The organism is Microcoleus sp. K1-B1 (assembly GCF_036704705.1).
GTDB lineage: Bacteria > Cyanobacteriota > Cyanobacteriia > Cyanobacteriales > Microcoleaceae > Microcoleus.
In genome coordinates this window covers 62,290-119,960 of sequence record NZ_JAUBSH010000010.1, presented here as the reverse complement: position 1 = coordinate 119,960, position 57,671 = coordinate 62,290, and the positions used below count along the sequence as shown (strand labels likewise).

Annotated in this window: 34 protein-coding genes and 2 pseudogenes (1 of these 36 running past the window's edge); 18 read left to right on the top strand and 18 right to left on the bottom strand. The window is 46.2% G+C overall.

What is annotated here, in order from left to right; translation table 11 throughout:
- The 5 genes and pseudogenes from QUA83_RS05745 to QUA83_RS05725 form a co-directional block, all read right to left on the bottom strand.
- Window positions 1-461, bottom strand: the start of a protein-coding gene (locus tag QUA83_RS05745; RefSeq protein WP_333292055.1) for an AAA-like domain-containing protein. It extends 3,103 nt beyond the left edge of the window; 461 of the gene's 3,564 nt are visible here — the first part of the coding sequence; its start codon is at window positions 459-461; its stop codon lies beyond the left edge, outside the window.
- Between the two features lie 51 nt (window positions 462-512).
- Entirely contained in the window at window positions 513-4,094 is a 3,582-nt protein-coding gene (locus tag QUA83_RS05740; RefSeq protein ID WP_333292054.1) for an AAA-like domain-containing protein, read from the bottom strand.
- 27 nt (window positions 4,095-4,121) lie between these two features.
- Window positions 4,122-7,700: a WD40 domain-containing protein gene (locus tag QUA83_RS05735; protein ID WP_333292053.1), complete on the bottom strand. Its 3,579-nt coding sequence runs from the start codon at window positions 7,698-7,700 to the stop codon at window positions 4,122-4,124.
- Between the two features lie 27 nt (window positions 7,701-7,727).
- On the bottom strand, window positions 7,728-11,261 hold the full coding sequence (locus QUA83_RS05730) for an AAA-like domain-containing protein (RefSeq protein ID WP_333292052.1): 3,534 nt from the start codon (window positions 11,259-11,261) through the stop codon (window positions 7,728-7,730).
- A 230-nt stretch (window positions 11,262-11,491) separates the two neighbouring features.
- A pseudogene (locus QUA83_RS05725) lies at window positions 11,492-12,781 on the bottom strand (AAA-like domain-containing protein).
- A gap of 685 nt (window positions 12,782-13,466) precedes the next feature.
- On the opposite strand from QUA83_RS05725, the gene QUA83_RS05720 reads away from it, so the two are divergent.
- The 3 genes from QUA83_RS05720 to QUA83_RS05710 all read left to right on the top strand — a co-directional run bounded on the left by QUA83_RS05720 (window position 13,467) and on the right by QUA83_RS05710 (window position 20,212).
- Window positions 13,467-15,020, top strand: a complete 1,554-nt coding sequence (locus QUA83_RS05720; protein WP_333292051.1) for an ATP-binding protein — start codon at window positions 13,467-13,469, stop codon at window positions 15,018-15,020.
- A gap of 101 nt (window positions 15,021-15,121) precedes the next feature.
- Complete coding sequence (locus tag QUA83_RS05715) at window positions 15,122-18,802, top strand: GAF domain-containing protein (protein ID WP_333292050.1); 3,681 nt, start codon at window positions 15,122-15,124, stop codon at window positions 18,800-18,802.
- A 192-nt stretch (window positions 18,803-18,994) separates the two neighbouring features.
- Window positions 18,995-20,212, top strand: a complete 1,218-nt coding sequence (locus QUA83_RS05710; RefSeq protein ID WP_333292058.1) for an adenylate/guanylate cyclase domain-containing protein — start codon at window positions 18,995-18,997, stop codon at window positions 20,210-20,212.
- Between the two features lie 147 nt (window positions 20,213-20,359).
- Here QUA83_RS05710 and QUA83_RS05705 read toward each other — a convergent pair whose 3' ends face one another.
- Together QUA83_RS05705 and QUA83_RS05700 are read right to left on the bottom strand one after the other, a co-directional pair.
- Window positions 20,360-21,640: a recombinase family protein gene (locus tag QUA83_RS05705; protein WP_333292049.1), complete on the bottom strand. Its 1,281-nt coding sequence runs from the start codon at window positions 21,638-21,640 to the stop codon at window positions 20,360-20,362.
- Window positions 21,641-21,643: 3 nt separating this feature from the next.
- Complete coding sequence (locus tag QUA83_RS05700) at window positions 21,644-22,003, bottom strand: VOC family protein (protein ID WP_333141263.1); 360 nt, start codon at window positions 22,001-22,003, stop codon at window positions 21,644-21,646.
- A 175-nt stretch (window positions 22,004-22,178) separates the two neighbouring features.
- Between QUA83_RS05700 and QUA83_RS05695 the strand changes: the two genes are divergently transcribed.
- The 4 genes from QUA83_RS05695 (at window position 22,179) to QUA83_RS05680 (ending at window position 26,775) form a co-directional block, all read left to right on the top strand.
- Window positions 22,179-24,323 (top strand): SpoIIE family protein phosphatase, encoded by a 2,145-nt coding sequence (locus QUA83_RS05695; RefSeq protein WP_333292048.1) that lies wholly within the window; start codon window positions 22,179-22,181, stop codon window positions 24,321-24,323.
- A 156-nt stretch (window positions 24,324-24,479) separates the two neighbouring features.
- The gene (locus tag QUA83_RS05690; protein ID WP_333292047.1) at window positions 24,480-25,715 is read left to right on the top strand and encodes an adenylate/guanylate cyclase domain-containing protein; all 1,236 of its coding nucleotides are present in this window, start codon (window positions 24,480-24,482) and stop codon (window positions 25,713-25,715) included.
- Window positions 25,716-25,746: 31 nt separating this feature from the next.
- Window positions 25,747-26,355: a DUF6272 family protein gene (locus tag QUA83_RS05685; RefSeq protein ID WP_333292046.1), complete on the top strand. Its 609-nt coding sequence runs from the start codon at window positions 25,747-25,749 to the stop codon at window positions 26,353-26,355.
- Window positions 26,356-26,421: 66 nt separating this feature from the next.
- Window positions 26,422-26,775: a slr1659 superfamily regulator gene (locus QUA83_RS05680; protein WP_333081064.1), complete on the top strand. Its 354-nt coding sequence runs from the start codon at window positions 26,422-26,424 to the stop codon at window positions 26,773-26,775.
- Between the two features lie 158 nt (window positions 26,776-26,933).
- Here QUA83_RS05680 and QUA83_RS05675 read toward each other — a convergent pair whose 3' ends face one another.
- Both QUA83_RS05675 and QUA83_RS05670 read right to left on the bottom strand, forming a co-directional pair.
- Window positions 26,934-28,415: an ATP-binding protein gene (locus QUA83_RS05675; protein ID WP_333292045.1), complete on the bottom strand. Its 1,482-nt coding sequence runs from the start codon at window positions 28,413-28,415 to the stop codon at window positions 26,934-26,936.
- A gap of 129 nt (window positions 28,416-28,544) precedes the next feature.
- Window positions 28,545-29,267: an alpha/beta hydrolase gene (locus QUA83_RS05670; RefSeq protein WP_333292044.1), complete on the bottom strand. Its 723-nt coding sequence runs from the start codon at window positions 29,265-29,267 to the stop codon at window positions 28,545-28,547.
- 389 nt (window positions 29,268-29,656) lie between these two features.
- Here QUA83_RS05670 and QUA83_RS05665 point away from each other — a divergent pair, with 389 nt between their 5' ends.
- Together QUA83_RS05665 and QUA83_RS05660 are read left to right on the top strand one after the other, a co-directional pair.
- On the top strand, window positions 29,657-29,857 hold the full coding sequence (locus QUA83_RS05665; RefSeq protein ID WP_006634481.1) for a hypothetical protein: 201 nt from the start codon (window positions 29,657-29,659) through the stop codon (window positions 29,855-29,857).
- Between the two features lie 166 nt (window positions 29,858-30,023).
- A complete protein-coding gene (locus tag QUA83_RS05660) occupies window positions 30,024-31,886 on the top strand; it encodes a BamA/TamA family outer membrane protein (protein WP_333292043.1) in 1,863 nt (620 codons plus the stop codon).
- A 179-nt stretch (window positions 31,887-32,065) separates the two neighbouring features.
- On the opposite strand, the gene QUA83_RS05655 is transcribed toward QUA83_RS05660, so the two are convergent.
- Window positions 32,066-33,367, bottom strand: coding sequence for a HEAT repeat domain-containing protein (locus QUA83_RS05655; RefSeq protein ID WP_333292042.1), 1,302 nt, complete (start codon window positions 33,365-33,367; stop codon window positions 32,066-32,068).
- 45 nt (window positions 33,368-33,412) lie between these two features.
- Window positions 33,413-33,964 (bottom strand): CPBP family glutamic-type intramembrane protease, encoded by a 552-nt coding sequence (locus tag QUA83_RS05650; RefSeq protein ID WP_333292041.1) that lies wholly within the window; start codon window positions 33,962-33,964, stop codon window positions 33,413-33,415.
- A 59-nt stretch (window positions 33,965-34,023) separates the two neighbouring features.
- On the opposite strand from QUA83_RS05650, the gene QUA83_RS05645 reads away from it, so the two are divergent.
- On the top strand, window positions 34,024-34,338 hold the full coding sequence (locus QUA83_RS05645; RefSeq protein ID WP_333292040.1) for an acylphosphatase: 315 nt from the start codon (window positions 34,024-34,026) through the stop codon (window positions 34,336-34,338).
- Window positions 34,339-34,471: 133 nt separating this feature from the next.
- On the opposite strand, the gene QUA83_RS05640 is transcribed toward QUA83_RS05645, so the two are convergent.
- Window positions 34,472-35,119 carry a phosphoribosylanthranilate isomerase gene (locus QUA83_RS05640; protein WP_333292039.1) on the bottom strand — a complete coding sequence of 216 codons (648 nt, stop codon included), beginning with the start codon at window positions 35,117-35,119 and terminating at the stop codon, window positions 34,472-34,474.
- Between the two features lie 133 nt (window positions 35,120-35,252).
- Between QUA83_RS05640 and psaK the strand changes: the two genes are divergently transcribed.
- The 4 genes from psaK (at window position 35,253) to QUA83_RS05620 (ending at window position 39,667) form a co-directional block, all read left to right on the top strand.
- The gene (gene psaK, locus QUA83_RS05635; protein ID WP_333233976.1) at window positions 35,253-35,537 is read left to right on the top strand and encodes a photosystem I reaction center subunit PsaK; all 285 of its coding nucleotides are present in this window, start codon (window positions 35,253-35,255) and stop codon (window positions 35,535-35,537) included.
- An 81-nt stretch (window positions 35,538-35,618) separates the two neighbouring features.
- Window positions 35,619-36,815: a site-2 protease family protein gene (locus tag QUA83_RS05630; RefSeq protein ID WP_333292038.1), complete on the top strand. Its 1,197-nt coding sequence runs from the start codon at window positions 35,619-35,621 to the stop codon at window positions 36,813-36,815.
- A gap of 81 nt (window positions 36,816-36,896) precedes the next feature.
- On the top strand, window positions 36,897-38,846 hold the full coding sequence (locus QUA83_RS05625; protein WP_333292037.1) for an adenylate/guanylate cyclase domain-containing protein: 1,950 nt from the start codon (window positions 36,897-36,899) through the stop codon (window positions 38,844-38,846).
- 38 nt (window positions 38,847-38,884) lie between these two features.
- Window positions 38,885-39,667, top strand: a complete 783-nt coding sequence (locus QUA83_RS05620; protein ID WP_333292036.1) for a DUF928 domain-containing protein — start codon at window positions 38,885-38,887, stop codon at window positions 39,665-39,667.
- A gap of 265 nt (window positions 39,668-39,932) precedes the next feature.
- On the opposite strand, the gene QUA83_RS05615 is transcribed toward QUA83_RS05620, so the two are convergent.
- The gene (locus QUA83_RS05615) at window positions 39,933-40,688 is read right to left on the bottom strand and encodes a biotin/lipoate A/B protein ligase family protein (protein WP_333292057.1); all 756 of its coding nucleotides are present in this window, start codon (window positions 40,686-40,688) and stop codon (window positions 39,933-39,935) included.
- A 144-nt stretch (window positions 40,689-40,832) separates the two neighbouring features.
- Here QUA83_RS05615 and QUA83_RS05610 point away from each other — a divergent pair, with 144 nt between their 5' ends.
- A complete protein-coding gene (locus QUA83_RS05610; RefSeq protein ID WP_015177073.1) occupies window positions 40,833-41,159 on the top strand; it encodes a thioredoxin family protein in 327 nt (108 codons plus the stop codon).
- Window positions 41,160-41,353: 194 nt separating this feature from the next.
- Window positions 41,354-42,571 (top strand): LL-diaminopimelate aminotransferase, encoded by a 1,218-nt coding sequence (locus QUA83_RS05605; protein WP_333292035.1) that lies wholly within the window; start codon window positions 41,354-41,356, stop codon window positions 42,569-42,571.
- A 438-nt stretch (window positions 42,572-43,009) separates the two neighbouring features.
- On the opposite strand, the gene QUA83_RS05600 is transcribed toward QUA83_RS05605, so the two are convergent.
- Window positions 43,010-43,408 carry a hypothetical protein gene (locus QUA83_RS05600; protein WP_333292034.1) on the bottom strand — a complete coding sequence of 133 codons (399 nt, stop codon included), beginning with the start codon at window positions 43,406-43,408 and terminating at the stop codon, window positions 43,010-43,012.
- A 127-nt stretch (window positions 43,409-43,535) separates the two neighbouring features.
- Window positions 43,536-44,342 (bottom strand): 5'/3'-nucleotidase SurE, encoded by an 807-nt coding sequence (gene surE / locus QUA83_RS05595; protein WP_333156123.1) that lies wholly within the window; start codon window positions 44,340-44,342, stop codon window positions 43,536-43,538.
- A gap of 302 nt (window positions 44,343-44,644) precedes the next feature.
- Here surE and pheS point away from each other — a divergent pair, with 302 nt between their 5' ends.
- Window positions 44,645-45,649, top strand: a complete 1,005-nt coding sequence (pheS, locus tag QUA83_RS05590; protein ID WP_015177077.1) for a phenylalanine--tRNA ligase subunit alpha — start codon at window positions 44,645-44,647, stop codon at window positions 45,647-45,649.
- 239 nt (window positions 45,650-45,888) lie between these two features.
- Here the strand turns inward: pheS and QUA83_RS05585 are convergent, their stop codons facing one another.
- Together QUA83_RS05585 and QUA83_RS05580 are read right to left on the bottom strand one after the other, a co-directional pair.
- Entirely contained in the window at window positions 45,889-46,335 is a 447-nt protein-coding gene (locus QUA83_RS05585; protein ID WP_333292033.1) for a hypothetical protein, read from the bottom strand.
- A 683-nt stretch (window positions 46,336-47,018) separates the two neighbouring features.
- On the bottom strand, window positions 47,019-50,540 hold the full coding sequence (locus QUA83_RS05580; protein WP_333292032.1) for a response regulator: 3,522 nt from the start codon (window positions 50,538-50,540) through the stop codon (window positions 47,019-47,021).
- A gap of 1,718 nt (window positions 50,541-52,258) precedes the next feature.
- Here QUA83_RS05580 and QUA83_RS05575 point away from each other — a divergent pair.
- Window positions 52,259-52,882, top strand: coding sequence for a GNAT family N-acetyltransferase (locus QUA83_RS05575; protein ID WP_333292031.1), 624 nt, complete (start codon window positions 52,259-52,261; stop codon window positions 52,880-52,882).
- Window positions 52,883-53,580: 698 nt separating this feature from the next.
- Here the strand turns inward: QUA83_RS05575 and QUA83_RS05570 are convergent.
- Window positions 53,581-57,671: pseudogene (locus tag QUA83_RS05570) on the bottom strand (DUF4347 domain-containing protein); the annotation flags it as partial.

Sequence of the window (57,671 nt, the reverse complement as noted above, 5' to 3'; positions counted from 1 at the left end):
GGAAAATCTAAACTTAAAATGCTATCAATTTCATCAACAAATATAATAATTCTGTATTCTGGAAATTGGGCCAACAAGATGTCTTCGATGAAATGGCTCAATCTTTGGAGGAGAGAAACTTCTTCTTCTTCTTCTTTCCACCAACTTTTCAAATTAACTTTTCCTAAAAGATTGAACCCGCGCCACAGTTCTGCAATCATACCTTTATACCACTGTAAAGGAGTGATATTTTCACTGCCGATGCGAGTCATGTCGATCGTGCTGCATTGAAATCCTTCGGCTTGCAATCGATGGAAGGTGCGAACGAGAAGGGAAGATTTGCCCATTTGTCGCGAGTTGAGGACGTAACAAAACTCGCCGTTTTTTAATGCTTGGTAGATTTGGTCATCAGCTTTTCGCTTGACATAAGTGAGTGCATCTGTATTGAGACTGCCGCCAATTTGATAGGTGATTTCCGTCATAGGTAATAGTAAGTTTGGAGCGGGCGAATATTTAATTTTTTAGTAAAAAAATCACTGTTTTTGAGTATTGTTGGTAATTCGATCGCACAAATGTCTATCCTCCTCCTTCACATCAGCATTTGTTCGCAGATAATCCCCCACACGATCGCACGCATAACCGAGTTCATCGAGTTTGAGAATACGCTCTAGATCCCATAAAATCACCGTGCGATCGTCCCCGGCGGAGGCAATCTGTTTACCATCGGGGCTAAACGCAACTCCCCAAACGTTCCCTTCATGTCCCGTTAGCGTCGTGATTTCTGTCCCGTCGGTTTTCCAGAGTTTGAGTGCGCCAGTTGAGCCTCCCCCCACCAGCATTTGACCGTCTGGACTGAAATCAACCGCCATCATGCCTCTAGTATTTCCCTTAAGGGTTTTGAGCAAGGCGCCATCACTCGTCCAGAGTTTAATCGTGTCATCCCTGCTAGCAGTTGCCAAAGTGCGACCGTCTGGACTGATGGCAACTTCCCAAACAGGGCTGCGATGACCCTTTAGGGTCTTGGAAAACCTACCGTCAAGACTCCACAACCGAGCAGTGCTGTCGCTACTAGCTGAAAGCAGCCTCTGTCCGTCAGGGGTAAAATCCACATCGTAAACCCTGGCCCGATGCCCTGTAAAAGTTCGTAGGGGCGGTGCCCCCGGCCTGCCGTCCTTGTTCCACAGTTTCACGGTTTTATCGTTGCTAGCAGAAGCCAGTAGCCGACCATCTGGACTGACGGAGATATCCCAAACTCCAGCTTCATGACCTGTTATGGTTTTCAGTAACGTCCCGTCGAACTGCCAGAATTTAATTGTTTTATCTTCATTAGCGGTAGCAAGGAAAGGTGCGATCGCAGGATTGGTACCTGAGAGGAAAGCAACGGAGCGAACGGCAGTCTCGTTTCCGGCAAAAGACTTCAGCAACGTGCCGTCTCGCGCCCACAGTTTGAAGCTGCCATCCGAACCGGCGGAGGCTAGCATTTGACCGTCCGGGCTGAAATCCACATCCCAAATCGTGCCGCCATGTCCGTAAAGGACTTTCGAGAAGGGGTTTGTCGGGTTCCAGAGTCGAGCGGTATTGTCGTCGCTAGCAGAGACAACTATTTGACTGTTGGGAATAAAAGCAAGCCCGCGAATTCCAGATTGATGGCCTTTGAGGACTTTCAACAGCGTCCCGTCCGGCTTCCAGAGGTTGATAGTTTGATCGGCGCTGGTGGAAGCAATCACATCGCCTGCTGTACTGACAGCGACTTCAAACACTTCCGAACTGTGACCGCTAAGAGTTCGTAGCAGGGTTCCGTCTGGTTGCCAGAGTTTGACAGTGTTGTCAGCGCTGGCAGAGATAATGGCGGGACGTTTTGCACCGCTATTGTCTGCAACTAAAGCGAACTCAACGTCCCAAACGCTTGCGCTGTGACCTTCCAGAGTGTTCACCAATTCGCCCTCTAGAGTCCAGACTTTAACCGTATTATCTGTGCTGCTAGAGGCGAGGAGGTTTCCATCCGGGCTAAAGGCAACACCCCAAACTGCACCTTGATGTCCGCTCAGGGTTTTGAGCGGTTTGCCTTCCCGACTCCACAGGCGAATGGTGCTGTCTTCACTGGCGGAGGCAATGCGCTCACCGTCTGGACTCACGGCGATCGCCCATATCGCAGCGCTGTGTCCCTCAAAGGTTTTGAGCAGTTGGCCTTCCCGACTCCACAGATAAATGTTGCCGTCCACGCTGGATGTTACCAGGCGTTGGCTGTCGGGACTAAAACGAAGGGCGTAGACGCTGCTGATTGTGTGTTGGAGAGTATGCAGCAAAGTGCCATCCCGTTGCCAGATTTTGGCTGTTTGGTCGCCGCCGCCGGTGGCTATGAGTTGACCGTCTGGGCTGACATCAACTGCCAGAACAGGGCTGGAATGCCCCAACAGGCGATTGAATTCTGCCGTTCCATAGATGGCTTGTTGCAGCACTTGTCGAACTTGAGATGGCAACTGGGGGCTGGAATTAGCTAGGCTGTCGATCCTGCGTCTGGCTTTGATGGCGCTCACGAGGGCATCTAATCGCTGTTGGGATGCGAATTGCCCTGCCGATGAGGAGGTGAGGGCTTGAACTTCGCTGATGCGGGCTTGCTGCTCGCTGGTGATGGCGTAACGATATTGCCAGAGGGCAAGAATGCCAAAGGCGATCGCAACTATCAGTGCTGCACTCAGCGCCCCAAGAAATCTTCGCTGCCGTTTCGCTGTCTCTCGCTCTAAAACTAACCGCTTGCGTTCTTCTGTGAGTCTGGCTTCAACTTCTCTGAGCCTCGCTGCTTCCAGCGCTTGCTGCACTTCCAGCCTGTCTAATTCAACAGAAGCGGCTAAAAAGTGATAATCCAAATCGCTCAAACTTTTTCCCTGGGCCCAGTAGGATGCGTCTTTTAGGGATTGTCCGCGCAACAATCGCGATTCATCGGTTTGTTTTGAAGCGATCCAAGCGTTGAAAGCTTGGGAATAAGGACGCAGTTGCTCTAACTGTTTTTCTACCCATTGTAGGTGAAAAACTGCTTGATAAATCGGGTTGCTTACCTTTAAAAAACATTGTATTTTTACTACCAAACCTGATAGCAGCAGTTCGATCTGCTCTCGACTATCATCCGCTTCAACTTCACCACATTGTAAAAGGTTTTGATAGATGCCTAAGCTACGTGCAGTGAGTTGTTCGTTGCGAATGATGCGATCGCGAATTGTCTTTAAATGCTCAGGCTCATCTTGCGATTCCCATTTATTGATGATGTTTTCTCTCACCAATGATTCCACAAAAAAACCCTCGGTTCCCCGTGGAATTTTTAAATCCCCCGTGTGGGCTTCCCCCGCCATTTTTACTACTAATTCACATATTTTTTGCGTTAAGAATGGCTGTCCTCCCGTCCAATATAAGATTTCTTTGAGAACTGCCTGCGGATTGGCTATGACCTTTTCTAACCCTTGCGCTAATGGTTGCGCTTCTTCTACGCTAAATCCTGACAAATCGATCGAGTGTCCGATATTAAAAGGTGTCCGATTTTTATCTACTATTAAATCGCTGGGTGTAGCTACTCCGAAAATCGCGAAGGTAATCCGGTTGTATTCTGGATTAATGGCTCGTTGGTTGTAACAATAACGAATCAAGGCGAAAAAGTCATCTACTGGAAAATCTAAGCCTAAAATACTATCAATCTCATCGACAAATATAAAAATTCGCTCATTCGGAAATTTTACTAATAAAATCTCTTCAATAAATTGACTCAATCTTTGCAGGAGAGAAACTTCTTCTTGTTCTTTCCACCAGCTTTTTAAGTTGACTTTTCCTACAAGATGGAAACTGCGCCACAAATCCCCAACAATTCCTTTATACCACTGTAAGGGAGTGATATTTTCGCTACCGATGCGGGTCATGTCGATCGTGCTGCATTGAAATCCTTCGGCTTGCAGTCGATGGAAGGTACGAACGAGAAGGGAAGATTTGCCCATTTGTCGGGAATTGAGAATGTAGCAAAACTCGCCGAGTTTTAAGGCTTGATAAAGTTCGATATCTGCTTGTCGTTCGACATAGGTAGGTGCATCAGTTGTCAGACTGCCCCCAATTTGGTAAGAGAAATCTTGCATAATTAATAGTTAATTGTTTCGGATAATTTAGCGATCGCCCACGGCATCGCACAGATGTCTATCCTCCTCCTTCACATCGGCATTCGTTCGCAGATAATCCCGCACCCAGTCGCATCCATACTGGAGAAAATCGAGCTGGAAAATTCGCTCTAAATTCCACACAATTGCTGTGGTATCCTGACTGGCTGAGGCGACTAACTTCCCATCAGGGCTAAATGCCACTCCGAACACCCCATCGCTATGTCCCTTTAAAGTTTCAAGCTCTTGACCATCGTACCTCCAAAGTTTGACAGTGCCGTCAAAACTTGCTGAGGCGAGAGTCTTGCCATCGGGACTAAATGCCACTCCGAATACCCCATTTTTGTGTCCCTTTAAGGCTCTAATTTCTGTACCATCCAACCGCCAAAGTCTCACCATGCTATCCATACCTGCTGAAGCGAGAGTCTTGCCATCAGGGCTAAATGCCACTCCCGCTACCTGACGGCGATGGCTGGTTAAAGTGTGTAGAAGTTTGTAGCTGGGCTTTCCAGAGGCGATCGCATTATCCCACTGCCAAAGTTTGACAGTACCGTCCACACTACCAGAGGCAATGAGCTTTCCATCGGGACTAAAGGCAACTCCGTTAATGTGATCGCTATGCCCTTTGAGAGTTGCCAATTGGGTGCCGTCAATCCTCCAGACTTTGACCGTTTTGTCCTCACCGGCCGAGGCGAGTGACTGTCCATCTGGATGGAAATCAACCGCGAAAACTCTACCTTGATGTCCAGTAAAAGTCTTAATTAAGGTTCCATTTAGTCGCCACAATCGAACAGTGCTGTCATAACCGCCTGTAGCAATCGTGTCTCCGTTTGGGCTGAAATCTACTCCGAAAACTTTATCTGCTTGTGTGGGGAAAGTGCGAATTAAGCTACCATCAAGCCGCCAAAGTTTAACGGTATTGTCACGACTGGCGGTGGCAATTGTCTTACCATCAGGACTAAATTTTATGGTGTAAATTGATGCTTGATGTCCGTTAAGAGGCTTGAGCAAACTATCATCAAGCTTCCAGAGTGCGATCGGGCCATCCCAACTGGATGAGGCGAAGATTTGCCCGTCAGGGCTCCAAGCCAATCCAGAGACGACATCCTTCGCGACTAGCAGGGTTTTTACCAGAGTGCCGTCAAGCTGCCACAGTTTGACTGTTCTGTCTAGACTTGCCGAGGCAAGCAAACCACCTTGAGGGTTAAAAGCGATTTTGGTGACGGCATCGCTGTGTCCAGTTAGGGTTTTGACTAAAGTTCCGTCAAGCTTCCAAAGTTTGACTGTTTTATCCGCACTCGCCGAGGCAATGAGATATTCTGAAGGGCTGTTGGCGTAGCCTGCGGGCGCATAGGCAACATTCATAACTCTATCCGTATGTCCGGTGAGGGTTCTGATCAGTTTACCGTCTGCATTCCAGAGTTTGATGGTTTGATCTTTAGAAGCAGATGCAATAGTTTGACTGTCCGGGCTAAAGGCAACGCTGTTAACTTCATCTGTATGCCCGGTGAGAGTTCTCAGCAGTTTGCCGTCTGTACTCCAGAGTTTAATTGTTTTATCTTTAGAAGCCGAAGCAATAGTTTGACCGTCAGGAGCGATCGCGACTTGTGAAATATTATTGGTATGTCCTTTTAAGGTTTGCCATAAGGTATAATTCAGCTTAACCTTGGTTGATTTTGTACTGTTTTTACGCCAAATTTTGACTGTTTTATCCCCAGAACCAGAAGCAATTAGATCCCCTCTGGGGTTAAATACGACTCCCAAAACTGCATTGTTATGCCCTTGAAGCATTCCTAGTTTTGTACCGTCTTTTTTCCAAAGATCGATCGTTTTGTCGGCAGAAGCTGAGGCGATGAGTTCCCCATCAGGGCTGAATGTGACATCATTAACCACATTGTCATGCCCCGATAAATGATTATAGTCAACTGCTCCATAAACAGCTTGATGGAGAGCTTCTTTAACTGAGCGTTCGAGCTCTGGGTCTACACCACCTAACTTTTGCAGTTGTCGCTTTCCTCTGATTGCCTCTATGAATGCGTCTAATTTTTGATTTGAGGCGAATAGTGCTTCGGAAGATTTGGCGATCGCTTTGATTTCGCTGACAGCAGTTTGCCGATACTGAAAATACACCGCTAGCCCCAAGGCAGAGGCGATAATTAATGCTATTGTTACTACAAAAAGCAACAACCTTTGCCGCCTAGAACTTTTTTTCTCTACAGCTAATCTTTTTTGTTCTTCTGTTAGTCTGGCTTCAATTTCTTTCGCCCGTTCTGCTTCCAATCCTACCTGCATTTCTCTTCTGTCTAATTCTTCAGAAGCGCCTAAAAACTGATAATCTAAGTCACTCAAACTTTTACCCTGGGCCCAAGCTTGAGCATTTTTCAATGCCTGTCCGCGCAACAGTCGGGATTTATCGGTCTGCTTGGAAGTTATCCAAGCATCAAAGGCTTGAGAGTATGGACGCAAGGAAGCGAGATTTTTTTCTACCCATTTTGTGTTAAATACTTGTTGATAAATCTGGTTTCTTACCTGTAAAAACCCCTGAGATTTTACTACCAAACCAGACAGCAATAGTTCTACCTGTTCTCGCGAGTCATCGGTTGGTACTTCCACTCCTTGTAAGATTTTTTGATAGATGCCTAGTAGTCTGCCAGCACGTTGCTCATTTCTGAGGATGCGATCGCGAATCGTCTTTAAATGCTCTGGTTCGTCTTGAGATTCCCAATTTTGGATGATGTGCGATCGCACCACCGATTCCACAAAAAATCCTTCCGTTCCCGGTGGAATTATCAGCACGTCGCTATGAGATTCTCGCGTCGCTCTTACTATCAATTGACACAGCTTTTGGGTCAAAAATGGTTGCCCAGAAGTCCAAGCTAATATTGCTTTGATAATTGCCTCGGCATTACTAACTACACTCTCTAACCCTTGAGTTAAAGGAGAGGCTTCTTCCCAGGAAAAACCCTGCAAATCTACTGCTTGTCCGATATTAAAAGGTGTCCGATTTTTATCGACGATTAAATCGCTGGGTGCAGCTACTCCGAAAATCGCGAAGGTAATCCGGTTGTAGGCGGGATTAATGGCTCGTTGGTTGTAACAATAACGAATCAAGGCGAAAAAGTCATCGACGGGAAAATCTAAGCCTAAAATACTATCAATCTCATCGACAAATATAAAAATTCGCTCGTTAGGAAATCTCGCTAATAATACCTCTTCAATAAATTGACTTAATCTTTGCAGGAGAGAAACTTCTTCTTGTTCTTTCCACCAGCTTTTTAAGTTAAGTTGCTCTAAAAGATGGAAGCCACGCCACAAATCCCCAACGATTCCTTTGTACCACTGTAAGGGAGTAATGTTTTCGCTGCCGATGCGAGTCATGTCGATCGTGCTGCATTGAAATCCTTCGGCTTGCAGTCGATGGAAGGTGCGAACGAGAAGGGAAGATTTGCCCATTTGTCGGGAGTTGAGGACGTAGCAAAACTCGCCGAGTTTTAAGGCTTGATAAAGTTCGATATCTGCTTGTCGTTCGACATAGGTAGGCGCATCAGTTGTGAGACTGCCACCAATTTGGTAAGAGTAATCTTTCATAATTTATAGTTAATTGTTTCGGAGAATTTAGCGATCGCCCACGGCATCGCACAAATGTCTATCTTCCTCCTTCACATCGGCATTCGTTCGCAAATAATCTCGCACCCAATTGCAACCAAACACCAGTGGATCTGTATTGAGAATTTGCTTCACATTCCACAAAATCGCCGTTTGATCCATGCTGGCGGAGACAAGGAAAGTGCCGTCGGGACTAAAGGAAACTCCTGTCACCGCACCTCTATGCCCCGTGAGCGTCGTCAGCAAAATGCCGTTAGAGTTCCAGAGTTTCACCGTGTTATCAATACTTGCCGTAGCGACGATTTCACCATCCGGGCTAAAGGAAACTCCCAGCACTCCCTGTGTGTGACCTTTAAGCGTTCTCCGTAGCAGTGTTTTCTGAGGAACTGAGGTGTCTGAGGTATCTAATTTCCAGAGTTTGACGGTGCCATCTGTACTGGCTGTGGCGAGTGTCTTGCCATCGGGACTGAAACTGACCTCTAGAGTCAAAGCCTCATGGGCATCAATCGCCTGCAACAAAGTCCCATCGGGCTTCCAGATAGCGAGAGTACCGCTGCTACCTACGGCGGCTAAAGCTTTTCCATCAGGGCTAAAGGCCACACTCCAGAAGGCGCTGCCATCTAGCTTCAGAGTTCGCACTAACACGCCGTTTGGCTCCCAGAGTTTTACCGTGGCGTCTGTACTTGCGGAGGCAATAATTTTACCGTCAGGACTCCAAGCAATTCCGTAAACTATACCTTTGTGGGCGTTGATTTCTCCCAGGAATCTGCCACTCTTGTGCCAGAGTTTCACTGTTTTTTCTCCCCCCACGGCAATGATTTTACCGTCAGGACTGAATGCGACATTCCAAAACCCTCCTTTGCCCTCCTGAAGCGTCTTCAGCAATGTGCCATCTGGCTGCCAAAGTTTCACCGTGCCGTCTGTACTTGCAGTGGCGGCGATTTTTCCGTCATCCGCGAAAGCAGCAGCATAAACACCACCGTCGTGACCTTGCAGGGGCAACAGAAAAATGTTTTTCGGCTGCCAAAGTTTGACAGCATTTCCTACACCCAGCGAAGCAATGAAAGTGCCGTCAGGACTGAAATCGAGATCCCACACGCCATCGCGATGCCCTGTAAAAGTTCTGAGCTCTTTGCCGTCTTTACTCCAAAATTTGATGGTTCGATCGTCGCTGGCTGAGACGATAATCTGACCGTCGGGACTGAAATCTAGACCCTCAACGCCACCTGTGTGACCATTAAGGGTTCGTAGGGGCTGTAACTCTTCGGCTGACGGGGCATTGGAAGGCCAAAGTTTAACAGTTTTATCCATGCTGGCGGAGGCAAATATCTCGCCGTCAGGACTGAACTCGATCTCCCAAATGGCAGCGCTATGGCCTTGAAACGTTCGCAGTAACTTTACGGAGGCCCCCCAGAATGCGCCGTTTTTTTTCCACAATCGGATCGTGCCCTCCCCGCTTCCGCTAACGAGCATTTCCCCGTCGGGACTAAAGCTAAGACTCCGAACCGCATCGGTGCGATCGAGAATGGTTAATAAAACCCCATTTTTGTCCCAGAGTTTAACGGTGTTATTCTCACCGGATGCGGCTAAAATCTCGCCATCTGGGCTGAACGCCAGACCCTGAAACTCGGTACTGTGTCCCTCAAGGGTGTGTAGGAGTTTGGGGCCCGACCAAGAAGTTCCCTGTTGCTGCCAAAGTTTAACTGTGCCCTCTTCACTAGCGCAAGCGAGGAGTTTACTGTCGGGGCTAAAAGCCAACCTCCATACCGTACCGTTGTGGGGAAGAGTCGCAACAAGGGTGCCATCTCGCTGCCAGAGTTTGACCTCGTTGTCTACACTTGCTGAGGCAATGGTTTGAGCGTCGGGACTGATTGCTAATCTATACAGTATCGCCTGATGTCCTGAAAAGCGGTTGAACTCGGAAGCTCCATAAACTGCCTGCTCTAGTAATAATTGCACGCGCTTTTCTAGTTCGGGATTTGCTATACCGAGTTGTTGCAGTTTGCGCTTGGCTGTGATGGAGGCGATGAGGCTGTCTAATTTTTGCTCTAAGGTGAAGAGGGCTTCGGATGAGGTGGCGATCGCTTCGATTTCACTCAATGTAGCTCGACGATATTGCCAAAAAGCTGCTGTTCCGAGAAACAGGGCGATCGCTAATGCGAAAGAGAGTGCAGCAATAAACCACTTTTGCCGTCTGGCATTTTTTTCGACTTCTTTTAACCTTTCTGCTTCTAACGTCAGTTGCATTTCTTGCTTGTCGAGTTCGGCGCTAGCTGCTAAAAACTGATAGTCTAAATCGCTCAAACTTTTTCCCTGCATCCAGATTTGAGCATCTTTTAAGGCTTGTCCCCTCAAAAGGCGCGAATCATCTGTTTGTTTGGAAGCGATCCAAGCATCGAAAGATTGGGAGTAAGGACGCAGTTGCCTTAATTGTTTATCTACCCATTCGAGGTTAAATACTTCTTGATAAATTCGGTTTTTTACCTGCAAATAGCCTTGGCTTTTTACCAATAAACCCGATAGTAATAGTTCGATTTGTTCTCGGCTGTCATCGGTTGGTACTTCCACACTTTGCAAAATTTGCTGGTAAATGCTGAGCAATCTTCCGGCGCGTTGTTCGTTTCTCAGGATGCGATCGCCTATCGTTTTCAGATGCTCCGGTTCGTCTTGCGATTCCCATTTATCGATGATTTGCGATCGCACTAAACTATCCACCCAAAATGCCTCGGCTCCAGGGGGAATATTTACTAATCCTCCCGCCGTTTCTAGGCTGGATCTATACGCCAAATAGCAAATTTTATGGGTGAGAAATGGCTGTCCTGAAGTCCAAGCTAATATTTGTTTGAGAACGGCATGAGGATTACTGACGGCACTCTCTAATCCCTTAACTAATAGTTGGGCTTCGTGCAGATCAAAACCCTGCAAATCTATAGCATGACCGATATTAAAAGGAGTTCGCTTTTTGTCGGCAATTAAATCGCTTGGCGTGGCTACTCCAAAAATTGCAAAAGTAATGCGGTTATACTCTGGATTAATCGCTCGCTGATTGTAGCAAAACCGAATTAAGGCAAAAAAATCATCGACAGCGAAATCCAAACTGAGAATGCTATCGATTTCATCGATGAATATAAATATCCGCTCGTGAGGAAAATTGACCAGCACGATATCTTCAATAAAATGACTCAATCTTTGCGAAAATGAAACCTCTTCTTCGTCGCGCCACCAAGTTTTTAAATTAACTTTTCCTAACAAATTGAAGCTGCGCCACAAATCCCCAACAATTCCTTTATACCACTGTAAGGGAGTGATATTTTCGCTACCGATACGAGTCATGTCGATCGTGCTGCATTGAAATCCTTCGGCTTGCAGTCGGTGCAGGGTACGGACTAAGAGAGAAGATTTGCCCATTTGCCGGGAGTTAAGCACGTAACAAAATTCGCCAGCTTTTAAGGCTTCATAAAGTTCGGAATCTGCTTGTCGCACTACGTATGTAGGCGCATCACTGGCGAGACTGCCACCAATTTGGTATGTTACCTGGGTCATGCCGTTTATGGGTGGGTTTAAAGATGAGTATTTAGTAAATTTATTTAGAGGTGAGGATGTGGTGCTGGAGCTTCATTATAATATAAATTATGCCAAACTTAGGTTAATTACCCCCTTGTTTTTTTAGTCCGCGTAGGCGGACTTTGTTTGTATAGTCGCGATTTCTAAGCGCCAGAAAACGTCGAGTTTTTAAGGCTGATATTGGACGCAAAGAAACTGTAAAGTGGGGTCTAAATAAAGTTGTGCGAACCAAAATAGAGGCGGTACAACTCGCAGCTTAGCGTACAGCGGTTGTTATCGATATGAATCAGCCCCATACTCAATAATTTAGAAGCCACTATCGGATCTAATTCGACTCCGTGTTCCGATTTTACCACTTGTTTAAGTGCAACCGCAAGTTCGGGATAGTCTTGCAATGTTGCCCAAAAACTCCGCAGGTAATCTTTATAAATTCCCGCTATTGTCGGAGCTTGTTGTAGTACCTGATCTAGCGTTACACTGTTTTGACAGAGGTGGTAAAGAGCTAGCCGCACCAGATAAGGATGTCCCCCCACCATTGCCATCAGTCGATCGGCATCGGAACCCTCTGTCCAATCCAGTCCGTGACGCTGGGCTAAAGCAAGTATCTGCTCTTCTGTAAAATAGGGCAATTGCAGCGGTAAACCGACATTAAAAGGCGATTCAGTTATCTTTAAAGGAATATAAATTTATGTGGAGTGAAGAACTATTAACCGCAGTTTTCCCAAAGTTTCAATCCGCTTTGCTTCTTCATGCCAGCTTCGCAGCAGTGGCAAAAATTCTCTAGCAATTTTGGGATATTCAAAAATTATATTTACTTCATTTAAAGCTAACACAAGAGGAGTATTTATTTCTGCTAATACATATTGTTGCAAATAGATGGTGCAGCTTACTTTGCTACCCATGTCTTCATCCCAATAATCATCTAATAGAGGTGGTAATTCTAGGTTACGGCTGATGTTGGCACAAAACCAGCGTAAAAATTTATCGATATTGGCTAAGACAGCTTCCTCGGCTTGCTGAAAATCTAAACTTACAGTTCGATAGTCAAGAGAAGTCGCGCGATCTAAAATCCGTAGCAGAAGGGAACTTTTTCCCATCTTCCTGGGAGCTTTAATCCGCAGCACACTTCCTGGTTTGGTAATCTCTCGATAGGCGAGTTCTTCAATTAGCGGATGAGGGATATAAAATGGCGAATCGAGGGGGACGGGAGATCCGGGAAATTCTAAAGGTGTTGCTAGGCATTGGCTGCGGGTAAATGCTTCAATTAATTCTCGTTCTTCTGCGGTCAGGGAACGTGATTCTACACAAGAGCGAAAATTTGATTTGCTAATAGATGTCTGCAAGATTTGAGAGAGAGATTGCCACAAAGACGAGGCGATGTTTCTCAGGTAATGCTCTCCGTAATGAGAGGTAGATGCAATACTTGTATAAGTCTTTCCTTCCCAAACTTGGCGGAGTATGATTTCTTGTACGGGATATAAATCTTTTTGTAATCGCACACGAGTTAGCTGTAGTACCTCATCTATCGTCATAACGGGCAATAACCATATAAGTGTATCGTTGATATTATCACTTATGATTGAGTGTAAAGCTCAGAGCGATCGCCGATTGGATTGCGACACGCTCCTGTCGCGACATTTTTCAGGGGGTAATTGGTCAAATCGGTTAAATATCCCCGAAGAGTATCACTGTCAATAATCAAGAATTCCCTCGCGGGGTAGTGGCAGGTGTATGTAACCTGTCTGCACTTTTCAAGGGTACAAGACTGAACCCACCTCTACAGGTTTTTGAGAATGGTTCTCTTCGTTAAGTTGAATCCGTGACATCCGTTAAATCTGGTAATTTCCCCGTTGCCGGACTGATCGCTGAGTGCTATAACCTAATTTCAATGGGCGCTGGCGCTCTTACTGGAAAGGAATCTGCGCTCATTTTGTCTTGATCCTTGGCCAAAATGTCATGCCGGTGTCACAGTTGGTAGTAAAGGCAGAATTAAAAATGTGACAGTTGACTTTGCTAAAGCTTAGTCGATTGATGTTAATTTAATTAACAGTAGTTTCAGATCGCTGCCTTTACTCATCACAAGCGTTAAGTCCAAAAGCATAATTCTTCTTTTTGTGCTAGCAGGTTTTTTGATTTCCCTGTAATCCTATTTTAACAACTTTAGCAAATAACCTACTTGATTTAATGCAAATGGTTCATAAAATATTTCCTAATTATTTTATTCCTCACGGTCATTGCTACTTGTGGAAGCCTGGATTAGTGGGGCTACACGTTTTGTCCGATGGCTTGATATCCGTCGCTTATTTTTTGATACCGATCACGCTGATTTATATTGTAAAAAAGCGGCAAGACGTGCCTTTTGACTGGGTTTTCATGCTGTTTGGCTCTTTTATTATCTGCTGCGGGATTACCCATATTATGGAAATATGGACGCTGTGGCATCCTAATTATTGGTTTTCTGGTTTTCTTAAAGCGATTACGGCGTTGATTTCGCTATCTACAGCAGCAGTGCTGGTGGAACTAATCCCAAAAATCTTGGCTATTCCCAGTCCCGATCAATTGGCGGTGGCAAATGTAGCTTTACAAAATGAGATTGGCGAGCGCAAACAAGCTCAAGAAGCACTCTCGGAATTAATGCTAGAATTGGAAAAACGGGTGATAGAGAGGACGATCGCTTTAGAGGTGGCTAATGAACGTTTGCAACAGGAAAATCGCGATCGCTCTTTGGCCGAAAATTCATTGCGGCATTCGGAAGCTAAACTGCGAGAACAAACTCAGCAGTTAGAGAACGCTCTGCAACAACTCAAAGGCGCTCAAGCTCAACTCGTGCAAACAGAAAAAATGTCGTCTTTGGGGCAAATGGTAGCTGGGGTTGCTCACGAAATAAATAACCCTGTAAACTTCATTTATGGCAATCTGATTCCGGCTGAGGAATACATTAAAGAGCTTTTGGGATTGATTAAGGCTTATCAAGTTTATTACCCCACTCCTGCACCGGAAATTGTAGACAAGATTAACAGAATTGATCTAGGTTTTATTTTAGAAGACCTGCAAAAACTTTTTCGTTCGATCAAAATTGGAGCAGAGAGAATTAGGGAAATTGTTAAATCTTTACGCACTTTCTCCAGGTTAGACGAAGCTGACATGAAAAAAGTAAATATCCATGAAGGTCTCGATAGCACTTTAATGATTTTGCAGCACCGCTTGAAAGAACAACCAAACCGTCCTCCTATCCAAGTGATTAAAGAGTATGGAGATTTGCCAGCCTTGGAATGCTACGCTGGGCAGCTTAACCAAGTATTTATGAATATTTGTTCTAATGCTATTGATGCTTTAGAACAGATTGTAAAGCAGGGAGATTCGACCAACGGCTATTGGGAAAATAATTGCTCTAACAACTTACAAAACGCCTATTGCCCACTGCTAAAAATTCGCATCCGCACCGTTTTAGTTGATGGCAAGTGGGTGCAGATTCACATTGCTGATAATGGGACTGGCATAGATTATGATGCGATCGCTAAAATTTACGATCCATTTTATACAACGAAACCTATCGGTGCTGGTACCGGGCTGGGTTTGGCAATTTCTTATCAGATTATTCAAGCCCATGAAGGTTATTTGCGCTGCACTTCCGAGGTTGGGAGAGGTACGGAGTTTATCATTGAAATTCCTTTGCGATCGCAATTTGGCGATCGCCACCTAGTGCAGAAGCAAGCTGTTATGAACAAGCTGGCTTGAGGCGTAAATAATGCTGAATCCAGCTACAATTTTCGGTTTCGTTTATTTTTTGCCTAACTGAGGCATCATCAAATTCATATTATCTGCAAATAACAAGTATTATGTGGGAAGCACTCAAAAATATTTTTTCCCCAACTCAGTATATGCCTCACGGTCATTGCTATCTGTGGCAAACGCCTTTAGTGTGGCTGCACGTAACTGGGGACTTTTTAATCGCGATCGCCTACTATTCAATTCCGGCGATGCTAATTTATTTTATCTTCAAGCGGCGCGATGTTCCTTTTTTAGGAATATTTGCTTTATTTGGTGCATTTATTATTCTCTGCGGCACCGGTCACTTGATAGACATTTGGACGCTTTGGCATTCCGCTTATTGGCTGTCGGGGATTGAAAAAGGAATTACTGCACTGGTTTCCTGCTACACCGCCGCCTCGATGGTAACACTATTGCCCCAGTTTTTGTCTTTAAAAACCCCCCAAGAATTAGAGGCCATAAATCGCAAGTTGCAGACTGAAATTGCGGTGCGTGAAGATGCTGAATTAGCGTTGCGCCACGCTTATGATGATTTAGAAATCAAAGTCCAAGAGCGCACGGCAGAGTTGACAGAAATTAATGGTTATTTAGAAGCCGAAATTAGAGAAAGAATAGCTGCTGAATCGGCTTTGCGCGAACGAGAAAATAGGTTGACTGAACAACAAAATGGTTTGCTAGAATTAGCCAAAAACTCTAGTATTTACGAGGGAAATATCGGCGAGGCGTTGAGAGAAATTACGCAAATGGCAACTCGTACCCTCAATGTTGATCGGGCAAGTATTTGGTTTTATCAGGAAGATAAATCCGCACTGTGCTGTGCGGATATTTACGAACTAACTCCCAATCAACACAGCGCCGGTGCAGAACTGAAAGTAGCTGACTATCCTAGCTATTTCCAAGCTTTGAACACAGAACAGACGATCGCAGCGGTTGATGCCAAAACCGATCGGCGCACCCGAGAATTTAGCGAATCTTATTTGAAGCCTTTAAACATCTCATCGATGCTAGATGTTCCTATTACCCATAAAGGGCAAATTGCGGGTGTAATTTGTTTAGAACATCAGGGAACGACCAGGAATTGGACCCTCGACGAACAAAGCTTCGCTAGCTATGTGGCGCAAATCGCAGCTTTAGCAATGGAAGCTCGCGATCGCAAGCAAGCCGAGTTAAACTTGCGTTCTGTCACCGAACGCTTGCAATATTTGCTGGCGACTACTCCGGCGGTCATTTTTAGCTGCAAATTAGGGGGGAATTATGACGTAACATTTGTCAGCGATAATATTGTTTCAATGATTGGTTACGAAGCGAGAGAATTTCTTGATGGTTCCCTTGATTGGCATAGCCTGGTTCATCCAGAAGATCGAGAGATTGTTGCTAGTTCATACGCTCAGATCTTGGAAAAAGAATCGATTTCTTACGAATACCGCGAACGGCACAAAGACGGTAATTATCGCTGGATATACGATGAGATCAAGTTAGTCAAAAATTCTGCTGGCATACCTGTGGAGTGCGTGGGTTATGGAGTAGATATTACTGCTCGCAAACAGGCGGAAGCAGCTTTGCAGCAACAAGTAAAAAGGGAGCGGCTCGTGAATTCCATCCAAGAGCGAATTCGTTCCTCTCTTAACCTAGAAGAAGTAATGACAATGGCTGTTGAAGAAATCCGGCAGTTTTTGTCAACTGATAGAACAGTTATTTACCGCTTTAACCCTGATTGGAGTGGATTTATAGCCGTCGAGTCGGTATCTGTCGGTACGATGCCGATTTTGGGAATTGACATTAATGACCCTTGTTTTCGAGAACGCTACGTCTCTGTTTACGAGCAGGGACACCTTCGCGCGATCGACAATATTTATACGGCAGGTCTTTCAGAGTGCCACGTTAATTTACTGAGCCAGTTTGAAATTAAAGCTAACCTCGTGGTTCCCATTTTGCAAGGTGAAAAACTATGGGGGCTACTAATTGCTCATCATTGCCGTAGTCAAAGGCATTGGACCTCTTCTGAGATAGAATCTCTTCAGCAAATTTCCGTGCAGCTAGCAATTGCCATCCAGCAATCCACCCTTTTTGAACAAGCAAAAACAGAAATTGCCGATCGCAAATTAGCAGAAACAGCATTACAAAAAGCTGTTGTAGCTGCTGATACAGCTAACCGCGCTAAGAGCGAATTTCTTTCTTCTATGAGCCATGAATTGCGGACTCCCCTGAATGCCATTCTCGGATTTAGTCAGGTGATGGTGCGCGATTCATCTCTCAACAATCAACACCAGCAGCATCTAGAAATTATTAATCGCGCGGGTGAACACTTGCTGGCGCTAATTAATGACATTTTGGAAATGTCCAAAATTGAAGCGGGCCGAAGTCAGCTTAATGAAAGCAGCTTTAATTTAATGCGATTGCTAAAAACCTTAGAAGAAATGTTTCGCTTAAAAGCTAAATCTAAGAAATTGCAGCTAAATTTGGAAGTGGGTGACGGCGTACCACACTTTGTTACGGGAGATGAAGGTAAATTGCGGCAAATTTTGATTAATCTTGTAGGAAATGCAATCAAGTTTACAGAGATGGGTAGCGTTACTTTGCGAGTAAAAAATCAGGTACAAGAAAGTTTGAGAGGTGAAACCGCAGAGTTTGGGGACACACAAAAAAAACTTGCCGGCGCGGGTTCTGAACATTCGGAAAGCTTAGCGGTTGAAACCACAGCTATACCAAAAAAAACCGGATGGTGTACTGGTTTTTATCAGTCCGAAAGCTTGGCGAACGTTAGTTGTGTAGACGCGAATGACCTGCGTGCGGAATTTTTACGCCTTCAGTTTGAAATTGAAGATACTGGTCTTGGCATTGCCGCAGAAGAGATGAATAAGTTATTTGAACCCTTTGAGCAAACAAAAACAGGTCAAAAATCTCAACAGGGGACTGGATTAGGTTTACCCATTAGTCGCAAATTTGTACAAATGATGGGAGGAGATATTACTGTCAGCAGTACACCTGATCTGGGAAGTAAGTTTGCATTTGATATTCAAATCAGCCTGGCCACTCCAAGTGAGATTAAAATCCTTAAACCGCAGAAAAAAGTAATTGGTTTAGCACCGAATCAACCAGAATACCGGATTTTGGTTGTTGACGATCGCGCCGATAACTGCCTAGTCATAGAGAGATTATTGTCACCACTAGGCATCCTCGTGAGAGAAGCTAGAGATGGTGAAGAAGCTATTGCTGTATGGGAGGATTGGCAACCGCACCTGATCTGGATGGATATGCAGATGCCTGTCATGGATGGCTATGAAGCCACCCGAAAAATTAAAGCTCATCCTCTCGGAAAACAAACTGTAATAGTTGCTCTTACTGCTAGCGCTTTTGAAGAGGAACGACAAACTATTTTAGGAGCAGGCTGCGATGATTTCATGCGTAAACCCTTCGAGGCAAAGATATTATTTGCGAAAATGGAAGAACTTTTAGGAGTGCGTTACATTTACGAGGAATCTGTTGATGCACCACTAGAAAATGAAAGCGAAATTAGCGGAGTGACTAGCAATCAATCTGTCGAGTCCCAACTCGGTCAAATGCCTCTTGAGTGGGTAGAAAAGATATCTCATGCTGCTCATGAATGTTGCGATGATAAAATTGTCAAGTTGATTGAGGAAATGCCGAGCCAGTTTGCTTTGTCCGCACAATATTTAACTACTTTGGTGGAGGATTTCCTATTTGACGATATTATAGAGATAGCGCAGTCAGCAGTTGCAACGCGGTGAAAATCCATGTTTTCAACTAATCTAAACTTAGGAGAGTATTTTATTAAAAAATACCTAAGATTAAGCCCTAATAGCGTCTCCTTGCCATCTATTTTTAGGAGAGAAAATCGGAAATTATCTGTTGCGTTTTTTTTAGGTCAACTTCTTAAGTGTTAATATCTTTTATCTTGACAAACTACCGTGAGCGATCGCATGGACAGCCATCAATATCCTACAATTCAACCCAACATTTTAGTTGTTGATGATAAGCCCGATAATGTGCGGCTTTTATCTACAATCTTGACCGAACAAGGGTATCAGGTTCGTAAAGCGCTGAACGGGCAAAGGGCGATCGCTACAGTGCAAGAGTTTCCGCCGACTCTAATTTTGCTGGACGTGATGATGCCAGACATGAATGGATATGAGGTATGTGCAAAGTTGAAAGCTTCACCAAAAACCAGTTCCATTCCCGTGATTTTCTTAAGCGCCTTAGATGACGTTTTAGATAAGGTGAAAGCTTTTGAGGTGGGAGGAGTTGACTATATTACTAAACCTTTTCACGGTAAAGAAGTATTGGCACGAGTGGCAAATCAGTTAACAATTCAAAGTCAACAACAGTTACTTCAAGAGCAAACGAAGCAATGCCAACAACTTGTCCAACGTTTGCAAAACGAAATTAAAGAGCGGCAGGGGGTGGAGGTAGCTTTACGGCTTGCTCAAACAAAGTCGGATCATTTATTGCTGAATATTTTACCCGCAGCGATTGTTGAAAATTTGAAAAAGGGCGAGGGTTCTCCTGCCCAGAGGTTTGATTCAGCAACAGTTCTTTTTGCCGATATTGTCGATTTTACGTCTATCGCTGCTAGAATGTTACCTCTAGAATTGGTAAATGTACTGAACCAGATTTTTTCAAGGTTTGACCAACTAACTGAAAAACACGGTTTGGAAAAAATTAAAACAATTGGAGATGCTTATATGGTAGCGGGGGGGTTGCCTGTGCCGAGGGCAGATCATGTAGAAGCGATCGCCAATATGGCTTTGGATATGCAGGCAGCGATCGCTGATTTTCAAACTGACAGAGGCGAACCATTTCAAATTCGGATTGGCATTCATACAGGGCCCGTAGTTGCTGGCGTAATTGGCACTAAAAAATTTATCTATGACTTGTGGGGAGATACTGTTAATGTTGCTTCTCGGATGGAATGTCAAGGATTACCGGGATATATTCAAGTTACTACTGCTATTTACGAACTGTTAAAAGATCGGTATTTATTTGAGGAAAGAGGTGCGATTACGGTTAAAGGAAAAGGAGAGATGATCGCCTATTGGCTAAAGGCTACAAAAGATAATTCAGCGGTTGAAACTGATTATTGTCAAACGCAGTCCACTCCTACCGAACTAATAGAGTACCCAAATACCCGAATTATTTAAGAAGTCGGGCATTTAAATTGCATATTCAGGGCGGGCGGGACACCCCACAAGATTTGGATTGTTTTTTGACAGACAATTTAAATGCCGCAATAGCTTAAGAAGTCGGGCATCTCACCTAGCATCTCTGGATGAACGTCGAGCTAATCCTTAAAAAATGAAAATAATTTGCAGTTGCCAATTTGTATTTTCCCGGACGATTTCAATGCGATCGATAAATTCTCGAAAGTAAAACCTGCGTTCTGATTCTGATAAATCGAGCCAAAATTGTGGCAGGGACACTGTTTGGGCAGTTTCTCGCAAATTTACTGGGGGTAGTTGGGCTAATTTGCTTTGCAGTTCGGCAATTTCGGTGCGGATTTTGTAGGCTCTAAACTCTGCCGTTTCTGTGTCTAAAATGCCGCTTTCTATCAGGGCCCAAAGTTGCTCTATGATTTCTTGTTTTGATGCGATCGCCTTGACAATTCCTGCTTTAATTCCATTCATATTCGGCATTTGCAACCCAGCAACAGCATCGGGTAAATCCCGACAAATACCGGCGATGGTTAATTGCAATACTTCATCGTAGGAAATGCCGCTACATTTAGGCTGTTTTGGACAGTTAATCGGTCGCAAATAAAGGTATTCTTTTTCTTTGCGGTAGGAGGTGACTTTGGCAACTGTCATGGGCGAGTTGCATTCTGCACAAATTGCTAAACCGGCGAGGGAACGTGGGGCGCTAGCGCTGCGAGGAGAAAGGCAGCGGTTGCGCCGCAGTAACCTGTCTATTTGGGCGGCTTCTTCTCTGGAAATAATCGGAACGTGGGTGTTAGAAATTACTTGGCCGTTTTGATATTCCAAATCGCCTCGGTAGGCGGGATTTGTCAGCCAGCGGCGGCCGGTACTTACAGAAATTTTTTTGTTGTATTTCTTGGCTAAATACCGCACGGAACCTCGCAAGGAACCGTAAATTAAAAAGTGTTCAAAAAAGTCTTTGACGGTGGGGGCGGTGGTTTTATCGATCGTATAACAATCTTTGCCGCGCCGGTAGCCATAGGGAGCCTTACCCGGTGGAATCCGGGATTTGATGCGGTTGCGCGCGTGTCCTTTGCGAATACTCCGGCTGTGTTGGCTGCGCTGGATTTCTGCGAGGATGTGCAGCAAGTTTTTGCGGTTTCTTGGTTCTGTTTCTGCTTGTACGATGATTTCGACGCCGAGGTTTTCGAGTTGGGCGAGGTGCGAACACACTTGCTGCAATGTGTCGCCTAGTTCTTCAAACCGCTGAATTAATAAGTATTTGACTGGTTCTGTTTGGCAGTCTTTGAGGAGTTGCTGAAGTTGTTGCCGCCCTCCTAAGTCTTGGTAGGTGCGATCGACTTCTTGACCCCAAATTTCCGGTGCGGGTGCTGCTTCCAGTAGCGGTTCGGTGTAAGAATAAGCGATGATTTTCATCTTTTACTCGCTGAGTTCGATGATGTTGCCGTCGGGATCTTGGGTAAATAATGCCGATCGACCTGATGCGCTCATTTGGAACGGGCAATTGTGAGCGATTAACTGCTGTTTGGCTGCCTCTAAGTTAGCAACAGAAAATGCTAGATGTCGGTTGCGTCCCCATTTGGCATGGTCTACGGCATCTGGGATAATTGTGGCAGCTAAAATTAGGTGGAGCTGGAAGTCGCCGATTTGATACCAGATTCCGGGAAATTTTAAGTCTCGATCGATTTTTTGCAGTTTTAGTACGGTGCTGTAAAAGTGTTGGGATTGTTCCAGGTTGGAGATGAGGATGGCGCTGTGGAGGGATTGAGTAATTTGCATTATTGTTGGGATTTATTGTTTTATTTTAACCGCTGATGGAGGCAGATGAGCGCTGATGAACGCAGATTTTTTGATGTTGGTTGAGTTTTTGATATGATAACATTGTCCGTCGCTCTTAATATATCCATTATCAAGTCTTGTAACAAAAAACTGCCCGCTGGGAGTGTTTTTAACAATGGTTTCTCAAAAAAGCGCGATCGTCTCCAAAGCGGGCAAATTCCGTCTCCGCAATGTCTTGGTAGTTCCCTTTGTTCTCCAAATTTTGGCTGCTGTTGGCTGCGTTGGCTATCTGTCTTACAGAAACGGAGAGCAGATAGTCAACGATATTGTTAGTCAGTTGCGGCACGAAGTGAGTGCGAGAGTTTACGAACGTGTTCAAACCTATTTGGAAGCTCCGCCACTGGTGAATCAGATCAATCAGGATGCTGTACCTTTGGGGGTGTTGAACTTTGACGATTTGGAGCAAGCTAGACCATATTTTTGGAAACAAGTTCTGCAATTTAAGTCGATCGGTCATGCGGGAATTGCCAACGAAAAAGGTCAGTACCTGCGTGTGGGTTGGGTAAATCGGCTAGTTGGACTTGAAAAACCTCAGCTTGCCCAGCAACTGATTCCGGAGGGTGGCGACTTGATATATTACAACCTTGACGAGAATGGAAACCCGACAACAATCGAAAAAAACACGCCTAATTATGACGTTCGCACGCGCCCTTTTTACAGAGTAGCTGTTGAGAAGAAACAGGCAGCTTGGAGTGAAGTTTATATTAATTTTGGCTACGGTACGCTGCAAATTAATGCGAGTCTACCCTATTATGATGCCGAAGGGAAACTAATTGGCGTGCTGACTTGCCAGATGGGACTAGATCAAATTCGCCACTTCCTGCAAACCTTAAGGGTGGGTAATTCCGGTCAAGTATTTATCATTGAACCCCAGGGTGAGTTAATAGCCACCTCGCTTAAAGAACAGCCTCTTTCGGTGGGAACAGGCAAAGATAAAAAGCGGCTCAAAGCACAGGAAAGCAGCAACCCGCTGATGCGTCAAAGTGTGCTTTATCTGCTCGATCGCTTCAAGCGTTTGGAAGATATCGATCAAACTGTTCAACTTGATTTTAATCTGAACGGTGAGCGGCAATTTATCCAAGTTTCTCCGCTAACTGACAAGTACGGCCTCAATTGGCTGAGTGTAGTAGTAGTTCCTGAAGCGGACTTTATGGCGCAAATTTATGCTAACACTCGCTACACTATTGGGCTGTGTATTGTGGCTCTCATTATCTCTGTTGGAGTGGGTATTTTCACCGCTAGCTGGATTACTCGCCCCCTGAATCAAATTGCTCAAGCTTCAGAATATCTAGCAGGTGGTGCTCTCAACCAGAACGTTGATTCCAGTCGGATTTGGGAAATTGAAACCTTAAGAAATTCCTTTAACAGTATGGCGAGACAACAGCAAGAATCTTTTGAAACTCTAGAAGATAAAGTCAAAGAACGTACCTCTGAACTCGCTACAGCCACCAAACAAATTGCTGCTCTCAACCAGCGCCTGAAAGCGGAAAACCTCCGCATGAGCTCCGAACTCGATATGCTCAAACAAATGCAGCAGTTGATTCTGCCAAAACCTGCAGAACTTGCAGCCATTGAAGATTTAGATATTGCCGGATTTATGGAGCCAGCCTCGGAAGTAGGTGGTGATTACTACGACGTACTTTGTACTAACGGGGTTGTCACAATTTGCATTGGTGATGTCACCGGACACGGATTAGAAAGTGGCATTTTGATGGTGATGACTCAAGCTGCTGTCCGCACTCTTCAGGAAATGCAAGAATCCAACCCGGTGCGTTTTTTAGATACCCTCAACCGCACTCTTTATAAAAATGTCCAGCGCATGAACTCAGACAAAAATATGACACTAGCTTTGCTCAACTATGCCGATCGCACAATTAGTATCAGCGGTCAACATGAGGAAACTCTTGTGGTCAGGAAAGGTGGTCAAATCCAGCGAATAGACACCCTAAATTTAGGATTTCCGCTCGGTTTAGATGAAGATATTTCCGATTGGATTAGCCATGTTTTAGTTGACTTAGAGCCGGGGGACGGGGTGGTGCTTTATACTGACGGCATTCCCGAAGCTAGAAATATGCACAAAAAATTCTACGGTATCGAAAGACTCTGTGCAGTGGTTTCTCAAAACTGGCATTTGAGCGCCGAACAAATCAAGGAAGCCACCATCGCTGATTTGCGAAAATTTATTGGAGAACAAAAGGTATTTGATGACATTACTTTGCTAGTATTGAAGCAACAGGGAAATATTGTGCATAATTTATGATTGACGGTCGTCAACCAGGTTTCTACGAGGAATCTTGGATTTAGTGGTCAAGCATCGAAGCTGAAACAGGATTTCGAGTTCCGCGCGTGTAAGTTATAATAATTTACAGCGAGGAAGTCAAACAACTTTGCACTTCCAGATTCGGAAGTATAAATTATGAAACCACAAATAAATTTAGCACCATCTAAATCTCCAGAAGAACTCTATACCCAGCTACAGGAGTTGAGCGAAAAACTTGAGGAAGTAGAGGATGAAAAAAACAGCTATGAAACGTTAGTAGAAATTGTCACGCAACACTCCACGGATCTGGAAAACCAGATCCATCATAAAAACCGAGAGATGCAGACTTACATCGAGCAGGTAAAAAAGGTTATAGATGCAGCTATTGCTGTAAAAAACAATAGCTTTCAACCTCAGATATTGTCAGATGTGGCAGCGCGCAGTGATGCACTGGGAGAACTGGCACAGGTATTTTCCCATATGGTGCAAACCGTGAAAACACGGGAACAAGAATTAGAGAAACTTTTGCAGGCTTACGGACGTTTCGTTCCCGATGAATTTCTCCAATTTCTCGGAAAGCAAAGCATGGTTGATTTCCAGCTTGGAGATCACGTGAGCAAAGAGATGGCAATTATGTTTTCCGATATGCGTTCCTTCACCACGATGGCGGAGCAAATGACTCCTCAAGAAAACTTTGACTTCATCAATAACTATTTACAGCAAATTAGTCCTGAAATTCGTAAGCACAACGGTTTTATTGTCAAGTATATTGGAGATGGAGTCATGGCAGTTTTTCCTGATGGCGTGGATGATGCTATTCAGGCAGGAATTGTGAAATTGGAGCAGTTGCATAAATACAATCAAAGCCGTAAAATAAATGGGGATATACCGCTAAAGATTGGCATTGGTATCCATGTGGGTGATACGATGGTTGGGATTATTGGAGATGCGAATCGGATGCAAGCAGATGCGCTCTCAGATCATGTCAATCTCACCGCTCGTCTGGAAGGTTTGACTAAGTATTATGGCGTATCTTTATTAATTTCTGGAGATGTGGTACAACGTTTGAGTAAACCCGAAAAGTATCATATCCGTTTTTTGGATCGGGCTATTGTCAAAGGTAGACAAGAAGCCATTACAGTTTGTGAGGTGTTAGATGTTGAAGTAGAACCAGTGCGATCGCTCAAAATTCAAACTTTGCCTATATTTGAGGAGGGTATCCAAGAATATTGTCAGGGAAATTTTGCTAAGGCTATAGTTTGTTTTGAACAGATAGTAGCACTAAATCCAGATGACAAGCCCAGTCAACTTTATCTAAAACGCATCCAATCGCTGTTAGAAAAGAGTCTTCCTGCTAACTGGAATGGCGTGTGGAAATTTACCCAGAAGTAACATTAATACATCAATTGGAGGGCGAAAAATTATGACATCTGGAAGCTTAAAAACAATGACACAAATCTTTGGAGAATTCATTGAAGACTTTCCTCCTGAACACGACTCCCTAGAACTTACATTTACCCCCAGTTCTCGCCCGATCAAACAGCGCTGGCGTAACAATCGGCTTTCAGCTCATTTTGTAGCCGATTATTTGTCTAGCTTTCTACCCGTGGATGAGGAGGATGCTAGCAGCGAGAAACGGATAAAAGAAAGCAAGGGAGCTGTGAGCTACGTAGCCAACGAACTGTTAGAAAATGCGATTAAATTTAATAACGATGATACCAATTACAAGGTCAGATTTGGCATACACTTTATTGGTGAAACAGAGGTGACGGCGGTAATTTTTGCCAGTAATAGTGTCAAGCCAGAAATGGCAAATAAATTGAAGGATTTTATTGAAGAAATTCTGGCTTCTGATCCAAATGAACTTTATTTGCAGCAGCTTGAAAAGAATGCGGAATCGGAAAGTGACACATCGGGATTGGGATTGCTGACGATGATTAATGACTATTCAGCTAAGATAGGTTGGAAATTCGAGTGCAGACCAGATAGTGATACCATCATTGTTACGACGGTGGTTCAAATTAGGGTCTAGTTGCTAGCATTTCAATATTTACTCTCTTGTGCGATCGCAATATTTTAGTCAGGAAACAAAATCACAATGGGCATTCAAGAAATTCAAGGTGAAGATTACAGCATTCAGTACGATCCAGAATCAGTCACAGTCACTTTCCAAGGCGAACTCAGCCTGAGCGGCCCAGCAGAGTATGCGCCAATAGTCGAATTATTAGATGAGGTCGCCAATCCCGAACCGCCTACTATTACCTTGAACCTAAAAAATTTGGAATTTGTTAACAGTTCTGGTATCAGTATGCTGTCAAAGTTTGTCATTGCCGTTCGGAAAAAGAAAACAATTCAACTTTTGGTATTGGGTTCAAATGATGTTCCCTGGCAACAGAAATCTCTCAGAAATTTAGAAAAGCTGTTGCCAACTTTGAAGCTCGAATTAGCGTAGGATATGTGTAAATTTTAACTACAGTTAACACAGGCGGGATGCCCGTGCCACACACAGTTAACACAGGCGGGATGCCCGTGCTACACACAGTTAACACAGGCGGGACGCCCGTGCCACACATAGTTAACACAGATAAATTTCGATGATTAGTAAATTGCTTAAGTTTGCTGGATCGGCAGTTCAATGATAAATTCTGTTCCCTTGCCGGGTTCCGACTCGCACCGGAGCGATCCTCGGTGATTTTCTACTAAGATTTTGTAGACAATAGACAATCCTAAACCAGTACCTTTACCGATTTCCTTGGTGGTGAAAAACTGCTCGAACATTCGCTCTTTTATCTGTGGTGTCATTCCGGTTCCCGTGTCAGCAATCCGCACTCTCACGCGATCGGGCCCAGCTAATTCTGTGGTTATCGAAATTTTTAGCGCAGCATAGGGCTGATTTTGTGATACCTCGTCCAAAGCATCGATCGCGTTGGTAATTAGATTCATAAATACTTGATTTAGCTGTCCTGAATAACACTCTACAGGAGGCAATTTTCCATAATTTTTAATTACTTGAATGTCGCGGCGGTCTATTTGAGAATTGAGACGGTTTCGCAAAATTAACACGGTGCTGTCAATGCTGTCGTGCAAGTCGCACATGGTCATGTTACTGTTATCGGTTCGCGAAAAGTTGCCCATAGATTTGACAATTTCGCGAATGCGATTGGAACCCATTTGCATGGAAGAGATAACTTTAGGCAAGTCTTCTACTAAAAAACCAAGATCTATCTCTTCGATTAGATCTGTAATTTCGGGACAGGGATTGGGGCAGTATTTTTGATAGAGACACAGCAGGTTCAACAAATCTTGAGTATAAATTGCGGCATGGCTCAAGTTGCCGTAAATAAAACTAACTGGGTTATTAATTTCGTGGACGATACTAGCCATTAGCGCCCCCAGCGAAGACATTTTTTCGCTGTGGAGGAGTTGAGCTTGAGTTTGTTTTAGTTCGCAAAGTGCGCGATCGAGCTGGGCGGCTTGAGCTTCCGCTTTCGAGGTAGCAGCACAACTTTCTTGATAAAGTTCAACCTGTTTAAGGTCGATTTCAAATTGTTCGATTTCGCTTTCTTGCTGGTATTGACTCACCACGGCATCGAAAGCTTCTAGCAAGTCGCCGCCCGCCGCTTCCACAATGTACAGCAGGTGGGGGTTTTCCAGGCTGAGTTCGGCATCAGGAACTTGCACCAATGCTTTTATTCGATCGATATATGCGCGCACTTGTTTGTCTAAATACAGTGGCGGCTCAAAATACATTGCCTTGAGGGTGGGTGAAGGGGGACTCACTAAGTTGACGCTGCTGCCAATATTAATTAAGTCGCGGTGCGATTTTTCCATAAGCTCGATCGCCTCTAACAAATTACCCCGCAGTTTAGCTCTTTCTACGCCATTCTGAGAGCAAACTAACCTCATGCAAAAAAAAGCCGTTCGTTGGGAAAGCATTCGCTGGCGGCCGCTGATGTTAATTACCGCAGCACTAATTTTTCTGGCTGTCGTAATTTCTTCCAGATTAAAGTAGTTGCTCAGTGCTGCCATTGGTAATACCCCCGACTCAACTAAATGTCTGTAGCTCCTGCTGACACAAGATTTAAGAGCCATAAAAATAATTGTACAAGACACTCATCAATATATTCTGTATTTCCTAATAAAGTAGTATACTAAAACACAATTATTGGCAATTAGTGGCTTATCACAATTTTTATGATTCGGCTTCTTGCACAGTTTTTCTTAATTATTCAAAAATTCACAAGTCAACTTTGCCATAATTTGAGCTTGAGTTTGCGGCAACCCGTGAGCAGCATTGGGAATAATTGCTAATTCTGCCCCTGGTATCTCGTTAGCGTAGGTTTCACAGTGCCATAGAGGAATTGTTTCGTCACTATCTGCTGCGATGAGTAAGGTAGGAATTTGCAATTGGTGAATTTCTTTTTCTACTGTATCAACTGCATCTTCTGGCCGCATCCGACTCATTAAAAATGACCTTGCTACTGGTTGAGATATCAACTCCCTGCGCCACCCAGAAATTTGCTGCAATTTCTCACTTTTTCCCGCTAAACTAGCAAAAGATTTTGCCAACTGCACGACCCAATCCACGGCTGGGGTTTCCCACAACAGCGGCCGCAAAGCATCGTATTGATCGCAAAAACTGTCGTCCCGAATTTCGGCTGGTGCTGCTAACACTAAACTGCTGACAGAATTAGGATATTTGAGGGAATATGCAGATGCTACCCAACCGCCAAAAGAATGTCCGATGATGCAGCAAGGTTCGATATTTAGTTGTTCTACAACTTGTCGCACAAAAGCAACTTCTACAGCTACGTCGTAGCGGATTTCTGGTTTGCTGGATTCTCCAAAACCTAACATATCTAAACTGATGCACCGAAACAGAGATTGCAATAACTCAATTAATGGCAGCCAGCAAGTCTTTTCTCCTAAGAAACCGTGCAGCATCAATAATGGTCTGCCGCACCCGATGTCCAGGTAGGCGGCTGTTTGGGTGGTGCTATTGACAAATGTAGTTAATGTGTGCTTATCATTTCCGGTTACACCGGAATGATGTTGACTGTTGACTGTTGACGCCGTGAACAGTGAACAGTCAACCGTCAACAGTCAACTCGAATTTACTATTCCGATGCTAACGGATTTGATATGCTTTTGTCGTCCAAGTGCTTGAGACTGCATGGGGATCGACTCGTGAGAGGTAATATCTATTTGTAAAGGATTGTAACAAAAAAGCAGTCCAAAGGTTAAACTTCATTACGGAGTACACAGTTAGAAATAGACCATGATATTGTCTATGATTATTAGAAAACTCTACAAACCCAAAGCAGGAGAACACTTTGAACTCTACTTTAAAACAGTACCCGGCTTGCTCTCTTCGCGAAGATGTCAGTGAGTACGTAGCACACCTACAGCTTCACATGACTTTACAAGCTCGCAACTTGCTCCCTACCATTACCACCGCTAAGGATAGTCGCGAACAACTGTTGCAGCAGACTCAGGCTCATTTTGAGAAACGAGTTTCTCGCCAAGCTATTTAAACAAATTTTCGGTTTCCCCAATTTACGATCGCCCGCGGTCGATCGAACTTTCCCAGATTTCAGCATCCCAGAAACCCGGTAGCATCAACAATACCGGGTTTCTTTTCGGCTAATTATGCAGGGGGCCAGGTTTTGGGTAATATGCGTTCGGTGTGTTTTAAATTTAATGTCTATGCGAATTCCGATTATTGCATTTTTGACTTTGGCTGGGCTGGCTGGCGGCGAATTGGCGGCGCGGGCGATCGATCCGAGTGCCGCACCGACTCAGGTCCAGTTTAGAGAGGAAGCCGCAGAAATTGACTTGCCTGATGCCTGTTCAGCAGAGATTGACGGGCCTGATGCGCGTTCAGTCCGGCAGGGGTTGAAACCCCTGCCTCAAAGCGAAAGTCCTCTGAAGAGGACTGAAGAACTCATTAGTCCTCTTCAGAGGACTTCAGCTATTAGCCAGGGACTTGAGTCCCTGGCGGTCTGTCGGCGATTGCTCACACCAATGGATGCGGGGTTAGTTGGTTTGAACCCAACTGTGCAGGATTTGCCGGCATCCGATGAGCTGGCAGCTTCAGCAGAACTCCGATCGCCCTCACTCAAGTCCAGCCACCATAAAGATTTTACATCTCTGTTAAAAACTCCGGCGACGCTGGCAGCCAACGCCGAAATCCCCGAAGCAGTAAACAGCAACGCCCGACAGCTAGGCGGTACTCTACAAATCAGTCAAGCGGGCAATGCTGAGGGCGTTTACGTTGCAGAGGTGAAAATTCGCTTTGTCAATTCCAGAGGCGAAGCTGTTGATAAAAAAGGGAATCCAATTGAGGGCAGAATTTCGGAAGATTTTATCCGAGGTGAGCTCAAACTCAAGGCGGGGGATAACTACAGCCGGGAAGTTGTACGATCGGATTTACAGCAGTTGCACCAATTGGGATTGTTTGACAAGGTTACGGTTTCGATCGAAGAAGTTGGCACGGATGTTAATGTAATCTACAACGTTCAAGAGCGATCGGCTCGCTCTTTTAGCGTGAGTGCCACTCTTAGTGATGATGTTGGCGTTGCTGTTCCTCTTTCCTATACCGATCGAACTTTCGGAACAACGCCCCAGCGGCTGGCGGTGGATCTTCAGCCCAGCCTCCGAGGTATCCAGTACGATGTCCAGTTTGTCAGCCCTTACGTTGCCGCCGAAGACCGTTTGGGATACAGTGTGAGAGCTTTTGGCGATCGCAGAATATCGGAAATTTTCAACAAAGATATTGATTTGCCCAACGGGAACCGAGTTCGGGAAATTCGGGTGGGGGGAAATCTGAGGTTTACCAGACCTTTGGGCGATTGGCAATCGACTTTGGGACTAAATTATACAAACATCAGTACGCGCGATCGCAACTTAAATATCGCCCGCCGGGACGAACTCGGCAATCCTCTCACATTCAGCGGCAGCGGCGTTGACGAGTTATACACAGTTTCTTTGGGCGCAATCCTCGATCTGCGGGACAATCCCTTCAACCCCACCAGTGGCTCGATTCTCAGCCTCAGCACCGAGCAGTCGATACCTCTGGGACGAGGTAACATTGTGAGTAACAGGCTGTTGGCAAATTATATACAGTATGTACCAGTAACTTTGTTCGGCATCAGCGAGTCCGAAGCCTTGCCCGAAATGCTGGCTTTTAACTTGCAAGCGGGCACGGTAATCGGGGATTTGCCACCAACGGAAGCTTTTCGCCTCGGCGGCCGCAATTCCGTGCGGGGTTACGATAGCGGGGATATTGGCAGCGGCCGGAGTTATTTTTTAGCTTCGGGCGAATATCGGTTTCCTGTGGGCAGGGATGTTGGCGGCGTGATATTTGTTGATTTTGCGTCGGATTTGGGCACAGGAGATAGTGTACTGGGAAAACCGGCGGTAGTCAGGGACAAACCAGGAACTGGGGCGGGTGTTGGGGTGGGTGTGAGGGTGCGATCGTCCTTTGGATTGATTCGCTTAGATATGGCTGTTAGCGACTCCGGCGACCTCAAACTTATACTCGGTACAAAGCAGCGATTTTAAATTAGTCATCAGTCAGTAGTCATTAGTCACAAGTTACAGCATATTCTGGAATATGCTGTAAAATCGAGTCAACAGTTAACACTCAACCATTCAGTTTTTCCACCCCTCCTTCTACAGTCAACAGTCAACAGTCAACAGTCAACAATCACGGACGGTGCAACCGGAATTGATATAAATGCTTAACGCTTTGGTTTCTTCACATCAACAGTTTTCGGCTTAGCCGCCGGAGTGCGCGGATAAAACTTAAACTTATTGAGCGCAGCACTTGCCGATTTTGCCACACCGCTATCTATATCTCGCAAAGCTTTTTGTAGCAGCGGAATCACTTTTTCAGACTTAATCATTGCTAGTGCTTCCACAGCAGATTCGCGCACCTCCGGGTGAATATCTTGAGCTAATTTTCCCAAGGTTTCTATTGCTCGCTGACCTTCCGATCTCAGAGCATTAGCAGCAGCCATTTTACCTAAAGCAGACGCTGCAAACTTGCGGGTTTCTTTGTCCTGACTTTGAACACATCCCATCAACTGCGGTAGGGAATAACTTGGTGCTTGTCTGGCAATTGGAAGCTGTTGTTCGACTTCGGGTTGAAGTAAATCAATTGATTGTGGTTCCGAAAAATCTGTGTAATTTAACTCTTCTTCAACTTCTGTTCGATTTAACTCACTTGACAGTTCCTGCCAAACTTCTTCTTGTGATAAACCTTCGGCAAATTCTGTTGAATTTAACTGACTGAACTGCTGATCGGGGACTTCTTGTTGTGGTACATTACTCTCGTACTGCTCTTGCAAAGACCTGATAGTAGCTTGCATCTGAGCTTCGTGTGCTCTCAACTGCTCGTGAGCCGCTTGCAACTGACTCTCGTATTGCTCTTGCAAAGCCTCCATATTTAACTGCATCTCAACCTCGCGGTTCTCATATTCCTCAGCAGTTTGCCTCAAGCGAATTTCGTGTTCATCTTGCAGGTTTTGCAAATGTTGCTCCATCTGAGCTTGATAACTTAGATGCAATTCGTCAGCAACTCTGAGTAAATGATGTTCGTGTTCTGCTTGCAAAGATTGGATATTTTGCTGCATCCTAGCATTGTTAGCGGCTTCTAATTCCTCGCTGATTTGTCGCCGCAGCTCATGCTCATCTACGCTAGGCACTTGTTGGGGCTGACTGTCGCGTTCTGCCAAAACTTGTTGGAGCTGGTTTTCATATTGAGCCGCAACTTGTTTGAGCTGGTTTTCGTATTGGGTAGTAACTTGTCTGAGTAAATTGTCGTGTTCGATAGTAGCTTTTCTAAGCTGATTTTCCCGTTCTCCTTTCTGAGATTCGACAGCTTGTTGCACCCGAGACATCTGAGCTAATTCTATTTCCTCACTAATTCTGCGAGTTTGCTGCAAGTATTCTTGCTTTTGCTTCTTTAAGCGCTTTTCCACTAACCAGTAAGCAACTGCTACCCCTGCCAAAAAACCTACGATCGCTCCTATGATACCCACAACTGAGATCCTCCCGACAAAATAGTGATGCTAGACTTTTTACATTTAACCATACAGCCTCCTGTAACCGCCCAGTAGCAGCAGCCAGGCTGTTACTGCGAGCCAGTGAACCGCCACCGCAGGCCAGATAGAACCGCTTTGCAGGTATGCGATGGAGCACGCAACTCCCAAAATTGCCGCCAGTAGCAAAAATACTGGATTCATAAAGGTCGATCGACCAACCGGATAAAAAGTCAGCGCGTTCAGCGGGTGGTAAACTACAAAAACCGCCAAACTCGCGCATCCCCAAAACCACAGCATTAACCCAGAAGCATTCTCTAACGGATGTGGCAGCATTAACACCCGGAACAATAATTCCTCGGTGATGCCCGGACTTAACAAACAGCCAAGAAGCACTCCCACAATTGTACGCCGAGAGGTTTGCACGTCTACTTTTAGAAATCCCGACCAAAAACCCACGGAAAGAGCGATCAAAGTGTAAACCAGCGCGAGCATAGCTGCAACCAGCCAATCAGTGAAATCGGGAATAGTTGAAAAAGCCAGGGTGATACGGCGTATCAGGAATCCCGGCAGCGCCATCGCACTAAAATTTAACATAATCAAACTGATCCTTAAAATTTTCAAACAGATGTTAACAGTAAGTTGAGCCGTTTATTATGCAAAACCAATCATTGCCGCCCGTCAGAGTCCGCGTTTTTGTTTCGGGATTAGTTCAAGGAGTAGGATACCGATATTCAACGAGGAATCAAGCAAAGTATTTCGGCCTCAGCGGCTGGGTAAGAAATCTCCCTGACGGCCGCGTCGAGGCTGTCTTTGAAGGATCCAAAAAAGCTGTGGAAGGAATGATTAGTTGGTGCCGCCGCGGTCCCACCGGGGCTACGGTTAGTGAGTTGGTTTTGGAATACCAAGACCCGGAGGGCGATTCCCTTCAAGATAGCTCCGCCGCGCGTACTTTTGAGATCCGCCGCTAACAGAATAAAGGGAATAAACTGCGGTTGAAACCGCTACTGTATCAACGAGGTCTGCCTTGTATAAGGCAGGCTTCGCCCACGCTGACTAAAGAATGAATCGCATAAAAAGCGCGAATTTGCTATTGCCAATTTATCAATGATGAGCAAGTTGACTTAAATTAGCAAACAACTGAGCAACTTTGGTCAAATCTTTATCTCCCGGCGCTATTTCTACGCCGCTAGAAAGGTCAACACCGCTGAAGTTATTGCCGATCGCACTATCAATTGCATTTAAAATATTATCGGGTGTTAAACCGCCCGCCAGCAGCCAAGGACACTGCGGTCTAAACTCTGATAACATCCTCCAGTCGATCGTTTTACCAGTACCGCCCAATTGCCCTGGATGGTAAGCATCCAGCAATAAAGTATCAACATGAACAGCATAAACAGCAGCGGTGGCTAAAGTTTCAGGAGTCTTAACTCTCAGGGCTTTGATAATTTCAATTCCCGGCAAAAACTCCCGCAGTCGATCGCAATATTCCGCTGTTTCATCTCCATGCAACTGCACCCCGCTTAAATTTGACTCTGCCGCTACTTGACAGATATTTTCTATTGTGGTGTTTGCAAAAACGCCGATGCGATCGACATTTTCCGGCAACTGCTCGACAATCAGGCGAATTCTTTCTGGGGTGACATAGCGGGGGGAAGCGGGCACGCAGATAAACCCCAAAGCCTGGGCTCCCAAGCGGGCGATCGCAATTCCTTGGTCTAATTTAGTGATTCCGCAAATTTTAACCCGCACTCTTCCTCCTCGGTTCCGCAGTTGTATCAAAATATCAACGAATTGTTAACTATTAAAACAAATCTTAGTTTAATGCAAACCGCTTTTTATAATCTTGGAAATCAATTGATCTGTGAAATCAGGAAATAAGAACATGATCACCTCATCTTTGCTGTTAGCCGTACAATCTACCGCTCCCTCAACACCTGAGTGGTCGCCAATGGTAGGACTGACAATGATTTTATGCAATTTGCTGGCGATCACGATCGGCTACTACGGCATCTCCAAGCAAAACCGAGGCAAGGGCCCAGCTTTACCCGTTGCACTCCCTGGAATGTTCAAAGGCTTCGGCGTACCAGAATTGCTGGCAACAGCCAGCTTCGGCCACTTGCTCGGAGCCGGAGTAATCTTGGGCTTGGGTAACGCCGGAGTTCTGTAAAAATCAGGGGAAAGGCAAAGGCAAGGGGTGAGAAAAGATATAATAGAAACTCTTTCTTGCTCTCCTTTCCCAGGAAACTTCATGCAGACAGGTTGGCGAATCGGCTCTTTATTTGGCATCCCCCTAGTTATAGATTATTCGTGGTTTATAATTTTAGCCTTAGCAACCCGCGAATACGCCAGCAGTTACCGCCTGTGGGGGCCTGCGCTCTCCTGGAGTGCGGGGTTAGCAATAGCTCTGCTACTGTTTGCTTCCGTGCTCTTGCACGAACTCGGACACAGCTTAGCGGCGATATCGCAAGGCATTAAAGTTAATTCTATTACCTTATTCTTATTTGGCGGAGTAGCTTCGATCGACTCGGAATCAAAAACTCCCGGTCAAGCTTTTCAAGTAGCCATTGCCGGCCCTCTCGTCAGCTTTGCACTGTTTTTAATTCTCGGTTTGGGTTCTCAAGTTCTTCCCCCAAAAAGTTTGCTAGCAATTGTCACCGAAAGGGTAGCACTAATCAATCTTGTTTTGGGATTATTTAACTTAATTCCCGGTCTGCCTTTGGATGGAGGACAAGTTTTAAAAGCAGCAATTTGGAAAATCACCGGCTCTCGATTTGCCGGCGTTCGCTGGGCGGCAAAAACAGGACAAGTTTTAGGTTGGCTGGCTGTTGCTTTGGGTCTGAGTTTATGCTTTTTAGCACGCGAGTACGGCGGCTTGTGGATTGCGCTGATCGGCTGGTTTGGCATTCGCAATGCCACTGCTTATAGCCAAGTTACTTCCCTGCAAGAAGCCCTGCTCAAAATTAAAGCCAGCGATGCGATGAGCCGCGAGTTTCGAGTTGTAGATGCAGATTTGACTCTGCGAGAATTTGCCGATCGATATTTGTTAGAAGTCAATCCGTTTCCATTTTACATTGCTGCGACCAACGGCCGGGATTTGGGCTTAGTGTCGATCGACGATATTCGCTTCACAGAACGCAGTCAATGGCAAGTTCAGACTTTGCACAACATTTTGAAACCCCTGGGAAAAACCCCCACAGTCTCGGAAAAAGCATCCCTCGCAGAAGTCATTAACAGCATGGAAGCCCGTCAACTCCCCCGAATCATCGTCCTCTCGCCGATTGGTTCAGTAGTGGGGACGATCGATCGGGGCGACGTGGTTAAAGTTTTAGCAAAATACCTCAAACCCCAGATTTCAATGGCCGACATCAAGCGCAGCAAAGAAGAAAACAGCTATCCGCAGGGATTGCAATTAAGTGCGATCGCCAAAACCGCACAAGAAAACTAAAAATTGGGCATCGGTAAGGGGCATTAGTGATAAGTTAAGATTTAGCAAACTTTGTCAATGAAGGTTAAAACAAAAAATTTTATGCCCAAATTCTTTAATAGAATTTATCATAAATTGGCGGAGAGACGTTGGAAAAACTTAACTTATTTCTTCCCCTTCCCTGACTTGCAACCTCTTGCTATTATCTGGATTGTCGTGACCGGAACCCTATTGGGAGTGAGGCATTTAGGCGGCTTCCAGCCACTAGAATTAAATGCTTACGACCTCATGGTGCAGTTGCGTCCTGATGCGATTCCTGACCCCAGGTTACTGGTAGTAACAATCACAGATCAGGACATTAATACTATTGAAAAATGGCCAATTTCCGATCGTACTTTAGCAAAAGGTATCGCAGAAATAGCCCGTCTTGAACCCACAGCTATTGGCATAGATATAATTCGCAATATTCCCTACGAACCGGGGAAGGCAGAATTAGTAACTCAATGGCAAAACCCTAAAGTAATCCCCATTACCTTGATCGGTAACTCTAAAGAAGATTCAGCGCCACCACCTCCCAATATACCAGAAAAGCGGGTAGGATTTAACGATTTAGTCGTCGATCCCGACGGTATACTGCGTCGCAATTTGATGTACGCCAAGAATGGTAAAACGACATTGACTTCATTTTCACTGCGACTAGCTTTTGCCTATTTTAACCACAAAAAAATAGATTCTAAACTAATAGAAAATAATACACTCCAGGTAGACAAAACAGTATTTTCCAAGTTGCGATCGAACTCAGGAGGTTATCAGAAAATTAATGCCCAAGGCTATCAAATCCTGCTCAATTACCGCTCTCCTGAAAATATAGCAAAAACCGTGACACTAACTCAAGTGTTAGAGGGAAAAGTTGACCCGAAATGGGTAAAAGGTAAAATAGTGCTAATAGGCGTTACAGCCCTAACTGCCAAAGATTTCTTTTCGACCCCTTACAGCGCTACTGGAACCGGAAACCAGCCCATGCCGGGGGTATTCATTCACGCAACGGCTACTAGCCAAATTCTCAGCGCAGTTTTAGATGGGAAAGGGCTATTTTGGTATTGGGATGAATGGCAAGAAATCCTCTGGATTGTGGTTTGGAGTGCAGTGGGCGGCTGTTTAGCTTGGCGGCTAGAAAAATCGCTGAATTTGATCGCGATCGCGATCGCATCTTGCGGCTCATTATTCGGATTCACCTTTTTCCTCTTCATGCAACAGGGGTGGATACCTCTAATCACTCCAGCCCTGGCCCTTTTAATCACCGCAGGAGTCGCAGTTACCTATAAATACGAGCAGTCGAGGCAACAGCAAGGGATTGTGATGAAATTATTAGGACAACAAACTTCACCGGCGATCGCAAATGCCTTGTGGAAAGAGCGCGTCCATTTGCTCGAATCAGGGTTATTGCCAGGGCAAAAAGTTACTGCTACGATCATCCTCACCGACGTGCAGGGTTTTAGTACAATCTCCGAAAAACTACCACCAGAAGTGGTAATGAGTTGGTTAAATGAGTATTTATCAGCAATGGCCCAAGAAGTCCAAGAACATCAAGGCGTGATTAATAAATTTACCGGAGATGGAATGCTGGCAGTATTTGGCGTACCCATTCCCCGCACAACTCCAGAAGAAATTGCCGAAGATGCTCGCCTTGCCGTATCTTGCGCTTTAGCCATCAGTTCCCGCTTGCCAGAAATGAATCAAAATTGGAGTGCTCGCGGTTTACCGGCCGTAAAAATGCGAGTAGGCATCTTTACAGGGCCTGTTATGGTGGGTAGTCTGGGAGGCGCAACCCGTTTAGAATATGGAGTGATCGGCGACAGCGTAAATATTGCCTCTCGCCTGGAAAGCTGCGAAAAGGATCGGCACGAGGACACTTGCCGGATATTGATTGCAGAAGAAACCTTTCTGCATCTGGCGGACAAATTTGAGGTAGAATCTTGGGGAGCTTTGCCTTTAAGAGGCAGGGAACAAAAAGTTAATGTCTACCGGATTTTGGGAAGTAAAAATAAATAAAAAGAGAGAATCTATCCATAAAAATTCAGGGAGTTAATATGAAAACAATTACTAAATTTATCCTCCATCTGACATCCGTTGGCTCAATAGTATTGATAGCAACACTTAATGCTTCCCAATTAGCAGTTGTGGGACAGCCGACTCCAGACGTAGATGGCAAGCCAATCACTCAATCGGGAGGGCCGCGCTTCGTTCAGCCCCGTGAAGATATGGATGAGCGGCCCCCCACTCAACCGGGACGCCCTGTGCGCGGTGGCTGCGCGAGCATTAGTCAGCTAGGTCTCACAGCCTTAGTGCCTAAAAATAAGATGGGACGGACTGTTTCCGACTATCCAACTTTCTTTTTCTACTTGCCTCAAACAGAGGCCAAATCAGCCGAATTTATCCTACAAGATAAAAGCGGCAAGCAGATTTATAAACAGGATCTCACAATTAGCAATGTATCAGGGGTGATCGGCGTTAGTATCCCCGCTAACCAAAATGTGCCGCCCTTGGAAGTAGGCAAAAGTTACCGTTGGAATTTTACAGTGATTTGCGACTCTCAAGACCGATCGGCAGATCAGATTGAACTCGGTACGGTACGGCGAGTTGAACTCAGTGAAGATATCCGCCGTCAATTAGATCAGGCTGATCCGCGCCAGAAAACCGTTATTTATGCTGAAAATGGGATTTGGCAAGATGCCCTCAGCACCCTAGCTGCCGCTCGCCGTGATCAGCCTAATGATACAACATTCAAGGCTGATTGGGAAAGCTTGCTGGATTCTGTGAAATTGGGCGAAATTGCCAATGAGCCGATCGTTCAAACTCAGCCACAGCCCTAAGCTGTACAGCATTTAAATTTAACTTTTTTGGCGTCGGATCAACGGGCCAGAAAACTTTTAATAAAAAGAACTGTACAAGTTTTTAACTTGTATCAGTAACAGCCAAGATGGCTGTTCTACAACAAAGAATTTTTCTTGTGGAACGACCATCTTGGCTGTTCCCAAAAGGCGGTATCCCCCACAATAATTATCCCAGAAATATGTGGAACGACCATCTTGGCTGTTCCCAAAAGGTGGCAGGAAAGCCCGCCCCAAAATAAGCAGGTTAAAAAATGTGAAACAGCTTATTACTTGTTAATTCCCAAATATCCTGCCATTCCTCTTCTGAAAGTGGCTGCACCTTCAAATCAATTTCAAAACAGCGACAAGCCGCCGCACTCAAAACATCAATTACAGTTGTAATCAAATCATCTCCCCCTTCAGATAGAGGTAAGTGCACAGGAATTAATTGCTCGCCAAACACTTGAGAAAACAAACTAACATCCGGCTGCAAACGCATCGAACCGTGCTGCAAAATAGCATCACCCCGTCGCAATTGCGCGCTACCAATTAACTTGCAGCCATCAAGTGTAACTAAATCCGCACCCGTCGCAGTACCAAAACAATTCGGATTGTGAATATAACCCCTTCCAGCTTCCCCGTATTGCAAATCCAAACCCATCGCCCTCCAACCCTCAATCAAAAACTCGCAAATAGTCTGATAAGCTTTCATACGGCTGCTTCCAAATCCTGACGCCACAACTGCATAAGTTAAATCCCCTTGGTGCAGCACGGCGCGCCCGCCGCTGGGCCTCCTCACCAAATCCACAGGCATTCCCCCCCAAGACAAATGCTGCCAAAACTCCGGCCACCTGCGCTGGTGGTAGCCCAAGGAAATCGCCGTCGGTTGCCAAGTGTAAAATCGCAGAGTTGGCGGATGTTTGCCCGCTAGATGCTGTTCCAGTAGCCATTGGTCGATCGCCATCTGCACCCTACCAGACGCCGACAACAGTGGAATTAAACGCCAAACAGAATTAGCCATCAGTCCCCAGTCCTGAGTTTGCACTCAATAATTCACAGAATGTTTTAAAATTAGTAACAGTTTTTTGGGCCTGTCTTCTAAGTTGGTGCAAGTTTCCCGCCCGCCGGTGCTTTAGAAATAAATAGAAAAAATAATCGCAGAACCATGAGCAACAGTGTAATTGTCATTAACGACGAAAAATTTGAAACAGAAGTCCTGAAAGCAGAGCAACCAGTGCTTGCCTATTTTTGGGCGAGTTGGTGCGGGCCTTGCAAACTGATCGCGCCTTCGGTAGACTGGGTGGCGGCCAACTACAGCGATCGGCTGAAAGTGGTTAAAATGGAAATTGACCCCAATCCTAATACTGTCAAGCAGTATAAAGTAGAAGGAGTCCCAGCTCTCAGGCTGTTTAAAAATGCCGAAGTAGTGCTTTCTCACGAGGGAGCTATTACTAAACAAACTTTGGTCGGTTTGCTCGACGCTCACTTATAAAGTTTGGAAATGATTCGGGAGTTTCCAACTCCCAACTTACAATTATAACAATCGCAAATATTTGTTTAACATATCTCTTGGCTCCTCGATATTCCTCTCTGACTCTGCGCTCTCTGCGCTCTCTGTGGTTAGTAAAAAAAATAATTTAGCTAATATAAAAATATTCCTTAAAATCCCCCAAAAATACAGAAAATATGCAATTTGCTAAACGTTTAGAACCACTGCAATTTAATGTATTTGCCGATATGGATCGGGCAAAAGCTCAAGCTAGAGCAGCGGGGCAGAATGTGATTGACTTGTCTCTGGGTTCTTCGGATTTGCCGGCCGCTGCTCACATTACAGATGCGATCGCACATTCTCTGTCCGACACCAGCACTCACGGCTATTTGCTATTTAACGGCACAAGAGATTTTCGGGAAGCAGCAGCTATTTGGTACGAGCAAAAATTTGGGATTGCAGTCAATCCAGAAACAGAAGTGCTGCCGTTAATTGGTTCCCAAGAAGGCACGGCGCATATGCCTTTAGCTGTACTCAACCCTGGAGATTTTGCTTTGTTGCTAGATCCGGGCTATCCTTCCCACGCGGGCGGTGTGCATTTGGCAGGTGGTCAAATTTATCCGATGCCGATATTAGCAGAAAATGCGTTTTTGCCGATATTTGAAGATATTCCGACAGCAGTGCTGGCTCAGTCGAAGATGATGGTTTTGAGCTATCCTCACAATCCTACAACTGCGATCGCCCCGGTTGCTTTTTTTGAGAAAGCTGTGGCTTTTTGTCGGGAACATCGGCTGGTTTTAGTTCACGATTTCCCTTATGTGGATTTGGTGTTTGACGATCGCAATTCTCTCCTAGAGGCAGAGCCTGGTAACGAGGAAGAAAATCGAAAAGTGATGGCGCCGTCCATTTTTCAGGCGGATCGAGATAAGAGTGTGGCGATCGAGTTTTTTACACTATCCAAATCCTACAGTATGGGAGGTTTTCGAGTCGGATATGCGATCGGCAATTCCGAACTAATTGCAGCCCTGCGACAGGTAAAAGCAGCAGTGGACTTCAACCAATACCGAGGGATTTTAAACGGAGCGATCGCAGCTTTAACCGGCCCCCAAGATACCGTCAGAACCAGCGTAGAAACCTTCAGAAAACGGCGGGATGCCTTTGTAAACGCCCTACAGGGCATCGGCTGGCAAGTACCCGTACCCCCTGCCACCATGTACGTCTGGGCGAAACTGCCGGAACCTTGGGCTCAAGATTCCGTGAAATTTTGCACTCAGCTAGTACAGAGTACAGGAGTCGCAGCTTCCCCCGGTGCCGGTTTCGGGAAATCAGGAGAAGGCTACGTGCGATTTGCCTTAGTCGAGTCGCCAGCAATTTTGGAAGCAGCAGTTAAAAAAATTGCTGAGTTTCTCAATTGAGTACACGCCTACGGCGAGCGCCGCAGGCGTGTCAACTTAAGCTTTTAGTCCGCCAGTCCTCCCGCTCACCCGGCACTTTTCCCCAGGGAATGATATTCCACGGGGCTTATAGCTAAAGCCCTCTCAAAGAGGACTCAAAAACTCATTAGTCGTCTTCAGACGACTTTAGCTTTAAGGCAGGGGTTTCAACCCCTGTCGGACTGTCGGACTATCGGTTGCACGTTAAGTTGACACCTATGGGCACGGCGCCGTTTTCCTACAGGGGTTAAAACCCCTGCCGGACTGGGGCTTTGACGTTTTTGGGCACAGGATGAAGGGCAAGGCATCTAAGTGCTTACCCATAGCTCAAGATGGATGCAATGGCTAAAATAATGTGATTTCTACCTAAAGGAATAGATATTTGCACGCAGTATCTGTCACAATTTCTTTTAAGAAATGTTAACGTGAGACATCTTGGGAATTACCAGTTCCGCTCACCCACTCTAAAAATCCTTGAAGTGAATTCTGTCGGGGTAGCGATTGTTCCGTAGCGGCGAGCGCACACCCGAAAAAGACTACACTGCCCAAAATTGCAATCAGCGGCAAAGGCTTGCCCAGCCCAAAGTCCCGCTGAAGGCGAGCTAACGGTCTGCTCTCGCGCCTGAGCATCTTTCCCACCGTCAGTTGTTTGAGACTAAAAGGATCGCGCACAAAATGACCGCTCCAGCTAATTACCATATGAGAATGACAGTGGGGACAAGTGAATAGTCCACTGACCATCCCGACTGGGCCTACGACGCTGGAACGGTTGCAGATCGGGCAAGTGACAGAATGAGTGTTATAGGTGGGAGCGTTCATAACTGTTTTTCTTGAGTAAAAAAAACTAACAAGTAATAGGGAGCCTGTGTTAACGCTTAAGGTATAGACCTTGAGAGGCACTTTTCCTTAATTCCTAGTTTACCGCTCCGATCGGGTCGATCGGAGCTCACTGCTTGGGAAAACCTTCAAATTGCCAATCCCGCAACGAGTGCAAGTCTGGAGCACAGGTGAGATTATATTGCAAAGGAGTTACGGTTATTCTGTTGTCGCGAATAGCTTGTACGTCTGTAGGAATATCATGCGGCACCGCCGAATCGGCGATTTCTTCTACATCTTCTAACAATTCCCCAGCCAGCCAATAATAAGTTTTGCCGCGCGGATCGGTACGCTTTTGAAATATGTCGAAATAGCGGCGAATGCCTTGACGGGCGATCGCAACTCCGGTAATTTCTGCTGATGTGACTGCTGGTATGTTGACATTCAACAGCATCGGTTTCGCCATTGGCTGTTTTTCCAACTGTGCCAGCAAGCTGACAGCGAAATCCACCGCCGGCCCAAATTCCTGCGAAGTAAAGCTCGCGAGGCTGAAAGCTATGCTGGGAATACCTTCCATAATTCCTTCCATTGCTGCAGAAACCGTGCCCGAACAGATGATATCCGTGCCTAAATTGGGCCCGTGGTTGATACCGGAAAGAACAAAATCCGGCGGTTTGTCAAGTAAAGCCCACAAAGCAAGTTTTACGCAGTCGGCGGGAGTACCCGAACAGGCCCAAGCTTGGACTGCGGGCTCAAAAATAGATTCGACAATTTCGGCGCGGATGGGTTGGTGCAGGGTGAGGCCGTGGCCGGTAGCGGAGCGCTCTCTGTCGGGACAAACTACGCTCACCTCGTGGCCTGCGGCGGCGAGAGCGTTGGCGAGGCTACGGATGCCTTGTGCAAAGATGCCGTCGTCGTTGCTAATTAAAAGTTTCATTGAAATTTTTATAGGCCTTATAACAATACTAAACTAGATTCAACTACGGCGATCGCTCTAACCTCGAATTACCTATTACAAATTATCCGTAACTGCCGAAAATCTAAAATCTAAAATCTAAAATCTAAAATCAACAAGCTGTAGAGCCAAAATTGCGCTAAACTCAACTTGGCCCAAAAGTGCCATCAATCTAAAATCTAAAATCTAAAATCAACAAGCTGTAGAGCCCAAATTGCGCTAAACTCAACTTGGCCCAAAACTGCCATCAATCTAAAATCTAAAATCTAAAATCTAAAATCAAAATGACTGTCCAGCTAAGCGACATTGAAACTCAACTAGAAACCCTCGGTCAAGAGTCCAAAAGTGCGATCGCCACCGCCAATACCCTCGAACAACTCGAACAGTTGCGCGTCGGCTACCTCGGCAAAAAAGGCCAACTCTCTCAAATTTTAGGCATGATGGGCAAACTGTCGCCAGACCAGCGACCCAAAGTAGGTGCGATCGCCAATACAGTCAAAGAAGCCCTGCAAGCCGATTTAGAAGACAAGCGCGCGGCCCTCCAAACAGCCCAAATCCAAGCCAAATTAGCCTCAGAAACCATCGATGTGACGATGCCGGGGATTTTTCGCCCCCAAGGCCGCGTTCACCCCTTAAACGCCGTCATAGACCGCGCTCTCGATATCTTTGTCGGTCTCGGATACACCGTCGCCAACGGCCCGGAAATGGAGACAGATTATTATAACTTCGAGGCCCTGAACACACCGCCAGACCACCCAGCGCGGGATATGCAAGATACATTTTACCTACCAGGCGGCGACTTACTGCGGACTCAGACATCATCAGTGCAAATTCGCTACATGGAACAGCACAAACCCCCGATTCGGATTGTCTCTCCCGGCCGGGTTTACCGCCGCGATACTGTCGATGCTACTCACGCCGCAGTCTTCCACCAAATTGAGCTTTTAGCAATTGATGAAGGTCTGACATTTACTGACTTGAAAGGCACAATTAAAGAGTTTTTGCGGCAAATGTTCGGGCAAGATTTGCCGATTCGTTTCCGCACGAGTTACTTTCCGTTTACCGAACCTTCTGCGGAAGTAGATTTGCAGTGGAACGGCAAATGGCTGGAAGTTTTGGGCTGCGGAACGGTCGATCCTAACGTTCTTAAAGGAGTCGGTTTAGACCCAGAAAAATATACTGGGTTTGCTGCCGGTTTTGGGGTCGAGCGGTTCGCAATGGTACTTTATGAAATCGACGACATTCGCCGGGTTTATGCTAGCGACTTGCGCTTTTTGCGGCAATTTTAAAGCATGGTTTGGGGTCGGTTCTACAAACCATCGAGAGATTTTGCTTAAGCTACATCAATTTTTCAGTTTCAAGTAAGCAGACAAGAGCGACAAAACCATAAGATATGGTGGGCGGGTGAGTGCAAGTAATTCTTGCTATCCGACTTCTTGCAGGTCAAAACCCGCCCCCTCACATCAGTTTATTCATGCCCGCTTACTTAAGTAGACAAGGGCTTTGTACTTACCTACTTATTTATGGTCTAATTGCTAAAAACATCCTTGATGCCATCAACAGCGCGCTCTACAGCATTCTTGGTATTATCTACTGCTTTCTGAGTCCGAGCTGAATCTTCCGATGCTCTTTTCTCAATTGTGGCCGCATCTTTCTTAGCTTTGCGCTCTACCACACTACCATCCTCCGATGCTCGATCGACTTTAGCAGCATTTGTCTTGGCAGTTTCCTTAACCTTCTCTTCTGTATCTCGGATGAAGTTCTTGGCTCGTCCAGCATCTTTGCTGGCTTTTTCTTGAACAGCATCGCCAGCATCTGCTGCTGCGATCAAGTTTACAGCAGGAGAGGCCATTGCTGCGGTGCTAGAGAAGAACGCACCAGACCACACGAAAGCCATCGCTGACACGCAAAGCACAGTTGCAGCCATCAAGCGCCCTAAAGTCGAAAGCCGTTTCGTAAAATAATTCAGTTTCATAGAATACAAAAGGAGATATGACACTCTCTTTTTACTCGATTTGAGCGATCGGCGGAACCGTTCTCTAGATAGAGGTTATCCACCGATGAGCTATTAAAAAAGTTCCCTCTTTTGATAGATTCAAGCCAGGAAAGTTAGTCAATTTTAGATTTTAGATTTTAGATTTTAGATTTTAGAGTTGACTCCACAGCCGCCATTGGGAAGCTTGAACTTTGGTGAGTCGATTGTAGATTTTAGATTTAACAATTAATATCAAATCTGTTAGCATCGGAATTATTCATCTATCTCTTCTCTGCATCTGCGTGAATCAGCGTCAATCCATTGTCATCTGCGGTTAAGCAATTTTCTTTTTTTTACCGCAGATACAGGCAGATAAACACAGATTAACGCAGATGAATTATATCAAATCCGTTAGGGAATAGTAAATTAGAGTTCACTCTTCACGGCGTCAACAGTCAACCGTCAACATCATTACGGTGTAACCGGAAATGATATAAGTAGGTGCGACAGTCAAGCTATCATCAATCGGGCGATTGTTTTCATAAAAGATCGCTTCTCAGGATTCTTTCACGGAGTGACCATCGCTTTAGGCTACATACATATTTTGCCGCTCATCTACTTATTTAGGAATAGGTTGTTCCCGAAATTGTGCGTGGGATATCAACATATAATACTTATAATGACTAATCACAATTTAGTAAAAAAGTCAAGACAGTTTCATCAATTCCCTTTAGTTTCAAAGGCTTATATTTAACAATGCGATTTTCCTCAACATAATCTGCAACCGCCGCCGAAATTAGCACCGTGTTTGGTTCCGTCACCTCTTGCAAGCGGGCGGCAATATTCACGCTCGGCCCGATCGCAGTATAATCCGATCGATCAGGGCCGCCAAACATCCCCACCACCGCAGTACCCTGGTGAATGCCACAGCGAAACCGCACCGGAGACACGCCATTTTCCCCAACAATTCCCTGCTCCAACCAGCCCTTGTTAAGCTCCTTCAGAGCTCGCAGCATTTGGCCAGCAGCAGCCACAGCGCGGCGTACTTGCTCATTAGGCGTTAGTTCCTCCGGCGCGCCAAAGAAAGCCATTACCGCATCTCCCACAAACTTGTCCACCGTACCGCCGCTGTCAAAAATAGCCTTAGTCATTGCCGCCAAATATTCATTCAACAGCTCAGCTACCCGGCGCGATCGCAGCGTATTTGCCATTTGAGTAAAACCGACAATATCGCTAAACAAAATAGTAATCAATCGCGGTTCGGGGCGCAAATCCAATGCCAAATCTCCAGCCGCTGCGGCCTTCACCATCGCCGGCGGCAAAAATCGGCGCAGCACCGACTCAGTTAAATAACTGTTCAACTGCTGCACTCGGCGCTCGTTTTGTTTGAGGGCGATCAAATTCCGCACTTCCGCCAACAATTCTCGATCATTAAAAGGCTTGGACAAATAAGCATCCGCACCCCGTTCTACTCCTTCAATTCGAGTATCTTCGTCGGCTTTAGCAGTCAGCAAAATTGCCGGAGTTCCCTGTAATTCCTCATCCTCTCGAATCATCTTAATCAAATCCAATCCCGAAATCAAAGGCATCATCAAATCCGTTATAATTAAATTAGGGCGACGTTTTTTAGCCACGGCAAATCCTTCTTCTCCGTTGCGGGCGAGCAAAACTGCAAAGCCGGAATCTCGGAGAATTGCCGACACATAAAAGCGCAAATCTGGATTGTCGTCAACCACCAAAACCGTTCCCACTGCTGTTTCTGATCTGACAGGTTGGAGCGCCTCAAAGTTATGATTTTCTGCCTCATTTTCCGATAAATCCGCCTCCACATCGGCCAGTTCCACCGCTGCTTTGGATGAGTGAAACTCCGCAGGTATTTCTAGTACCTGTTCCGGGGGCAAGTGAGTCGAACCAAAGTGCAGCCAAACGCTAAAAGTAGTACCTTCACCGTAAACTGATTCAACTGAAATTTGACCGCCGTGGAGTTCGACTAATTCTTTGACAAGTGCCAAACCTAAACCGCTGCCTTCGTAGGAACGGCTAGCTGAACCTTCGGCTTGGTGAAACCGCTCGAATAAATAGGGAATTTGTTCGGTGCGAATGCCGATACCCGTGTCTTTTACTTGCAACAAGCAGTGAGCGCCTGCCGATTCAACTTTCAGAGTGATAGTTCCACCTTCTGGGGTGAATTTAACAGCATTTGATAGCAGGTTGTAAATAACTTTGTCGAATCTTTCCAAGTCCAAATAAAGTAAAGGACATTCTTGCAGTTGGGTAATTAAGTGCAGTCCTTTTTTCTCGCAGTAGGCGCGGAACGACTCTGCGGTAGAGTAACAGAAACCGACCAAATCGCAGGGGCGAAAACTCGGCTGCATCCGTCCGGCATCTAGCCGCTGCAAGTCCAGCAGTTGATTTACCAAGCGCAGGAGGCGGCGGGAATTACGCAAAGCGATTACGGCTTGTTCGTAGGGTAAGTCTTCTTTGCGTCTGCAAGCTGATTCTAAAGGGCCGATAGTTAGAGTTAGAGGGGTGCGGAACTCGTGGGAGATATTTTGGAAAAATTCGGTTTTGAGCCGATCGGCTTCCAGAAGCCGTTCTGCCTGCTGTCTGGTAGTCTGGTAGAGGCGCGACTGCTGCACTGCTAGAGCAGCTTGAGTTGCGACTATTTGAGCCAGGTCAATGTCTGAGATGTTCCAGCGGCGGATGCTGCAATTTTGGCGCAGGGAAATGCTGCCGATGATTTTGCCTTCTGAGAGTAAGGGAACGACTAACAGGGCGCGGGCTGGCGATCGCACTTGCAGTTCTGTAACATTTAACTCGGGGTGTTCGTCGAGATCTTCGATCGCCACCGGCTCTTTTGATACCATAACTTGCAGCAACACTGGATTGCCCCGAATCGGCACCAAAGACTGTGGCAAAGAAGGATGGGCAAAAACCCAGGCGCGAGTGTTAGCAGCAGCATCGCCAGAAGGAGTCTCGTAACCCAGAGGGTTCGCAACTACCTCTGGATCAATAAAACCCTGTTCTACAGCCACGGTATCCCTATCTGTGTCGTATAGCCCCACGCATTGGACGTATTCATCATCTTCTGTCCACAGAGATAGGGCGCAGCCGTCAACTTGCAAAGCTTGGCCGAGTTGTTGAGTAATGGCTGCAAAAATATTTTGGGGATCGAGACTCGATCGAATTGCCGTAGTAATAGTATTGACTAAGGCCTCGCGCTTGGCCAGCGCCCGCACCTGTTCGTAAGCCCGGGCTTGAGAAAGCGCCAAAGCCGCTTGGTCTGCCACCGTAATTACCAACTGTACCTCGTGGTCTTGCCACTGGCGCGGTTCCTCAAACTGGTGCAGCGCCAAGACTGCCATCAGTTCGATTTTGTAAAATAGCGGTACGATCAAGCTCGATCGAATATTCGCAGCTTCGTAAGCCTGCTGTCGTTGCTGATTATCCCAGTTTAAAACTCGATCGTCAGTTTGGGCATCTTGAATCACCTCCACATCCAGAGTTTCCCAAACCAAATGCGGCAGCAAATCTGGGGAGAGTTCGGCAGCAGAAGCATCACCGGGCATCGCTTCCTCATCGCCCCGCAACCCTTTAGTTTCTGCCTTCTGGTAAACGAACCACTCATCGGCCACCCGGCCGTCTTGGAACGGCCGCAGCAGACAGCAACTCACCTCAAACATCTGCCCGACAGTTTCCACAATTCTTTGCAGCATTTGCTGGTAATTGGGAGCCGATCGGATAGTATTGGTAACGGCATAAAGCAGCGATTCTTGGCTCAAAGCACGGCGCAGTTCATTGGTGCGCGTTTTCAGAAGATTGTGAGTCTCAACAGCTTGACTGACAAGATTTATCAGCTCTTGAGCATCCCAAGGCTTGGTAACGTATTTGAATACTTTGCCAGCGTTAATAGCTTCAACTAAATCTTCAACATCCGTATAGCCAGTTAAAATAATTCGGATCACGTCGGGGTACTGAGCCGCCGTCAGGCTGAGAAACTCCGTACCGCTCATTTTTGGCATTCGCTGGTCGGAGATAATCACCGCAACTTCTCCCTCTTTTGCCAAAATTTCGAGAGCAGCGGGGCCAGATTCGGCTCTGAGCACTTTGTAGTCTCGATGGAAGGTGCGGTAAAGCAAGTCGAGGTTATCCGGTTCGTCATCGACGATCAGAATTTTTAGCTTAGGATTTTCTTGGGAATTCATGCACCGTTCTCCTGTGCTCCGGGGCTGTTCGATTTAATAAGTCTGATTAAAGGAAGAATTCGCCGATTTAAATTGCTGAAGTCATACCATTTTCGATTTTCGATTTTCGATTTTCGATTGCGAATGACTGATGACGTAAGGATTGGGAGTTTGCCTAAAGTGCCATTATTTTGGGAAAATGGTATCACAATAATTCGTGGATATGAAGTTGTTGTGAGTGTGCCGAGGCAAGCATCAACCTTGATTTTTGATGTCTGGGTTTTCAATTCGGAATTCTTCTGAGCCACAGTTATCTGTCGTGCACCCCAATTTTATTATTTAATGATATTCATATAAACTCGTCTTCCGATAAGTTTTTTTCACCCCTTACCTTTATGCAGCAATAGAGCAAACACAAATCTGGCCATTTTAACTGCCGTCTGGATATCTCAGAATACATAGGAATAACCGTCTTGATTGTGAGTTGATTTGCCAAATTTATGTTTGCTCCTGGCTCCTGGGAATATTTTATTTGGTATGTGAAAGCTGCCCGCCGCAAGATACAATAGACAACCAACATCTTCGCCTGTGTTTTTTTCCCACAAGTAACAGCAACTTTAACAGTCAGCCAAGGATAGCGACCACCATCCGACGCCGAGCCCCTGACTGATATTCGGGGGTGGCCCACAGACCACAGAGGTGTCTGTGGGAGTGACGCAATTGCTGTACCATTTTAGTTAGACTTGCACTTTTTTCCCCGATCTCGGCATTTTTTGTGCGTGCTGCAGACCAACGCCCAAGCCAATTACTGTGGCGAAACACCGCAAGATCGAGCATCCATCTGTTAATCTTAGCTAGGGATGTACTCTGTGGAAACCTGTCAGTCGATTTTAGATTTTAGATTTTAGATTTTAGATTTACTCCACAGATGAATCGGGGAGCTTGAACTAGGGTCTAAAATTTTGATCTGTCTCCGACGAGTGTCGGTGGCTGGTATCGGTTTTTGGGCAGGGTCAATCAGCTCGATCGAGGTTTTGAAGGTCTCGCGCGCAGCAGAGTATCGAACCGACGGGAAAACCCCTGCAGACTGTTTCCAGGCATCCAAATTTAAATTGGAGGTTGGAAAAGTACCCCCTAGCTCAACAGGTAAGGCCAGTTCGATCGGGGACGGGCGATGGATTGCCCAGAACTGCTCAAAGCTGGGGTGCCAGGTCGGGGGGCGGCGGGGAACATCCGACGCGCTAGCGCGCCCGGTGTTAGTCTGGTCAGTCGTTGAGTTTTTCAACTACCGCTTGACGGATAAATTATATTCGATCGGGTATTTCTGTAAGCAGAGAGCGGTAGGATTCCGGGAACCTGACGTTAAAACCTTTGTAATTGTTTTTAATACCTTGCCCGCTAAGCTGTCGCGCATTTAATTTGTAAGCTACTGTTTACTTAAACTCTTGTGATGCCGGCCGAAAGCCAGGGATCAAGCTTCAATTTAAAGGCAAAATAGCTTATCCACAAATCTAGTATTAGGGGATGAGTTTTATTTTTTCATAAGTAGAGTATTTAATGCTAAAAATTTCTCATTTACCTCAAATACTACTTAAAGTCAAGCACAAAAAAATGTAATTTAATCTGGCTAATAAACTATGCCTATAAGTTACGTTATAAGAACAGTATAACATCAGTGATTTTTCTAAGAGGGTAGCTTAGAAACCCGCGTAAAAAAATTAATATAGTGGCCTGGCATTGTGAATCCTTCATTTTTTTCCTCACCATCTCACCAACAACAAACTCCCGGACTTTCTGGTTTTTCGATCCGAGTCGCTGCGCCCAACGACTTAACGCAGCTAGCGGATATTTTAGCCATGAGCTTTCACTCCCGCGAGGGGTTTGTAGAATGGGTGTATCCAGTGTTGCGTTTGGGCATTTACGAAGATTTAAAAAATCGACTGCGTTCTAAAGCAGAACATTACATTTGTCTGGTTGCTGAGCTAGTCTCGCGCGAGGAGGGAACGCAGAATTATCGATCGCACCGAGCTCAGCGCATTGCAGGAACAGTAGAAATGGCTTTGCGTTCTCGCTTTCCTTGGCAAATCCCTAGTTCTGACTATCCTTATTTGTCGAATTTAGCCGTTCACCCGGAGTACCGGCGGCAGGGGGTTGCTCAACAATTGCTCAGCAACTGCGAGGAGACAGCCAAAGAATGGGGATTTTCTGAGATTTACCTCCACGTTCTGGAAAATAATCACCCGGCGCGACAGTTGTACTATCAGGCCGGCTATCGCTTGCAACAGGTGGATTGGAATTGGACTGGTTGGCTGTTCGGCCAGCCGCGCCGCCTGTTTTTACGCAAGCAGATTTCGCTATCCTAAGCTAAGTATTTGAATTGATTATGGGGAATTAGGGCTTCGCCAAGAAAAAGGAAAAAATAGCTATCCCTGTATCTTTTACTTCCGAATTTTGAATCTATGGAATGGCAATGGGGAATTATTGATAAATTTTAGTAGGCTCTTAAGCCCGATCGCGCAACACAATAAAATGAGTCCGATCGAGCGATTAAAAGGGCGGGTTTTTGAGATTTCAATTATTGGCATATATTTTTCGTGAACCCGCCCCTACCGTATTAGTCGTAATCGACCGGACATGATATTATATCAAATTCGGTATCCTCATCCGGCGTAAAAACCAGTCAATAATCACGGAATCTGCAACAAAAACTAAGATAATTAATCGGCGTTAATCTGTATTTATCTGCCTGTATCGGCGGTTAAAAAAAAGATGATTTTTTCACCGTAGATGACAAGAGATTGACCCCAATTCACGCCGATAAAGATAATAGATTTATGAACAATTCAGAGGCAAACAGATTTGATATTATACAAAATCCTGCTTGGATACACCTTGATTTTTTAGCATTTTAGAGAGTAACAAAAGGCAACTGTAAGAGCGATGTCAAGGGCCGAGTGCAACAAAGTTTCTAACCCGGATTGATTATTGTGAGGAACGCCACAGAAGTTTTGATCTGCTGTGGCGTTTTGTTCGCCGGAACAGGAGACTTTCGTCGCCAATTCTAGAGTTCAGAGAGATTTGGTAGGAAATCCGAGGAGCCGATCGCCCCGTTAACCCCAACCAGATTCGCTAAAACCCGATCGGTTCCTGCTACTCGCAGCAACGTACCGTTCGGAGTGGCACTAAATTGCAACTGCTGGAAACTCAGCCCCTCGCTCAAAACAAACTTATCGACACCTACCTCAAAGTTAATCACAGTATCAGTGCCGCCCTCACCATTCAACACATATTGATCGCTCCCAATACCTCCAATTAAAGTATCCTCGCCCAAGTCGCCAAACAGCCAGTCATCTCCAGCGCCCCCATTGAGAAGGTCGTTATCTTTACCACCAATCAAGGTATCGCTGCCAGAATCTCCGTTGATAGTATCTTGGCCTTCATTGCCGTAGAGCAAGTCATCGCCGTCACCGCCGTTGATGCAGTCTTGCTGGTCGTTTGCCCCCACCGAGACAGCCCGGTTATCAGCACGATCGCCATAGATGGTATCGTTCCCCTCGTCACCGCAGAGCTCATCGCTGCCGTAACCGCCGTAAATCAAGTCGTCGGCCTGATCTCCGTGTATGAGGTCGTTAGCTTTGCCGCCGTAAATCAAGTCGTTGTCTTGACCGCCACTGATGGTATCGTCACCCTCATCGCCGAACAGCACATCAGCACCGATGCCACCAAAGAGCAAGTCTTGGCCGCCAACATCTTGAGTTCGACTTCGAGCGCCACCGTACATGGTGTCGTCGCCGCTGTCGCCGACAAGGGTATCAGAGCCGAGTTCGCCCCAAATCAGGTCATGATCTTTGCCACCCCAAACACAATCATTGCCTTTACCTGCTTGCACCGTATCATTACCGTGGCCGCCGCCGATGATGTCGTTGCCACTGCCACCAAAGAGCAAGTCTTGTTCCCCGATATCCCCGATGGACTGGGAACTGCCACTGTCGCCCAGCAGAGTATCGGCTCCTTCGCCGCCGTAGAGGGTATCGGAGCCTAATTGACCGTAGATGATGTCATTGCCTTTACCTCCGTAAGCGCGATCGTTATCTTTGCCTGCAACCAGCGTATCGTTGTCTTGTTGGCCGTGGAGGAAGTCGTCACCGAAGCCTCCGTACAGCAAATCGCGTCCCTGGGAGTCGCTGGCGCTTTGGTCGCGGATGCCCCCAAACAAGCTGTCGGAGCCGATGCCACCAAACAACGTATCGGAGCCGAGTTCGCCCCAAATCAGGTCATTTTCTTTACCTCCAAGGGCAATATCGTCACCTTTGCCGCTATGGATGGTATCGTCGCCCTCGTTGCCGTTAATGATGTCTGCACCCTCGCCTCCGAAGATCAAGTCGCGAGCATCGTCAGGACTCTGGGAGTTGTTCTGCCCGGTGTCTCCGAGAATCGTATCCGCACCTCGATCTCCAAACAGAGTGTCAGAGCCTAAGTCGCCGGCAATCCAGTCGTTTTGTTTGCCTGCAAATACGATATCGTTGCCCTCGTCTCCGTAAACAATATCGGTGTCAATGCCCCCAAAAATCGTGTCATTGTCTTCGTTTCCGTAAATTTCGTCCGCGCCGTCTTCACCTAAAAGCAGGTCGTTGCCTTCAAAACCGACGATTTTTTGGTTGCCTTTGGTGTCTACGATGAAGTCATCGCCGTCGGTTCCTTTGGTGGTTTGTCCCTCTGAAAATTGTGAAATAGGCCGGACAAATCCAACAGCAGGTGGTTGCTGCGGGGGCGCAAAGTTAATTCCCGGTTTTTCAATAATGGGCGAACATTGACAGTCGGTATCTGTTTCCCCGATCGGATTTGGGATGATCGGCGATGCCGGCGTTGGTGTGGGAATTGGCGAAACCGGCCGCAAGATAGCCGCGACAGTAGCGACAGCGGGACTGGAGGCGCCGCTGTTGTCTGTGGCGCTGTAGGTGAAATTGGTTGCTGTAAAGTTGCCCGTTGTGAAGAAAAATAGTTGCTGTAACTGTTCTGGAGTCAGGACTTGACCGGGTGTCACTGGTACGCCGCCGTTGGCTGGATCTCCTAAAAACAGGATGGCTTGGTCTGGTGAGGGCAGGGTGTTGATGGTGTAAGAGACGATCGACCCGTCGGGGTCGCTGCCTCCCAATCCTGTGACTAACTGGCTGCTGTTGGGCGCGAGGCTGGAGTTGGCATTTTTGGCAACTGGCGGTTGGTTGTCAGTTGGAAGTATGGCAGCCACAGTAGCGACAGCGGGACTGATAGCGCCGTCGTTGTCTGTAGCGCTGTAGGTGAAAGTGGCTCCTGTAAAGTTGCCTGTGGCTTGCAAAAATAGTTGCTGTAATTGTTCTGGAGTCAGGACTTGACCGGGTGTCACTGGTACGCCACCGTTGGCTGGATCTCCTAAAAACAGGACGGCTTGGTCTGCTGGAGGCAGGGTGTTGATGGTGTAAGAGACGATCGACCCGTCGGGGTCGCTGCCTCCCAATCCTGTGACTAACTGGCTGCTGTTGGGTCCGAGGCTGGAGTTGACATTGTTGACCAATGGCGGTTGGTTGTCAGTTGGATTTGGTGTTGGGGGTGTCGGAGTTGGCGCTATCAGTCCATCCACAGTAGCGGTAGCAGGGGGACTGATAGCACCGCTGTTGTCTGTAGCGCTGTAGGTGAAATTGGTTCCTGTAAAGTTGCCCGTCGTGAAGAAAAATAGTTGCTGCAACTGTTCTGGAGTCAGGACTTGACCGGGTGTCACGGGTACGCCGCCGTTGGCTGGGTCTCCTAAAAACAGGACGGCTTGGTCTGCTGGAGGCAGGGTGTTGATGGTGTAAGAGACGATCGACCCGTCGGGGTCGCTGCCTCCCAATCCTGTGACTAACCTGCTGCTGTTGGGCGCGAGGCTGGAGTTGGCATCGTTGGCAACTGGCGGTTGGTTGTCAGTTGGATTTGGTGTTGTTGGAGTTGGAGTCGGTGTGGGAGTTGTTGGAGTTGGAGTTGGTGTGGGAATTGGCGAAACCGGCCGCAAGATAGCCGCCACAGTAGCGACAGCGGGACTGGAGGCGCCGCTGTTGTCTGTGGCGCTGTAGGTGAAATTGGCTCCTGTAAAGTTGCCTGTGGCTTGCAAAAATAGTTGCTGTAACTGTTCTGGCGTCAGGACTTGGCCGGGTGTCACGGGTACGCCGCCGTTGGCTGGATCTCCTAAAAACAGGACGGCTTGGTCTGCTGGAGGCAGGGTGTTGATGGTGTAAGAGGCGATCGACCCGTCGGGGTCGCTGCCTCCCAATCCTGTGACTAACTGGCTGCTGTTGGGTCCGAGGCTGGAGTTGGCATTGTTGGCTAAGGGCGGCTGGTTGTTAGTTGGAGTGGGAGTCGGAGTTGTAGTCGGTGTGGGAGTTGGTGTTGGAGTTGTAGTCGGTGTGGGAGTCGGAGTTGTAGTTGGTGTGGGAGTTGGTGTTGGAGTTGTAGTCGGTGTGGGAGTCGGAGTTGTAGTTGGTGTGGGAGTTGGTGTTGGAGTTGTAGTCGGTGTGGGAGTCGGAGTTTGAGTTGGTGTGGGAGTCGGTGTTGGAGTTGTAGTCGGTGTGGGAGTCGGAGTTGGTGTTGTAGTCGGTGTGGGAGTCGGAGTTGTAGTTGGTGTGGGAGTTGGTGTTGGAGTTGTAGTCGGTGTTGGTGTCGGCGTTGGAGTTGGTGTGGGAGTTGGTGTCAGAGGTGTGGTGAATGTAGCTTCGTTATTGCCCGGAGTGGGGTCAGCGGTAGTTGAGGTACTTCTGGCGGTGTTGCTGACGCTGCCGGATGCAGATGCAGGTGCGATGAAGCTGACTGTGTTGGTGACGGTGACACCGCTGGCTAAGCTGGGAACGGGCGCGAAGCTGACAATACCTGTATTGTCATCGTAGACACCGCCGTTGACTCCTATTAAGCCGGGAAGGATGGTGTCGGTAATGGTGACGTTTTCGGCTGTGCTTGGGCCGTTGTTGACTGTCGAAATTGTGTAAGTAACTATTTCACCTGGTGCTGCTGCCGTAGTCCCGGTTTTGGTGGTAACAACATCGGCACTAGGTGTCAGAGGTGTGGTGACTGTAGCTTCGTTATTGCCCGGAGTGGGGTCAGCGGTAGTTGAGGTACTTCTGGCGGTGTTGCTGACGCTGCCGGATG

Bases quoted from the DNA above. Each gene is read 5' to 3' on its own strand.
- psaK (WP_333233976.1), top strand. From the start codon at position 35,253: ATGATCACCTCATCTTTGCTGTTAGCCGTACAATCTACCGCTCCCTCA.
- QUA83_RS05650 (WP_333292041.1), bottom strand. From the start codon at position 33,964: ATGTTAAATTTTAGTGCGATGGCGCTGCCGGGATTCCTGATACGCCGT.
- QUA83_RS05685 (WP_333292046.1), top strand. From the start codon at position 25,747: ATGACATCTGGAAGCTTAAAAACAATGACACAAATCTTTGGAGAATTC.
- QUA83_RS05605 (WP_333292035.1), top strand. From the start codon at position 41,354: ATGCAATTTGCTAAACGTTTAGAACCACTGCAATTTAATGTATTTGCC.
- QUA83_RS05630 (WP_333292038.1), top strand. From the start codon at position 35,619: ATGCAGACAGGTTGGCGAATCGGCTCTTTATTTGGCATCCCCCTAGTT.
- QUA83_RS05735 (WP_333292053.1), bottom strand. From the start codon at position 7,700: ATGAAAGATTACTCTTACCAAATTGGTGGCAGTCTCACAACTGATGCG.
- QUA83_RS05690 (WP_333292047.1), top strand. From the start codon at position 24,480: ATGAAACCACAAATAAATTTAGCACCATCTAAATCTCCAGAAGAACTC.
- pheS (WP_015177077.1), top strand. From the start codon at position 44,645: ATGACTGTCCAGCTAAGCGACATTGAAACTCAACTAGAAACCCTCGGT.
- QUA83_RS05695 (WP_333292048.1), top strand. From the start codon at position 22,179: ATGGTTTCTCAAAAAAGCGCGATCGTCTCCAAAGCGGGCAAATTCCGT.
- QUA83_RS05680 (WP_333081064.1), top strand. From the start codon at position 26,422: ATGGGCATTCAAGAAATTCAAGGTGAAGATTACAGCATTCAGTACGAT.
- QUA83_RS05700 (WP_333141263.1), bottom strand. From the start codon at position 22,003: ATGCAAATTACTCAATCCCTCCACAGCGCCATCCTCATCTCCAACCTG.
- QUA83_RS05730 (WP_333292052.1), bottom strand. From the start codon at position 11,261: ATGACCCAGGTAACATACCAAATTGGTGGCAGTCTCGCCAGTGATGCG.
- QUA83_RS05585 (WP_333292033.1), bottom strand. From the start codon at position 46,335: ATGAAACTGAATTATTTTACGAAACGGCTTTCGACTTTAGGGCGCTTG.
- QUA83_RS05660 (WP_333292043.1), top strand. From the start codon at position 30,024: ATGTCTATGCGAATTCCGATTATTGCATTTTTGACTTTGGCTGGGCTG.
- QUA83_RS05615 (WP_333292057.1), bottom strand. From the start codon at position 40,688: ATGGCTAATTCTGTTTGGCGTTTAATTCCACTGTTGTCGGCGTCTGGT.
- surE (WP_333156123.1), bottom strand. From the start codon at position 44,342: ATGAAACTTTTAATTAGCAACGACGACGGCATCTTTGCACAAGGCATC.
- QUA83_RS05610 (WP_015177073.1), top strand. From the start codon at position 40,833: ATGAGCAACAGTGTAATTGTCATTAACGACGAAAAATTTGAAACAGAA.
- QUA83_RS05715 (WP_333292050.1), top strand. From the start codon at position 15,122: ATGTGGGAAGCACTCAAAAATATTTTTTCCCCAACTCAGTATATGCCT.
- QUA83_RS05620 (WP_333292036.1), top strand. From the start codon at position 38,885: ATGAAAACAATTACTAAATTTATCCTCCATCTGACATCCGTTGGCTCA.
- QUA83_RS05740 (WP_333292054.1), bottom strand. From the start codon at position 4,094: ATGCAAGATTTCTCTTACCAAATTGGGGGCAGTCTGACAACTGATGCA.
- QUA83_RS05720 (WP_333292051.1), top strand. From the start codon at position 13,467: ATGCAAATGGTTCATAAAATATTTCCTAATTATTTTATTCCTCACGGT.
- QUA83_RS05710 (WP_333292058.1), top strand. From the start codon at position 18,995: ATGGACAGCCATCAATATCCTACAATTCAACCCAACATTTTAGTTGTT.
- QUA83_RS05600 (WP_333292034.1), bottom strand. From the start codon at position 43,408: ATGAACGCTCCCACCTATAACACTCATTCTGTCACTTGCCCGATCTGC.
- QUA83_RS05675 (WP_333292045.1), bottom strand. From the start codon at position 28,415: ATGGCTCTTAAATCTTGTGTCAGCAGGAGCTACAGACATTTAGTTGAG.
- QUA83_RS05670 (WP_333292044.1), bottom strand. From the start codon at position 29,267: ATGCTGCACGGTTTCTTAGGAGAAAAGACTTGCTGGCTGCCATTAATT.
- QUA83_RS05625 (WP_333292037.1), top strand. From the start codon at position 36,897: ATGCCCAAATTCTTTAATAGAATTTATCATAAATTGGCGGAGAGACGT.
- QUA83_RS05705 (WP_333292049.1), bottom strand. From the start codon at position 21,640: ATGAAAATCATCGCTTATTCTTACACCGAACCGCTACTGGAAGCAGCA.
- QUA83_RS05580 (WP_333292032.1), bottom strand. From the start codon at position 50,540: ATGAATTCCCAAGAAAATCCTAAGCTAAAAATTCTGATCGTCGATGAC.
- QUA83_RS05645 (WP_333292040.1), top strand. From the start codon at position 34,024: ATGCAAAACCAATCATTGCCGCCCGTCAGAGTCCGCGTTTTTGTTTCG.